Consider the following 57,671-nt stretch of genomic DNA (forward strand, 5'->3'; position numbering starts at 1 on the left):
GCTTGCAACCGTTGTTAGTCCTGAATTTTCCAGAATCCTTTCGTTAGCCCAGCTTTTAAAACCAGCGAACATTTGTTCTGCATCTTTAGTAAGGATTTCATCGGGAAGGAGCATAATGGCGGCGACATCGCTACGTGAGGTGTCCTTTTTACCAAGATAGCGGCTGTAGGCATCCAGAGCGTTGGTACAGGATTCCGCAATTTGTATCAGTTTTTTTACCGGAGCTCTTAATACACTGGGATCAGGTAGATCAGGAAGCTCAATACGAATCCCCCGGAGCGTACTGTTTGCGGAGGCATAATCCAGTTTCAACCGGGTCTTGTTCGGTTTAACCACAAGACCCTCACCAAATTTTTTGACGTAGCGTTGTTTAAACAGGGCGGCAAACTCTTCTGCACAACGGCGCGCCGGAGTTCGTAGCGTATATTCGGTATAATATTTTACCCATGCCAGAGCTAGATCTGCTGAAATAGGCCCTCCCTGAGCAACAGTTGTGGCCAGATGAAACCGAAATAGCAGCGAGCTTCCCGAGGCAAAGTATTCGTTTTCATTCTGTATGAAGATGACATCAGGCCGGAGAAGCGACATTGTTTCTATTAATTGAGTCGAATAACGACGGAAGGAGTTATTCGACTGAAATATGGCCCTCAGGCGCGATACCTCTTCAAATAACGCTCTGAATTCATTATCAGAAATGGCTTCCTGCATCCCGTCAGCCAGTATGCGACGCTCAAGACCGTAAAAATAGATAAAAACATAGCCTATGGGGCAGGTCGCATCGCTTCGGTCGCTTGCCAGCCAGTCAAGATAAGCGCCGCGGCAGCGTGGAGATAGTGTTGAAAAGCTAGGCCAGTATCCCAGCGACTCATCTTCGTAATGTCTTGTTATGGACTGGATGGGCAATGCATCGTTGACCAGAGAGGCATCTGAACCATCATTATAAAAATATCCATATTCTCTTGATGAATATGTTTTTAACTGTCCGCCAAAATAAAAGTTACCATTATTAATGACGATATTTTGAATGGTGATGCTTTCTCCCGGTTTGATCCACCGCGCTGGCGTCGTGTTACGTCGGGCTGCGGTTTCACGCGGCTGCTCGCAACTGGTACTGTATTCAACAGTTATCCCATTAACGAGAGTGAAGGTTGCCAGTTCGTCATCGTCGGGTGCCTGTGGATACCGAGAAGACATGTTTGTCACGTTATTGGCTGGTTTATTAGGAAATTTTTGCTGGGATGAGTTATTTGATTTACTGATGTTTCTGCCGTTCGATCTGGTTGAAGTTGATTTTTTCTTTTTGGAACACAAAAGACAGATAACAACTAGTGTAATAAAAAATATCCAGAAGCCCATTCCTACACCCATCATCGCGGATGACACCTCCACATGTAGCTTTTTAATCGGGGAAAAGCGTCAGCATAAATTGAAAGACATTTAGCAGAATCATACCGTTTCGTAGTGGGAGTACAAGCAAGAACGTCACATTATCTAAAGAATGAGCGCCTACTCATCGGATCGTAAAGGGATCTACACGTAACAAAATCAGGTACAGATTGCGGTGTGCTTCAGGTTAAGTAGTTTCAGTGATGAACTAGAAGGAATGCGGCGGTGCAGGTAGTGTCCATTGATGCCCATAAAAATAAAATAGATGGACGTAAAGTGGACCTGGAGCTAAGAAACGACACACAGATTTTCAATATATTGAAGGGGAATACGGCATTGTAGTACCACAGGCCGTCGATTACTTAAATCCCCAATATGCTCGTAACTATACGTTAGCTATGGATGCACAGCCAGCTATGGTGACCGTGAGTAACGCCGGTGTTCCTGCGTATCTGACTAACTATCTCGATCCTGAGTTGGTTCGTGTGTTGGTCACGCCGATGAGAGCGGCTGAAATTATCGGTGAAAATAAAAAAGGTGACTGGACAACGCTGACAACCCAGTTCCCGGTTGAAGAATCAACGGGTGAAGTGAGCTCATACGGTGATCACAGCAATAACGGCATGTCAGACGCTAACGTGAATTGGGTGGAACGCCAGAGCTATCATTTCCAAACATTTACTGTCTGGGGGGAGCGTGAGCTGGATATGTACGGTATGGCCCGTATCAATCGAGCAGCGCAACTTAACACCGCAAGCGCATTAACCCTAAACAAGTTTATGAACAAGTCTTATTTCTATGGTATTGCGGGGCTTAAAAACTATGGACTGTTGAATGATCCGGGATTAAGCGCACCGGTGGTACCGGCTGCAAACGGAAAATCCAATGGTACAACGTGGGAAACCAAAGACGGGCAGGCAATTTATGACGATATTTCCCAACGCCTATTTAAACAGCTTACAAAACAAACAGAAGGGTTGGTGGAACGAACAGAGCCATTGAAACTTTGCATGTCGCCAACAGCGGAAGTCAATCTGACAAAAACTAACCAGTACAACGTTAATGTTACCGATCAATTGAAAAAGAATTTTCCGAATCTGACGATTGAAACGGCGGTTGAATACAGTACGGAAGCGGGGGAACTGGTTCAATTGATTGCTGATACGCTTGATGGTGAAAAAACGGCTTATGCCTCATTTACTGAAAAAATGCGGGCACACGCGGTTGTTGTGAGCTCATCCAGTTTTAAACAAAAGAAATCAGCCGGTACGTGGGGTGCGATTATTCGTTATCCACACGCTATTGCACAAATGTTGGGGGTTTAAATGGTGACAGTCATTGTGGGGTGTAAATTGCCTCACGGGTTAACGATTGAAATTGATGGGAATAGCGTGACGCTAAACGGGATAAATTCATCAACAATTATTGGTGGTTATGGGCTGACATATGATGTTGATAAAGCGTTTTTTGACAAATATCTGGAACTCTATGCAGATACGGAATTAGTCAAAAATGGGCTTATTTTTGCCCAGGAAAAACTCAAAGAGGCTCGGACGGAAGCTGAGGAAAAAGCCGGGTTAAAGAACGGGTTAGAACCTATCGATCCCCAAAAACCGGGTAAGAATATCGAGCAGCGAAAAGAAGAGGATTAAGCTAATGGGCTTTGTTGTCGTTTTTGATGTCGTGAAATTTCGCACTCGTTACCCGGAGTTTTCTTCTGTCAGTGATGTCCTGCTGGATACCTATTTTATTGAAGCAACACTCTATCTTAACAATACGGCCCAAAGCCCAGTTAGTGATCTTGAACAACGAATACTGTTGTTGAATATGCTTGTTGCTCATATTGCCGAACTTAATCGTTTATCTGTTAGCGGAACAGCGGCCAATCCGCTCGTGGGGCGAGTTAGCAGCGCAAGCGAGGGATCTGTTTCCGTTTCGGCTGATATGGGCGTTGTGAGTGAACGTGCTGCTTGGTTTTTGCAGACAAAATACGGGGCTATGTACTGGCAGGCAACAGAGCAATATAGAACTATGCGTTACGTCCCCGGCAGCTCTCCCTCTCACTATCCGTCATATTACTATCCACGGACTCAATAGAGGCGCTAATGTCGAATAGTATCAAGGGCGGTGATGCAGCAAAACGCTATTTAAAGCAATTAGCCAAAAAGATAGGTGAAGGCAAAAAATTACGTTTTGGTTTTTTCAAAGACGCGACTTATCCCGATGGCACTTCGGTAGCAATGGTGGCAATCAGTAACGAGATTGGCGATCCGAGGCGTAATAGGTCGCCCCGTCCGTTTTTTCGTAACACTATCAACGAACATGCTAATGAATGGGGATGCAGCGTTACGGATGACCGGGGAAGTTATCAAGGGGCAAATTCAACAATCTATTCGTTCTTTCACTTCACCGGGCAATGCGGAATCAACTATAGCTAAAAAGGGATTTGACGCCCCGTTGCGTGACACCAAACACATGCTGAACAGTGTTGATTATGTGGTTGATGGGGGGAGTGAATGAATCTTCATAATATTGTATCTGGTGCTGTCGGGATTGTTAATCCGCACTCACCTGGAGAGATACGGATAAGTGTGGGATATGATATTGCACCCAGTGGTAAGCAAGTCCCGCGCTACATCACAACACCCGTTACCGCACAAATCCAGCCACTGACTTTTACTGATCTACAACATACGAATGGCTTGAATATTCAGGGCATGCTCAAAGCGGCTTATGTGAATGGCAATTTTAATGCCGTCAACTGCCCCAGACAGCAAGGGGGTGATCTGTTGATTATTAATGGTGAAGAGTGGTTGATAGCGCAGATCTTGGAAGAGTGGCCGGACTGGTGCAAATTCGCTGTTACATTGCAGCGAGGGGAACAATAGTGGTAACGATAAATGTAACGCAAGACGATATAACAACCGCATTACGCGGTTTTTTAATGGCCTTAATACCTAGGCGTAGCGTTATTTTGTCTCAAATAAATCGCTCACCGATGCCAGATAGCGATTTTATTGTTATGACACCATTGAACAGCGCTGGTTTATCAACAAGTGTAGTGATCTATAACGCACCAACAGCGGCAGGTATGGGGGAGAATCTAATCACTCGGACGACACGCTGGACATGTCAAATTGACTGTTACGGTCAGTTCGCTCATGAGGATGCTCACATTATTGCAACGATGGTGCGTACTGAATATGCGAGTGAGCTATTCAAGAGATCAGGTATCGATATGGCACCACTCTATGCCAGCGACCCGATTCAGACAACGATGATTAATGGTGAACAGCAGTATGAGTCGCGTTGGACATTTGAATTTACTGCTCAAATCAACCCCGTTGTGACAACAGAACAACTATTTTTCGACAGCATTACGCTGAACACTAAAACAGTGGAGTCTATTCATGGCAATTCCAATCAGTAAAGACGTGAGAATTAATCCGGGGGTGCTGTCGGCAGCGGGTAATGCTGTTGATCTCAATGGGTTATTACTGACAGATAATATATATGCACCTGTTGGTGCGGTGTTGTCGTTCTCGACTAAAGAGGATGTGGCGGCATATTTCGGTGGTGCATCCGAAGAATATAGCATGGCGGCTATTTATTTTTCAGGGTACAACAATTGTACAAAGACGCCCGGTCAATTGCTGTTTTCCCGATTTAATCAAGCGGCAGTATCGGCCTGGTTACGCTCAGGTTCTTTTAATGGAGTAGCTATTACCGATCTGCAAAAAATATCTGGTGCGTTGAAATTCAATATCAATGGCACAGCAATAAATGCCGCAATCAATTTTGATGGGGTTAAATCCTTTGCGGATGCAGCAAAGAGCATTGAAACCGCGATTGGCAAGACAGTAACGGTTGTGTTCGATACCACCCGTAAGGCTTTCATTATCAATGTCGCCTCTGCCAGCATTAAACCGGAAGATACAAATATCACCTATGGTACTGGTGATGGGGCCGAGGCTCTTAAGTTCACTGGCGCACTAGGGGCAACGGTTTCTCAGGGGGCTACAGTGTCGGCGGTTCCTGATCTATTCGCTGTGATTAAAACGCAGTCTCAGCAATGGGCAGGTTTTACGACGGTATTTGAATGTACAGATGAACAGCATCTTGCATTATCCGCATGGGCTAGTAGTCAGGTATATCGCTATTTCTATGTTGCTTGGACAACAAGCGGCACGGCAAAAGTGAAAGGCAGTCAGGAAACTATCGCCCATAAAATTATTGTCATTCACAGCTACGGGGGTGTCGTTCCTGTTTTCTGCTCTGATAATATGAGACCGGCAGCAGTATTGGGTTATGCGGCGGTGCTGGATTTTGAGCGAACTGAGGGGCGTGTTCCGTTTAAATTCAGAGAATTGAACGGCCTCAGTCCTGATGTGATCGATTCTGATGTTTATGATGCGCTGATTGCTAATGGGTATAACTTCTATGGCAATTATGCCGCCAATAATATCACCGAAAATTATTGGGCTGATGGCACAATAACCGGTGATTTTAAGTGGCTAGATTCCTTCTGTGGTCAAATCTGGCTGAATGCGAACTTGCAAGGCGCGGTTATTGCCTTGTTCAAATCCAACAAGACTATCCCTTATAACACGGCTGGCCGTGCGCTGGTGGAAGCCTCAATGAGTGATGTTATCCAGCGGTTTAAGTTGTGGGGCGGTATCCGATCAGGCGTAACATTATCGGCTGCACAAAAACTGGAAATTATTAACGCTGTGGGATCTGACGTTTCAACGTCAATAATCGCGAAGGGTTATTACTTGTATGTTGGGGAAATGTCTGCCTCTATGCGTGCAAATCGCACCAGCCCAAGCTGTACACTGTGGTATTGCGACGGTGGCAGTATTCAGAAATTCGAAATGGCATCTACGGAGGTTCAATAATGTCAGACACAATCACTTCTGCTGATGCGGTAATTACCCTGACTGTGACCAATTTATACCCGTCTGGTGTGCAATTACAGGGATTTGCCGCCGACAACATTTTCGAAACTGAGGCGTTGGATTTGGCTGAAACGGTACGTGGGGCGGACGGTAAACTGTCAGCGGGTTTTATCTACGGCAATATCAATCAGACGATTCATATTATGCCTGATTCGGAAAGTCGCACTATTTTTGATACCTGGGCGACGACATCACGTACTAGCGTCGCTGTGTTCAGATGTAATGCAACGGTTATTCTTCCGGCTATCGGGCGTAAATACACATTAGTAAACGGCGTTCTGAAGCAATGGAAAACCATGCCGGACGCAGGAAAGGTTTTACAGGCGGCGCAGGCCGTCATTGAGTGGGAATCAATAACAGGTGAGGCATATAGCTAATGGCACGTAAAGAAACCTTCATCGCTATGAATGATGATAATCGCGATAAAGGAAAGCTTTTTTACATTCAGGAAATGCCCGCTTCGCAGGCTGAATGGTGGGCTATTCGTGCGTTGATGGCAATGGGGAGAGAGGGGTTGGATATCCCTAATAATTTTTGGGATTTAGGCATGGCTGCATTAGCGGTGGTTGGATTGAAAGCAATTTCTCGCATTGCTCCTGATGAAGCCAGGCCACTACTTGATGAACTGATGGGTTGTGTGCAGATGGTTCCGAATCCGGCAGATAAAAAAATCAAACGCGAACTGATCGACAGTGACATTGAAGAAATTGTTACCCGGCTGAAATTACGTGCAGAGGTGCTTAAGTTACACGTGGATTTTTTCAAAACCGCCAACCAATCGTAATCCCACCGCGCTATTCCAGCATCTCAAGACCATTCGGTATCGTCGGTTATACAAATGTCCCAGGTACAATAGCGACCGTTATCTCATCAGGAAAAGCAACGCTCTATGAACTGGATACAGTTTATGGCGTGGAGGACCTTTGGCAGTTAATAGAGATTATTCAGGTCGATAATCACAATGCTTACGTTTTACAGCAGGGTAAAAACTGATGGCAAACATTATAGATGAACTTGTTATAACGCTGGGGCTTGATGCGGCTGAATTTAGCGCAGGTGAAACCGCTGTGATTGCCGGGATCGGTGGGTTGGCTCAGGTTATGCAAAAACTGGTTGACTCGTTTAATGATGGTGAAAAGAAAACCAGCAAATCATTAGACAAAACCGGTAAGAAAACCGAAAGAGTGGCAAAAGAAATGGAGGCGGCAGGAAAGAAAGCTTCCTCTTTCTTTTCCAGCATAAAGAGCCAGATCTTGGCTTTGGCGGGTGTCACGGTCTCACTCGGTGGACTGAAAAGTTTTGTGACCAGTTTTACCGGCAATCTCAATCAGTTAAGTACTGCTGCTAATGCGTTCGGCATGTCGGCTAGAGCGCTTGATGGCGGGACAAAAGCAGGTCAAGCATTCGGGGTCAGTGCAAATGAGATTGTGAGGGCATTTTCACGCATTAATGATGCTAAAGCCCGACTAAAATCAGGTGTTGCGCTTGATCCGGCTCTTGAGACGCTGTTAAAAACGGCATCACAAGCGGGTGTGGATATTGATATTGCCTCAGAAAGCACCGAATCCATCATCCGTAAGCTGACGGGTGTTTTTCCCAGGCTTAATAAAGATCAACAGCAAGCTTACGGTGGTGAATTTGGGTTCGGGTACGCCGCGCAACAGTGGTTCTCATCCGGTCACGCACTCAAAGATGTGGATAAATTTACAGCCAGTTCGGGTGTGGATGATAAATCTGTTGCCGCCGCGCATCGTTTTCGTGAACAGTGGACAGAGATAAGCCAGAGTTTTGAGAAAACAGGCTACATTCTGTTTAATGCCCTTTTACCATATATCAATGATTTCAATATCTGGCTAAAAAATTTAGCTGATTGGATGAATAAGCACCCAAAGGAGATTAAAAAAGCGGTCAGCGGTTTTCTCGATAAGATGAGTTTTATTGTTTCAGTCGCTAATCAGGCCACGGATGCGGTAGGCGGTTGGGGTAATGTCATCATTTGTCTGATCGGGTTGAAGTTTGAGGGGTGGTTATGGGGAATTTATCGCGCGGCTTCGTCCATGCTGAAAATGGGGAAAGGTGGCGGATTACCGGGAAAAGGGATTGTTGGGAAGGCCGGAATATATGGTTCTATCACATATGCGTTATATGATCCTGTGGAGTCAGTCGCGACTTCGATTGTTGGAGAAGAGACAAAAAATACACTGGATTCATATGGATTGTATCTGGCAAGCGACTGGACGCCTTTTTTTAGTAAAAAAGAATATGAAGCCTATCAGGCAAAACTGGATGGTAAAGTCTCTCAGCCAGATACGACCTTAATCAAGGAGGTCAAAGAGGAAGAAAAACGCAGTGAAAACGACCGTATTATTCGGGCCGAGGATGAACGACAGCAGCGGTTGGAATACAGCAATAATTGGTTAAAAACTGCGTTAGATAAGCTGACCGATTCAATTAATAAACTGATTGATTCGCTCGTTCCTCAAGTTGCAGCCGCTGAAATGTCACCGAACACTACCGGTATGAAATTACTGGGTTGGCTATCACCAAAATTAGCACAACTTGAGCAGCAGTTCGGGTTACCGGAGGGTTTGTTACGTAGTGTTGCTATTACGGAATCGGGGGGCAATCAATATGCTGTATCTAGTGCGGATGCTAAAGGCTTATTCCAGTTTATGCCAGGTACGGCCAAACATTTTGGGTTAATGGATGATGATGTTTTTGATCCGGTAAAATCTTCGGAAGCCGCGGCAAAATATTTATCTCAGCTAATGAGAATGTTTGACGGCGATTTAAGTAAAGCACTGGCGGCTTATAACTGGGGACAGGGAAATGTCATGCGGAAAGGATTGGGCGCTGTGCCAAAAGAAACCCGTAATTATATCCCAAAGGTATTGGCGAATATGCCACAACCGGGGGCTCATGTGGCCGCTCAGCGTTATTCGAATACGGTAAATAACAACCGTACCTCTTCTGTTTCTGAAAGTTACCACATCGGAACTATTCAAGTCAGCTCTAACGCTAACAATGTAAAAGGCGTGGTTGACGATGCCCGGCAGAAAATAGGTGGATCAACGCTGGCAACAAGCTATTCAACGGGGGTAACTGGATAATGGCATTTTCTCTCAATCAAACAACGGTACTTAGTGCGTTCCGTAGCGGCAACCTGCTATCTGCTGTTAACAGTATGATATCTCCTGGATATGGTATTTATTATGCATTCGGGCAGAGAGTGGGTGATAAGCCGTTTACGCCCGCATCATTCATTGCAGTAGAAGTCACACGAGAGGCATCAATCACTACTGCGCCGATAGAGAAAGGCGGCTATACATCATACAACAAAGTGCAGCGGCCCGGTGAAGTCCATGTGACATTTTCGTTTGAGGGATGGACCGGTTTTTCTGGTTCCGTGCCTAACTTAACAAACCTCACCCTGACGTCCCGTTCTGATGTTCTTGAAGCGTTAGATAAGATGGTATCCAGTGCTGAAATTTACGACATTGAAACACCTGATACTACGTACACAAGTTATGATTTGATTAAGTACGATTTTCGAATAAGGCAGGATAACGGTGTTACCTTACTGATTGTGACCGCAGTTTTCCAGGCGGTACAAGACATTGCCGAAGTGAAAATGAGCAGCAATGTTGCTAACAAGTCGAATACAACAAAGAATGAGACAGCAAAAGGCCCAAGTAAAAATACCGAACAATCAACAGGTTCAACAAAACATGCCACACTATCCGATGTCAAAAAGGCTCTGACCGGATTGAAAAAATCCGTTTCCAGTGCTGCAACGCAAGTTGCTGATAAAGTTTCATCCGGTTTCAAGCGTGCAACAGAGACGATTACTGGTCCATTAAATGATTCTGTATTGAGTGCCACCAACCATCTTAATGATGCAGTAGAAGAATTATCGAGGAAATTAACGTGATTGAAATAGCGATCAGGGCGGCTAAGGCTCAGGAGTTCACTGTGACCTTGAATGAGCAGTCATGCATGATACGCCTCAATCAACGTGGCACAGGTTTATATATGGATTTAACCGTCAATGATAAACCTGTGCTACAGGGAGTTGTGTGCCTCAACTGCAATAAAATTGTCCGTTACAGTTATTTACGGTTCCAGGGTGAATTGTTTTTTGCTGATCTGGATGGTTTATCTGATCCCCATTGGGAGGAGCTAGGGCAACGCTACAAATTATATTACCTTTTTCCAGGAGAGGTGACTCAGTGACGTACAAACAACACAATATCACAGTTGAATTTCAGCTAGTTGACGGCAAGACATTTGATGATAGCGGTAACAATATACTGACTATCGAAAACGCACGCGCTTATGTCAACATGGCGGCGTGGGGCGGCATATCAGGGACACAAATAACATTACAAATCTGGGGCTTAACAACCAGCCAAATGGCAACGTTGAGTTATCGCGGGATCTGGATTGGTAGTGAGAAATTCAACTTAATGCGTGTATGGGTGGATGGTAATGCTATATTTGAGGGTTTTATCAGTAATGCTTATGCAGATTTTAATCAGTTACCCGATACTCCCCTGACGATAACGGCCAGTATGATGCTTGGCCTAAGAGCAAAGGAAGTTGAACCGTTCACTGCATCGGGAGATGTGGATATTATCGATATTATTACTGCGATGGCTAAAAAAGCGGATCTGACGGTTGAAAATTATGGTGCCACAGGTGTTATCTCCAATCCTCATTATACAGGAAATGTTGTTAATCAAATCCAACAGGTGGCAAATGCGCTAGATATAGACACTGACTTCGGGATTGATAAAGTGACTATTTGGCCTCATGGTCAACCGAAAGTTGAAAAACTGCTACTTACGTCTCCAGAATATGGGCTAATTGGCTATCCCATATTTACTGGCGTGGGAATAACAGCAACTACCCTTTTCAGTAATGAAATTATTTTAGGTCGTAAGGTAAAAATAGAAACCTCTTTGCCGAACGTTAGCGGCACTTATCTGATAACAGGGGCGGAACACTACCTTACCTCCTGGCTTGATGGTGGTCAGTGGCATACATCTTTTAGTGGCACTCCAGTGAAAACAGAGGATAAAAACAATGGCAAAGCTGACAACAAAACCAACGGACATAAACACTGAAGCGAATGCTTTTGATTTTGTCATGAGGCAGTTTCTTAGTCAGCATGTTTTTATCACTTTGGGCCTTGTTATTAAATCGAGCGGGAAAACCGTAGATGTAAAGCCGATGGTACATAATATGACGGGAGCAGGGAGAAAAATCGAGAATGGAATAATCTATACTGTTCCAGTATTTAGTCTCCAGCGTGGTAACAGTGCTGTCATTATGAATCCTGTGGTTGGTGATATTGGTTTGATTGCTATCTGTGATCGTGACATTAGCAGCGTCAGAGCAACAAAAGCGCCGGCGTTGCCGGGCTCAAAAAGAACACACAATTATTCAGACGCAATTTATCTGGGTGGAGTTTTAAACGCAGAACCACAACAATATGTTGAATTCGTAGATAATCAGATAAATATTGTTTCACCGAATAAAATTAACGTAGTCGCTCCGACAACGGAAATTACTTCATCAAATTCAATCACAATGAACTCACCATCTATTATATTAAATGGTGCGATTATTCAAGGTGGTGGAGGGTAACGGTGGAAATGCAACATTCGATGGAACCGTAAGATAGTTAAAGCTGTAAATAAGGATGATAAATATGTAGAAATGAAGAAACTAAGAAATCTTTGTGAAACCCAGGTAAATTTTTTATTTTTCTCGGTCATTGTTTTAACTGGTAACAGTATTAGTTGAACTGTGAAACTGGAAAAGGTTACGAGTATGTGCGACTTGGAAAAGAGCTTCTTTTGACTGATATAGAGATAGAAGCAATGGTTCTGTACTATAAAGTCAATCACATTGAAGTCAACATTATTTATTTTAGCTGAAGTTTAGAGAATAAAGTATAGAGAACGGTAAGTTATAAACCTTAGTCACGTTGGTGGATATAGCCATCCTTGGTTTGGGGTTAATTGTTAACTCACTTGTCATTGTTAAATAGTGCACGTTTTAATGGCAAGAAAAGTTAAATAGCATATGAAATAATCACAAAAAGCTGTAAGATATATCAACCAATTAAAAATGAGAGATAAAGAATGTTTAATCTTGAGCAGATCGGGCATGTGGTAAGAAATAGCATGCAGATTATTGTTGATGAGCTTAAGCTTAACCTTGCTGTAGGGGATATCTCTAATGATGATTACAGAATCCTTTCTCGCGGATACGGCGAACTAAACTGGGATGAATGTTTGTCTAGGGTAGGAAACAGAGAAGATAAATTTGAATTTTGCTTAAAGCTGGTAGAATGTGGAAATGTGCAAGGACCTCCTTCTGGGCTAGCTTTATGTACATATTCCATTGATGAGGAAAGTTTTGAAATTCATATGATAGAGAACTTCTATCGTGATGACGCAAAACACCCTTTAAATGGGAAAATGTTTCAACTTACTCTGATGGCTGCTTACATGTTTTGTAAATCTGCACAGGGTAAATATATCCGTATCATTGAGCCTGTTGAAGAAGTAATCTCCTATTACTCATCTTATGGATTTAACATGATGAAGTGTGGTTACATTATGGAGGCTGATATTGATACGTTTGAAACAATATTCAAGACAATCAAAGATTGATAAAAAAAAGACTAGACACTAGAGTTTATAGTGATAGCATACGAAAACTAACAAATATTAGTTTGTTTTTTGTGCAAGAGAAAACTTTGTTAATGTGAACACCCCTTATGGGCTCAGGCTCAAAGCTATTGGAGAGAAAATCTCTTAGGAGTCATTATGTCAAAGCAGAAAGCAGCCATTAAAGATATCAAAAAATTTGATACGCAGCAGGTGTATACTGCTGTGGGTGGAGCTATTGACTTGTTGATAAAAGCTGCCCCAAAAATGTTTGAGCATAAGCCAAAAGTTGAGCTTCAAGGAAAGCGTAAGAATCATCGTCAAGCTGCTTAAAATTTTTTGAGTAGTCGTCAATAAACCCGCCAACAGTGCGGGTTTTTTCATATCTACACCGCTTAATTGCGGTTTTTTTATTTCCATAGGAATCGAAAATGCAAACTCGTTCATTTCTTCTTGATACCGAGTCATGGGATTTAACGTTAGATGATTCTGGAAATATCGCCATTACTGATAATCCCTATTCTGTAGCGCAGGATGTCGCTTGTGCCTGTAGTACATATCTGGGTGAGTGCTGGTATGACACAGCATTGGGTATTCCTTATTACCAGCGAATTTTGGGATATTGGCCGGGAACTCAGCTAATCAACAGCAAAATGCAACAAGAAGCAATGAAGTTACCTTATGTTCAGTCTGCCACTTGTAAAGTTATAAATGGAAAGGAGAGAGCTATTGCGGGCATGATGACAATAACGGACTCGAACAATCAATCAACGGTGGTAAATTTCTGATGACTAACTCTGTAGTACTGACAACAAGTGTTCCAGGTGTAACCTTTACAAAGACGGGTCTAACTGTGCCCGACGAGGTTGATATTTTAAATGGGCGGCTAAATGATTTGGCTACAGCAATGGGTGGTGTAATGAGTACGAGCTTAACAACACCGCAAGGTCAAATAGCCATGAGTGATGCGGCTATCATTGCTGACAAGAACGATCAGTTACTTGCTATCGTCAATCAAATTAATCCGGATTATGCAACCGGACGTTTTCAAGATGCTATCGGACGAATTTATTTTTTAGATCGAATTCCAGCATCGGGAACAACGGTAACAGCAACATGCACTGGGTTAGTTAATACAGTTATTCCAATTGGTAGTATTGCTCAAGATAAAAAAGGGTATCTTTATCATTCAATAACAGAGGTTAAGATCCCGGACAGCGGCTCTGTTGATGTTGTTTTCCAAAACTCAACATCAGGGCCGTTAGCATGCCAAATTGATGACTTGAACACGATTTATAGCTCGGTGCCCGGCTGGTCTGGTATCAGTAATGCGAGTGCTGGCGTACCTGGTACTGATGAAGAAACCCGCGCTAATTTTGAGTATCGTCGTAAACAATCTGTTGCTAAAAATGCGACAAACTCATTACATGCCATTTATGCCGCAGTATTAGAAGTAAATGGTGTGGCAGACGCATACGTTATTTCAAATGATACATCGGTAGTAAAAACGGTCGGGGTATCAAAATACAAAATGGTGCCAAACTCTATTTATAGTGCTGTGTATGGGGGAAAGACTGAGGATGTCGCTAGAGTAATCTGGAAGAAAAAGCCTCCAGGTATTCCTACGAACGGAAATACAACTCACACAATTGTGGATGATGAAAACTATGTTCAGCCTTACCCCGAATATGAAATTAAATATGTGATACCAGCGCCCATTCGTGTCTATGTTGACGTCTCACTTGCTAATAGCGATTACCTTCCTGCTGATATTGAAACACAGGTTCAGTCAGCTATAGCGCAAGCATTTAACGGAGAAGACGGTGGAACCCGAGCAAGAATAGCATCTACATTATTTGCTGGTAGATATTATTCAGGCGTTTATAACATAGATACATCGAGTGTTGATATTTACAATATTACGCTTAGCCGTGACGGTATTACTTATTCAACATCAATTAGTTTTGGTATTGATGAAATCCCAACGCTTGACGTTGATAATATATCTGTGAAATTAGTAGGTTCATAAATGGAAAATGTGGGAGCAACTATTCTTGCTCAGTATGCCGCTAGTCCAAAACTCAACTCACTTATTCGAAGTTTCAATGCCGCTGTTTCCTCTTTTGAATTTATTAATACATTTTACGATCTGATTTGGAATATTGATACAGCAAACACTTACGGGTTGGATGTGTGGGGAAAAATAGTGAATGTCAGCAGGCGGCTGACTGTTAATGAAAATGTAAAATATATAGGTTTTGGTGAAGCTTTACTGAATGTTCCGACAACGACAGATCCAAATCCATTTGACCAAGCACCATTTTATTCCGGGGAGTCAAAAACAAAAACTATTGAGCTATCAGATCAGATGTACCGAAAGCTAATTATGATGAAAGCCATGTCAAATATATCTGACTGCACTATACCAAACATCAACAGAATGCTTGTTTATATGTTTAGCGATAGCGGACGTGCATATATCACTGATGATGGAAATATGAAGATGAGTTATGTATTTGAATTTCAGCTATCAACAGCAGAATTAGCAATTGTTCAAACATCGAGAGCACTGCCTTACCCGGTTGGTGTCAGTGTCGCAATCGTTCAAAGGATACCAACAAATGAAATCAACTGAAAAACCTAATCTTATTGCTGTTCCGTTTGCGAGCGCCGGAGACTATAACGAGATTGCAACAAAATCAACTGAAAGCAGCTTGGCAAAAGGAGTAGCTACGTATCCGAGCGGTTTCCCCCCGTTAACGATGACAGCAATATCTGCTGGTGGAATTCCTCCATCTGGCAAGGATATGAACGGGATATTGAATGATATTACTACCGCAATACGTTATTCAATGTCTGGTGGCTTGTATTCGTATAATGCTGACTTTAGTGCTGCCATTGATGGTTATCCTAAAGGGGCCATTGTTGCCAGTTCTGATGGAAGTAAAATTTGGTGGAATGGGGTAGAAGATAACAATACAGATCCGGATAGTACATCAGTTTCCGGTTGGAAAAATCTACTAGCAGATCCTAATGGGTTATTTCTACAGAAAGCTAATAACTTATCTGATATTAATAACAAAGCGGCAGCACGTAATAATTTAGGACTGGGAGAGATTGCAACTCAAGATTTGATTCCTGACGCCACACTTATAGAAAAAGGCATCACCCAACTTACAGACAAGACCGGTAACAGTAATACCCTTGCAGCAACTCAGAAACTTGTTTCTGATGTGAATGATAATGCCAATAATAAGCTCGCTAAAAATCAAAATGGAGCAGACATCTTCAATAAAACTGAATTTGTAAAAAATATCGGTTTATCGGAAATGGTGGAGTTGGCTAAAGGGACGGTGCCGAATAGCCGGAAAATTAACGGGAAGCCGTTGATCGGGGATATTAGTTTGAATGCTGAAGATGTGGGAAGTTATGCTAAATCTGAGAGCGATAATACTTTCTTACGCATTTCTAGCAATAAAACCGCAACCGTTGATAGTTTACTGATTGACAGTAAAACTCCTTTTCCTAAATTGCATTTCAAATCGAAAGATGGATATATATTGGGAATTAACGGTTCTGAAGGGAAATTGTTGCATATCTATTCTAACGATCCCAAGAATCAGCGGCGTTACAATATATTAACACCAGAGAGAAGTGGTACTCTTGCATTACAAAATACAGCCATAAAATCCGAAAATGGCTGGTGGCAATGTGGAGATTCGGGGGTAATTATTCAATGGGTTAAAGTTACATCAGGTAAACAATCATGGATAAAGGTAAATTATCCAATTTCTTTTAAAAATAAGTTTTTTGGCTATATTGCAAGTATGTCGAGTATCAATACATCAACTGGTCACACATTAGTACGTTGCAACACTATCGACATTTGAATATCAAGCAGGTACTCCCAACAATGATGAGAATCCAGGCAAAGTTGTACATATATTATTTTGGGGGGTATAAATGGTCTATTTCTCCAGAAAAGAATGTGTTTTTTATAATGAAGCTCATGAAGTGTGTGTTGAAATAACAGTAGAAAAACACAATGAATTGCTTGACGGTCAATCACGCGGGTTTGCTATCGTCAGTGATAAAGAGGGTTATCCAATTCTTACAAAGCAAGCACCGTCTGTTTATCACAAATGGGATAGTGAAAAGTGGATAATATCAGAAAGTGATAAAATAAAGCTTAGACGGGAACAGCAACAACAAGCAGAACATAAGAAACAGCAACTTATGTTCACTGTAAGTAAACAGATCGCTCCGTTACAAGATGCTGTAGATTTGGGGATGTCGAGTGATGAGGAAAAATCGCTGTTAGCAGAGTTAAAAAAATATAGAGTATTATTGAACCGCATTGATGTTAATTCAGCGTCAGATATTAACTGGCCCGAAAAACCCTTAGAATAATGGAATCAGGGCCAATTGAACGTTTAGATAAGTCTAATCAAATATGGCTTTTTTGCACTACTCTGACTGAATCGTCCTCAAAATGTTGGATAACCATCCAACATTTAAAGGTGTAGTCCATTTATGTTTTAGTCTATTAGGTAATCATCAACCCACCAGGATAATACTTAATCCAATCAATAGCAGCACTGGGGTTAAATGGCTCAATGCTCAGTCCTTCCAGGCATTGCCAGAGTTCCTGGGTGTTCTGGGCTGTAATAACAATACAGTCCGGCATCACCCGGATTTTTAGTGGCATTCCGAAGGTAAATCCCGCCTCCTGTAACCATTTTCCTTTTAAAGAAATGCCGTTTTTAGCTACCTTGCCAAAACGTTCAGCTTGGGAAATTCGGTGAATTGTTTTATTATCGCGTTTAGCCATAATTAACTACCTTATATAGTTAGTTGTGGTAAGCAGGGTTATCGGGTGCCCGCCCGGTAGCTCTGCGTCAGTGAAAATAGTTTCTCAATGTTGAATTATGAACTATAGGTCACCTTTCTGCAATAAAAATGTGACCTATAGTTTATCTGGGCTTTTTGTTTTCAGGCAGTCCATTGAGGGCGTCATTCCAGTGTTGATCCCGTTCTATATTATTCACTATTTTGCTGATCCATGTTTCTGATTTGCCCCACCGTATAGCCAGTTCGCGGCGCGTCCAGCCTTTTCGTTTCATTTCAGACTTAAACAATTCTGGTGGTATACGTTTCAAAATTACTCCACAAATATAAACTGTTTATCGACACATCATAGTATAGCCATTTCGCCGATAGGGTGACATTGGTAAATAAAATGACCGCTTAAGTGGCACAAACCGAACTCCATGAACATAGGATATGCCATACCAGAAATACCTATCACTAAGGTGATTGTTATATGAAGTTGGGTTACATGCATGCGTCAAAAACTGACGGTATCAGGTGCTGGATTTATGAATAATGCCCTATGAGGCAGAGATCTGGTGAGGCATTTTATTTTGTACTATGAATTATAAAATAGAGGTAGTTGCTATGTGCTACAGACATAAAAAAACCAACCTAATTATGGTTGGTTTTTCCAAAAGCTCCGCGGCTCCTTTGCGTATCCTTATCTAACAATGCTGGTTAGTAGAAGCTGGTTTGGATAATGCTTAGCAATGATGTCGTTCATCTTCTCCACTAACTCAGGGCGCTTGAACGTGAGATGCGCAGTGCCTTTCTGAAAGTAGCGGATGGAGAAGTACGTATCGTCATAAACATCCTTGCCAGGGTTATCGCGGATGTGATTCATCAGGTTGATGGAAATATCAGCACGATTATCAGGTATCGATTTGCCATCCAGTAAAAACAGCATCCGTTCCAGATCCACTAACTGATCGCGACGAAATCCCCACGTCAGACTGAAGCCCCAGCGGCTGTGTGTCACAAGATTGTTGATGATGATCTTTTTACCTAAGAAGCAGGGACTATTAGTTTTGTAATCCCAGGATAGCCCTCTAAACACGTTGATGATGCCCCGCTCAAACACTTCCGCTTTGCTCTGATGCAACTGTTCGAATGTGCTGAGAATATTGGATTCACTGATAGTCGGCATGACGGCGTCGCACAGGGAGATACCGGCGTTGATGTGCGCCTGAATCACGCTGTCGTCGCCAAACGGCGTGTCGTTGAGCGTAAGGCCGTATTGTTTATCCAGCAGATGTGTGAGCAGCAACTGCCAGACCTGCACTGGTGACGGGCCTAGCTGAGCCGCCCGTGGTTCGGGGAAAGGTAAATTTTGCATGTGGTGTAATCCTGTTGTCAGGTGCGGCTGATCATCCATTACCACCGTGATGGATGTTTGCTCATCGCGAGAATCGACACGGTTGCCGCCCGGCTGGTCGATAAGAACACTGTGCAGCAGTACGTTCTGCGCATCTGGATTTGTTGTGCAATTGAGGCTGAAAACGACGTTCTGCTGGTTTGTAATCAGATATTCGGTGACTCCCAGGCCAAAGCCACTGCTCAACATATTGGGGATTGCCTGAGCGGTTGTAGCGAGAGCCAGAACTGGCACCAGTAATGTTTTTAAAGGTAATCGCATTATTTTTTCCTTGTGTTATTTTCCATTTATCGGGAGTTTACTTAGCAATATATTCCAGCGAGTCCACGGCTTTGTTGTTGAAATAGACAACGACTTTAGCGAGTACATTCGGGTTCTGCGTTTTAACAAACCCCAGTCTGAAATTTCCCCGGCAGTAATCTTCAAAGGAAACTTTATTATTATCGTCAGGAACGACAGTACGTGATATACCCGATTCGCGACCAACGATCCCCCACAGTCCATTGGGGCAATTAGCGTCAGGTTTGGGCTGATTAACGATAGCTACACGTTTGCTGGGTGAAATATCAACTATTCTGCAGGCTTTCTTCAACGCCATGTGCTGATTGCACCAGAACAGTTTTCCTGTGCTTGATTCACGGGTAATCGCCGGAATTCCACCACTTATTGATCCGGACCAGCCGTTAGTAATGTCAGCCTGCGCAGAGCTGGTGATCAGTATTGTTACAACTGCAATAAGACTGGTGATAGAAAATTTGCGGTGTGGTAGAAGCATACTTGCACGATGAACATATTTCATAATTAATCCATTGATTTTAGAGGTTAAATCGGCTCGATATTGAACGTTGATATCACGCCATGAATGAAGCGAAAGTGAGGTAATGCCTGCAGAAACTCGGGACGTGTGAGAAGGCCTCGAACAGTGGCATCTGGCGCAAAGCTGCCGTTATGAAGAGTGACAGCTCTGATATCGACCAGTGGAAAGACTGCAATCCGGGCCTGATGCTCTCCGGTCAGATACCACTCTCCTTCTCGCAGCACGAGACGATAGGGAGAGAGTTCATTACAGCGATATCCCTGCCCCAGCAGTGTTACTTTCCTGTGTTCTGAGATGGCACTTACCAGCCGGGTAAAGATGCCCGAATCAGGTAATGACATCGTTCTCGCGCCCTGCCAGATAAGGCAGGGGGATTCACCGGAGCCGCTTACCAACGTGCTGATCAGATGGTTATCCATATCAGGGAAAAGTGCTTCAACGCCCGACTGGCGGGCAAAAGTCATTACTGCCAGTTCCCGCTGGCGACTGCCTGATAGCAGACGGCAACGGCCTTTGCGATATTCCAGATCCAGATACATCAACCGTTCACGGAAATCCCGGCGCAGGGTGCGAACTGACACGCCAAACTCAGTGGCCAGCGTTCTCATATCCAGCGTTTCGCCAGCCACGAGACGGCTGATAATTAATGACAGCCGAATGGCAAGGCGGTCATGTCGGCGTTCAGCCTGAGTCATGCGACAGGTACTCCAGCTAAATAATTGGCTGAAAATAAAACGATTATTTTAATAAGGTGGTGGGACAGGGAGTGGACACCAAAAGGCGTATTTTTTACTCGGGGGAAAATCAGCTACAACGAGCCATTACGTTAAAATGGCTAATCTTCAGCAGCATGCAAATGTAAATAATGGACAGGTTATGGCCTGCTGTAATGCGCTGATTGTCTGGTCAGAAGAAAATCCAGTCCCACACGACACGCGCCATCGTCACCACTGCATCCCGGACGCTGTTAATCACTGCTTTAAATGACTGGGGTATGGACGTCGTAGCTGAATCAAACACTTCGCCTGTCGCGCGACCGAAATCCTCACGCGCCTGCTTTTTTACCGATTCACTGCACAAACTCCCTCGAAGTTGTGTTACCAGAGGGCTGGTAGCTCGATCCGGTAGACAACTCATCATGGTTTCGACCAGCAGCGGCAGGTTCCATTCCGTACAGGTGGAGACGCTGCAAACAGGGTTAAATGGCGAGAATAATTGGCGAATAGATTCCTGTCGGGCATCAATATTGGCCGACTGACTTGATGATGGCGTATTGCTGGTGGCATTCCATTCATGGCTGGGTTCAATTTTATCGGCCTGATTGACGACAAATAGCACCCGGTGTTGGTAGTTAGCCATAACCCGCTGGTAAAAACGCTCATCAATAGAGAAAGCGCGATCATCAGCTTTGATGACCCACAGGATCAGATCCAGCTCAGGAAGAATATTGCGATACAAAGCTTCGTACTCCTCATCGCGTATTTTACTCTCGCCAACGCCGGGCAAATCGACCAATACCAGACTGTGTTCGCCGCTATATAGACGAAAACTTAGCGCCTCTCGGGTACAGGCGGTGACATCACTTACCGGTGTAACTTTTCCTGCAAATAGCGCGTTACAGAGACAGCTTTTACCCGCTCCCGTTTTCCCCATGATGCCAATAACGGGTTCGTATCTGGTGAGTTTGTGAAAGCGGTCGAGGATAAGATTTCGAACAGTGGCAGGAAGTGAAGCCAGCGGCTTCTCAATGGCCTGAAGGCCGTCAGATTTGGTCATACAGAGATCTCAGCGTGAAAATAAAAATCCCCGCAATCCGGTGAGGATGCGGGGGGACTCACTGAGATGATATCTATCTAAATTTATTTGGAATGTACGATAAGTGAGGTCGGTGGGATGTTCGATTTTGGATAAAATGTGGCGCATCGCTGTTGAATATAATTTGAATAAGTTATGTCTCACCGGGGTCTCGGTGTTCTATTTTGTGCCAAGAATAGACGAAGCTACGGCGGCATCTAGTCCTGACATCTATCCTAGGCACGTCGATATTAACTCAATTGCATAACTATGCAGATATGCAGCACTTATCAGAGCGGTAGGCCACAAAGATTTAGAATAAAACGTTTGTTTCCTACTTCAGGATTGGAGTCAAACTCACTATAAAAATACTAGCAATTCAGTTAGCATGGCTGAAGTTTGTTCAGAACAGAAATGCAATAAGGAAAATCTGAATGCTTAGAAGGTTCCGGTTAGAGCGGAAGTCTGATTATGAAAAGCTGGTGATTGCTCAGCGTCTGGCAGACATGCTTGAGAAATTCTTAAGCGGAAGGCTGGCACCTCTGGCGATTGGTGCTGAACAAGGTGGCATTGACGAGTGGGACGATGTGGTAATCATGCACACAACAGACCACTATGAGCATTTACAGATTAAGCGCCAGTCAACTGACTTTTGTACCAAAGATCCTGATAAAGCCATACAACTCGCTAAAAAACCCAGAAAGGGTACCTCAACTACCTCCCCGGCTAATTCCGTTTTAGACTCGGCATTTTCCAGTCTTGCCAGAACCGCGAAAGCGGGAAAACTTGACGAATCTCCCGACCGTGAGTTCAAACTCACTCTCGTGGGACTGCATCTGCTAATAAAAGATAATTTTTCAGTCAATCATTTAGAAGAAGTATGTGATCTTTGCCGCCAAAAAGGACTCAGCATAGAGGAATTAGCCAGGCGTCAGGATGGCCCAACCACGAGGGCTTATTTATGGTTAACGACTTGGTGTGGATTCGAAGACTGGAACCAGATACGAAATGTTCTTCGCCGGGTTCATATCATTTGTATCGGTAACGATGCGACATTAAAAGATCTAACAATTCAATCTCTTGGCCGCTACTTCAGTGATCCGAAACGTACATTGGACCGCTTAATTACCTACATCGCGACAGAGACATCTGACGTATCAGCCTTGGGATGCTATGACGTCGTCCAGGAACTGCGAAGTGAACTGCGCCCTGATGTTGAAACCTGGGCACAGTATCAGTTAAGCGACGGTTCGACAGTGGCCAGAAAATCGTGGTCATTAGCCGGAACGCTTGATCTTGCCAGTCCAACGTCTAGGTCCGCAAAAGGAGTCGTTGAGCACATGTGGAGTAATGAGCCCGGCAACCGAAAGCTCAGAGTGTATGCCAATTACTCCCCCCCAACGGGGGATAATCTGACTCTTGCCTCGGCCATTGTGCGTATGGCTTTGCATTTACCTCTGGGCAGTCAGGGGCTGATGTTAGGCGAACCAGTATGGCGCAGTAGCGTTGGTCATGAAATCGGCCACACGCTTGGCTGTGCAGAACATGACTTTAGTAACCTGCCCTGGCTTGAAAATTCCGAACGCCTAGCGTGCACACAGGATCATGAATTTAAGACGCTAAGTGCAGTTAGAGGAGAGGCGGAAGCGCTGGCTGAAGCTATGGACGATGTACTGTGGCAACGCCTTCTTCAGGAGGTTTCATCAAAGCTATGCTCAATCTCAGATTCGGCACTAGCGGATGCGATGGAAACTGTCTGGCAGTCATGGCTGATCGGGTTCGCTGCTGCACCTGAAAGCCGCCGAAAATTCATGGTTCAGCTTCTGTATCCGAAAACTGAGAGAAAAAATGAAAAGCATGCGCTTCGCCTAGGTCTTCGTACTTTAAATCTTCTCGTTACTGCTGTTGAAACCTTATTACTGGTTGCAGTGGCTTTCCCAGAAGGCAGCAATAACTGGGAATCTTTTGAGGAAGGCGGCCCAGTGTTGAGTATTGCTCTTCAGTACTGGTCTGGCCCTGCCGGTGGTTTTTCAGGAGTACGTGCGCTTTCTGACGATCCGTTAATAGCCGTTATCGGCCCTGATCCGGACCCCATCGTTATCTTGTCGGGTGTGAGAGCATCCCCATCAGAATTATTAAATATAGGAATGGCTGACGACGCCGAGACTGTGACCAGTATGGCAGCGGAGCGTCAACCGCACCTGCTCGTCACTCGGTCAGGTATGTTTCGTCATCTAAAAAATGGGACGCTTGACTCCGTACGCCAATACTTCACTAAGCAATGGCAAGATCGGAAGCTCGCTCGTGAATCGGCCATTGAGAAGAATACGAAAGGAGCCTGAAATGCCGACAATCCAAGAACTCGTTACCGCTATAACTAAGCGTGCAGAAGGCCGCTACGAAGTTCATTTGCCAAATGCGGACGAAATGGTTTCACCTTCAATTGATATCGGCATTACTGCAATACAGCTCAAACGTATTAATCGGGAAAATGCCGGATGGCGGACAGTGTTGATCACGGCCTTCCCAAGTAACTTGGATAATATCCAGAGTGCTTTCAGGTGGGCCGCTGATATTCGGGATCAACTTGCAGAGCCTCAGACGGCAGACCTTTACATGTTCATGCTCATCGACGGAATTGAGTCAGAAGATGCCGCCCGTTTCGAAACGGACGATCGATTCTGCAGGAAGGTGGTACTCAGAGAGCAGGAAGATATCGACTCCTTCCTTGATCGGAGTTTTCTGGCGTCTTTAACACCCGCGAGAGGAGGTAATGATATCAGCGATCCTCTGCTAGCGTCTCTGAGCTCGATGTGTCAAGCGCATACTTGGGTAGAACCTCACCTTGAAACATGGCGTGAATTACTACTCTCTGAAAAATCTGGCGATGAAATTGTTAACCTCCTGAAGGATATGACGTTTGGAGAGAAGGATTTCCAATGAAACAACTTAAATCTATTACGCTCTCAAACATCCGTCGATATGGTGCCGACACCAAAATTGAGCTCAGTGACGGTGCAACAATTCTACTAGCCCCTAATGGTACCGGGAAAACGGCCTTCTTCGAAGCGATCGAATTCAGTCTCACGGGTAATATTTCGCGTCTCGGCGAGAATCTCTCACCCATTATTCGGGACAGTCAGACAGTGGCTAAAGTGATCCTGGATTTCGGTGATGTACATGCCTCTGCACAGGTGAGCAATGGAGGTGACGTCGAAAGGACGGGGGATTTAAGCTCTCTTTTTCCAGACACGAATTCCGAGGACATCCCTTTTTTGCTGAGACTTACCCACTTATTGGATCAGCGCGAGGGAGAATGGCTGGTAAAAGCGGATGCCAAAGTCGCGGGCGCTCAGCTGGCCCGCTTGCCAATCGGCAAAGATGGAGCCCTGGTCAGTAATGCACTTGGCAGCATTCGCCGGGTCCTCACTGAGAAGCTGAAGCAAGCGGGGGGAGCCCTTGAGGCGCTTGAAGCCGAGTTTAGGGAATGGCAAAGCCTGATTCTTGAGCGGGATCTGGCCGCGTCACAATCTCAGGGTGCCCTACGCAGCAAAGAAAACATCGCAAAATCAATCTCAGACATTGCTCGTAATACTCAGAGCGTAGAACAATTGCCAGCAGGTTTACTTGTACCGCCAGTGGGTATCAGCAGTCTGGAAACAATGCACGATGCATTAGAGCAGACAGTACAAGCCAAGCTGAACGGGCTTCGCGAACAGATTGCAGCGCTTGTGGAAGTGGATGGACTGATTGGCCGGTTCGTTTCTGAGCAAGCTCGTTCTGAGCAGCTTGGCAATACGCTTATAACTGCCAAAGGCGAGCTGACACAAAAACAGCAGGAACGATCTCAGATTGCTGATAAAAAAGATAAACTCCAGAAGGAGCTCGTCACAGCTGAAGCCGAGCGTGATGTAATTACGCAGCAGCTTAACCGGCTTAATAGTGAGGTGCGAACCAAAGAAACTCTCGAACAACGCAAGCATGACCTGGCGTCAGCTGACAAAACGTTGACCGACGCTGAGTCTTTGTTATCAACCTTCCGGCGCGTACATGAGGGGAACGAACAGCTCCGCATGGAACACGAACTTATCAGTAAACAGCGCAAGGCTCTGCAGCTTGTCGATAGTGAGCTTCTTACCTCACATCAACTTATAAAGCGTTGGGAAGAGATTCTTCAACATATTGCGACCATTACCGAGTCGATTAGCAATGAGGAAATTCAGGAGCATGTCCTTCGGGAGCGTCTTCATTCCGCGAACTCGTTAAAGGCATCTGCTGAAGCAGATGAGTTGTCAATGAAGCAGCTTCATGAGACGCTCACCTCTACTTCTGACTCAATAAGGCAATCCTTAGCCTCTATTGCCGCGCATTTGCCAGACGATCGCGGGGACTGTCCCTTATGTGGAGTGGAACACGGCGCTGCTGTCCTACATGAACGAATTGCCAAATCATTAGAGACTATTGATCCCAAAGTTATTGAAGTCGAACAACGTGTCAAAGCAGCATCCGATCACTTACGTAAATGCATAGAAGCAGTGATGCATGCCGAAACAGATTTGAAAGCGTGCCAGAGTAAAATCGTTGAACTACAAGGCGATCATGTTCGCTCGGTAGCTGATATCAATCAACTGAAAACAAACATCCTTCTTGAAGGTGATACGGTACAACTTGCGAAAGCATCTATCCAACGTCGTGAAGAATCAAATGCTTCAGCGAAGCAGCTGCTTGACGAAAAACAGCTTAACCTTGCCCCTTTACCGACACCTGAAATACTGGAAGCGTCTAAAAACGCGTACCAAACGGCGACCCGCGAACTGGACGCTGCGCGGCAGAATCGGACCGGAGCCCTGGCAAGTTTTGAGCAAACAACTGCTGTACTAGCCGCAATAACAGCAGATGCACTCCCTTCAAAAACGCTGGCTGATTTATCTACTGAGCAAAATAAAAATACGATTCAACTATCTGAATTAAAATCGAAAATTGAGGCTGAGCAGTCTGCGCTGGATAGACAAAATATCCTTTTAACTGAAGCTAATAATAAGGTAAGTGGCCTCGAAAAGCAGATCACTGACGCTCAGGCTCAGTTGGCCTCAATCCGATATTCATGGAGACAACTGTCCTTCTCCGGTGATCCCGCAGCCGAAGTGGCGAGCAGTAAAGAGATTCAACTGCAGTCATCCGTTGCTGACCTAACCCGAAATTCAGAACAGTTACAAACACTCAAAATTGAGATTGGGGCCTGGAGCAAGCTGGAACAGACTCGTCTGGCACAAGGGCTTATAGATCGTCGCCGAGGAACATCAACGGAGGAGGAATTCGCTGCCAGTCTTAGCCAGCGAATTGATAGCGAAATATCAGGTCAGATACAGTTGCAGCAATTATCTGAAGCGATGAAGACACTCAATCGTCGCCTGTCTGCAGAAATCTCGAATGTACAAAAACATGTGCTTTCTGTCGTTCCAAGGTGGCAGGCTCTGCTCAAACGCGTAGTCAGAGAACCACGCTTTACTGGCACCAGTCTGGGTTTTCGCAGTATTTATAGAAAGGAACATGCTGAAGTATCTGTGTCGTTACATGGGGCGTCAGTGCCGGTTCCGGCGATAGCGAGCGAAGCTCAGCTGACTGATTTACAGCTTACCTTCTTGCTCTCCATGGCATTGGAACATCAGTGGTCCTCATGGCGCTGCCTGCTTCTGGATGATCCGACACAGCACCATGACTTGGTTCACGCTGCTTCCGTATTCGATTTACTACGTGATTACATAGTTGATCATGGCTTCCAGGTTGTAATTGCGACGCATGATGCCCTACAGGCCCGTTATTTCATGCGTAAATTGCAAAATGACGGCATTCATGCGCGGCTGTGGTCACTCGTCCCAACACCTGAAGGGGTGACGGCATCTGAGATGCAGATCACCTAATAGAATTGTGCCGACTGATAAAGCAGGGCTGCGGGGCTCTCACTTAAGAAAACTCGAAGGCTATTCATTTAAGGAGAAAAGTATGGAATCTGCTCGTGATAAACGCACCGGAAAAAAAGTCGATGCTGAAGAACTCTGGTTGCTGGATATCGTTGATACCAGCGGTTATGTCTGCTGGGGATGCGGAATCGAAATGTATCCTTCCGCCTGGCAAAAAGGCAGTAAGAAAAGACCTTCGTTTAATAAAATGCCTGGAAAAGAACACATTAACTGCGATGCTGATGCTGAAAGCACTGTCGTTAAACAGGGCCAGAAGAAAAGCGTCCGCCATCTGTTGGACAGCGCACTAGGTTTGATGCCTGCAGGGTTAAAGTTGATTGAAAAACGCCCAGTTGTTGATCCTGACGCAACTGGCGGTGAAAACAATTCCAGCTCTACGTATTCTGCATCGTCAACATCTAGTGAAGGCAATGCCCCAACACGGCAATCGCGCCGTCCGGTTAGCGCTATTCGCCAGATTTGTAGAGCGTTTATTCACTTCCCTTATGATCGTGGTATGTCACTAAACATACCGGGTATTGATGCCGATACTTACATGACCGTCTTTAAAAAACTTAAAGATCCGATTCAGTCCTATCCAGATCGGCGAGTTTTCTACTCACAGTTGTTGTGGCAGAAATTTGAGCAAGACGAGAATCGGATTATCATTCCGCTGTCGGGAGAATGGGCTAAAGATGAATCTGGGAAACTTAAACCCTCTCGGAGTTACAAACTCCACGTGGAATGGGCCAACTGGTCCCAGGCTAAACGCACAGCGCTTCGAAACGAGCTGGACGCCGCTCAGGAAGAAGCGAAGGATGCGGGGAAGAAAAAGCTAAAAGACAGAGCTCAGGTTTTCTTTATCGGTGAGCAAAGTACCGATGACCATGAGATCTTCTACGTTACCGACTACCGGCTGATTTGTGCAATCATTGGACATGTTTCTTACCCGGCAATTGAAAATAAAATCAATGAATTGAACCGTAAATCTTAACAAACTGAGAACCGTAACAGATATCTTGAATAGACCTTGCCTTGGATGATTTGGAACATCCATCAGTCGAGAGAAATAAAGGATAAGCAGATGTGGTCAGACAAGGAATCATCAGAAGATTATCTGAATTTTGGGGAAGTATCTCAGCTAGCGGTAGATGTGCTCACCACCGAAGGCATGTTACCAGTATCAATAGGAATTTTTGGTAATTGGGGGGCTGGCAAATCTTCACTTTTGAAATTGATAGAGCAAAAACTTGAGCAAGATAACAAAGATTGGATTGTTATCAACTTTGACTCCTGGCTCTATCAGGGTTATGACGACGCTCGAGCTGCGCTTCTTGAAGTCATCGCTACAGCGTTGACAAAAGCTGCAGAAGGAAATGCTACCCTTATCTCAAAAACGAAGAAACTCCTAAGCCGGGTTGATGGGTTTAGATCCATGGGCCTACTGGCTGAAGGTGCAGCTTTATTTGCAGGAGTTCCTACTGGCGGCTTGCTTTCCAGAAGCATTGGTGCATTAAGAAATGCTATTGATGGCATACAGAGCCAAGAAGAGTATGAGGCTTTGGGCAATCTGGCTAAAGAAGGTAAAGAAACGGCTGGCGGTTTGATTAAACCAGGGGCCAAAAAAAGCCCTCCTCAGCAGATTGACGCTTTTCGTAAGGAATATGGGGAAATTTTAGAAGAGCTTGGTAAGCCACTGATAGTGGTAATAGATAACCTTGATCGCTGCCTACCTGCCAATGCCATTCATACGCTTGAAGCTATCAGGTTATTCCTTTTCTTAACTAATACTGCCTTTATCATTGCAGCAGATGAGGACATGATTCGTTCTTCTGTGTCTGATTACTTCAAGGGGGCATCACAGCGTCATCAAATAGACTATCTCGATAAGCTCATCCAAGTTCCTATTCGGGTGCCAAAAGCTGGGGTGCGTGAGATTCGTTCATATCTGTTCATGCTTTATGCTATTGAGCATGGCTTAAAAGGCGAAAAACTTACCACGCTCCGTGATGGTTTAGAAAGGGCATTACAGCATTCCTGGAAAGATGAACCAATCGCACGCCAGGACGCCCTGAAAATGACTGGTGAATCTGAGGATAGTAATCTCGCTTTGGCATTTGCACGTGCGGACCGTATTGCTCCTGTATTAGCCAACTCTCCGATTATCCATGGTAATCCTAGGATCGTTAAGCGCTTGTTGAATGTTGTGAAAATGCGTTCTCAAATTGCGAAGCGACGAGCGATGCCTTTGGATGAAGCAATTATCACTAAGTTAGTAATCTTTGAACGATGTGTCGGAGTAGATGGTACTGCTGATTTATATCACCTCGTAGATATTGAACAAGGTATGCCCCAGCTACTAAACCAGCTTGAGGATGCTAACGGTCAAATACCTTCGGAAGCGCCAAAGACATGGACTGATAATCCAACGACCAAAGCTTTCATCAGCCAATGGGCTCAACTTGATCCTCGCCTTGGCGGAATCGACTTGAGAGCCGCCATATATCTGTCCCGAGAGACTATGCCAATAGGCGCATATGTGGTTGGTTTATCGCCATCTGGACGGGAAGCACTAAATGCACTTATTGAATTGAAAAACACCAGTTCTCCTACAGCAGAAGACCTTTTGAAAACGCTTCCTCGTGAAGAGCAAGTGCCTGTAATGGAAGGTTTAATTAGCCAGTTAAGGCAAGTGTCAGATTGGGCTCGTAAACCTAAAGGGTTTTCCGGTGCATGCCTCTTAGCCCGCCACTCGGCAGATGTGGCCAGTATATTAATTCGTTATTTGCAGGAGTTGCAGCTGGGGATGAAACGGCCAGCGTGGATGACTGCAGCACTAAAAGATGAGCAATGGAATAAGGACGCTTAATGGGAACTTCACAATCAAGTACAGGTCCAGGAGGTGGTTCTCCACTCGTTCCACCTTGGGCTGATGACCAGCCACAGCAACCGTTACCCTCGCCACAAGACAGAAGGTTTGCACCATTCCGAGAATCTTTGGGAAATGCGGTTTCAAACGGTAATAGAGCAGATTTCAGGAAGGCTATAGGGCACTACGCGCGAAAAGCCTCTGGGGGAAGCAGTAGTGCAGCTCGACGATTAGGGAGTGTCACACAAGCAGGGGGCGGATTATTTGGGGCTTTGGCGGGAATGCCTGCGGCACCCGGAGAACCAAGCATCGATTTGGGTAGTTTAGCTGGCCTTCCATGCGAAATAGCAATATCAGCTATTGCTCAAGCTTTAACATCACAGGATGGTGACTCAGAGAAGATTTGTGCAGCCATGAATCATGCCTTAGTGGAAGCTCTCGATGGTGTAGCAATTTTCGATCCCCAAAAAATAACTGATGGTGTGATCGTTGATACAATGATTGGTTATTTAGCTGAAAGCATTTTTCTTCAAATGGTCATGGATTCTAACAAGGCATGGAATAAAGCAGACACTCCTTCAAAAGCCATCCATGCAGAAACTGAACTTCGAGAATTGATCAAAGTTGTTGTTGATAAGCATATGGCCCCAAAACTTGTCAATAACATCAGAACTTTTTCGAAAAATCAAATGGTTCAAATTGAGCGTCAGGCAATCATTGAGGCTTGGCAAGAATGGGAGGCCTACCAATGACACAATTAGTTTTCCATCATGATCATCGTCTCTTACCGCCTGCAGGTGATAACGTGTTGCCCGTACAGCTTTATGGATTAAGCGGGCAGGGACGGGGTGATATATCTATTATCGGGAATCCTGCGATTGATCGAATTAAGCGTTTGGGTATCCAAATTCCAGCTCAGGTCATGGATTTTCTAAGCATCGCACTAGCGGTAACAGCTGCCGATACCTTTATTCAGCGTGAAAGCTCTGAGGATGGTTGGACTCGTCAATTCTCGCTACGACTTCCCCTTCATGAGCCATCTCGATGGATTGCTCTAAAGAAGGAGCTTGAAAGCGCTTTGCATTTCCTTAGTGGAGACATCTGGGATTTCGAATTTTGTAACGGTGGTTATGCACCGCCAGAACCGTATAGTCAACATTCAAGGTTTCATCTGATTAAGCTCAAAGAGCTTGATTGCGTCAGCTTATTTTCGGGCGGATTGGATTCGGCTATTGGCGCAATAGATCTTTTGACACTAGGGCGTGCTCCGCTTTTGGTTAGTCATGCTTATAAAGGAGATAAGTCACGCCAAGATCAAATTGCTGAAAGATTGAATGGTCGATACTCGCGGTTTGAAATTAATGCTGATCCGCATCTATATCAAGGTGCGACTGACATTACGATGCGAACGCGGAGCCTCAATTTTCTTGCTTTTGCGGCTGTAGGCGCTTGTGCTGTACAAGAAATATCTCAACAAAAAAAGATCGATCTATTTGTACCTGAAAATGGGTTTATCTCGTTAAATGCGCCACTAACCCCACGCCGGATAGGTACGCTGAGTACACGAACAACACATCCACATTTTATTGCCAGCATACAACAGCTATTTGATGCGGTCGGAATTCCTTGCCAAATAATCAACCCATATCAGTTCAAAACAAAGGGGCAAATGGCTTATCAATGCTTGAATAAGCAACTCCTATCTGAAGTTGTGGAAAGTACGGTATCTTGCAGTCATTGGAAACGAACGGATCAGCAGTGTGGGGTATGTGTACCGTGCATCATTCGACGGGCATCGCTTCATGCAGGGGGAATTAATAGAGACGCTGATTACACTTTCCAGTCTCTGGCTAAAGTAATGAATGAAATTGATCGCAGGGATGATCTTATCGCTCTTAGGATTGCAATCGCACAGAAATCGACTGTGAAAATAGGAACATGGGTCGCCAAGAGCGGTCCCTTGCCTGTAGCAGCATTCAATAATTTTAAGCAGGTGTTTATGGATGGCCTAAATGAGGTCGAAAACTACTTACTGAGTGAGGGCATTGTGTGAGCATCGACATGCACTGTCATCTTGACTTATATCCTCAGCCAGAACAAGTGGCTGAGGAATGCAGGTGTCGAGGGACTTATATACTGTCGGTAACAACGACACCCAGAGCATGGCATGGGACCTCTTTACTAGCTAAAGGAAGCCGACGAATCCGAACTGCTCTTGGGCTCCATCCCCAAATTGCACATCAAAGATCGCATGAGTTAGAGCTGTTTGATTCACTGCTTTCGGAAACTAGGTATGTTGGCGAAATAGGGCTTGATGGTGGTAAGGGATTTAAAGAGCATTGGGACGTTCAGCTGAAGGTATTTCGACACATACTCAATAGCGTGAATCGTGCTGGAGGCAAGATTATGACTATTCATAGCCGGGGAAGTGCGTCAGCTACCCTTTATGAGATCGAAAATATTGATGGGGTAGCAATATTACATTGGTTCACTGGGACCCCTAAGCAGCTTGAAAGAGCAATCGATTTAGGGTGTTGGTTCTCCGTGGGGCCTGCTATGCTTGATACAATAAAGGGGAAGGCCTTAGCTTTGAAAATTCCCAAATCACGCATTCTTACAGAAACCGATGGGCCATTTGGTAAGTTTCGTAATGATCCACTAATGCCATGGGACGGTGAGATTGCAGAGGCACAGTTAGCCACATTATGGGGTATGAGCTCGATGGATGTTAAAGCTCAGCTTTCTGATAATTTTAGGAGATTGTGTAGTTATTAAATATTTAGATAAACTCACTTCCCTAAAACAAATAATCGGTATAAAATTCGATCTGGTTAGCATGTTGAAAAAGAAAGTTTATATGTTCTGGCTGAGCCTTCCCACGCAGAGAAGGCCACAGTCAAGTTGCACGGAACAACCTACACCATACTCACCGTAACCTACTTTAACTGGCTCGTGCCAAAGTTACGGTAGCCTTGGTGGACATCTTTTGTTTTTTCTTTAGCCAGATAAGCCAGGCGCAACAGGAAGTCCTCATAAACTGGGGAGCGAGTCAGAGCATCGCACCTGTAAAACTTAAACGACTGATTCTTTGGGAAATGTGCTAAAGACGCGTCGTCTGGATAATCAAGGCCCACGGCGCTACACCAAGCTTTCTGCATCCTCGTTGCCATATTATCTGCATTGCGATTAGTATAATTTCCTAGATATCCGTAAACGTTCCGGTTGAACAACAGCATTAAGTGATAGTGGGGATTTTTGCTTGTATCGCGCTCTCTGGCCCAGACATAGGCTGGTGACACAGGCTTTCCCGCGGCCTGCCCGAACGTCTGTGATACTCCCGTAACTGGCTTTTCAGCGACTCGATGCAGCGAGTTATTGCCTGCGGATCTACCTGCTGCCAACAAATAGGAGAGTCAGGGTCGTCAGGTACGTGATCCTCAGCAAACCTTAGGTCTGCACGGAAAGCAAATATACGATTATGGTGTTCAAGGATGTTATATACCACAGAAAGAGATTTACGGAGAATATAACGCTCTATAGGTGAATCGTATTTCCTCTCTGCTGTTTTTAGTCGTAATTCAAATTCTTTCTCGGTTAATTCATAAGGTGATTTCATAATATACCATTAGCTATATTTTTATCTTTACTGTCTGGTAATGGGTAGCGCAATCGCTACCCGCATGACAAGATGCACCCGCATTCAGTGTTTTACTGAGACACACCCTCAATGGAACTGTAATATATATTACATATACCGGGGCATGAGGTAACGACCGTGCATCAATAATTCGAGTAGAAGGTACAATATACCTTGTATTGGCGTTTTATTTGACCTTATTGATATTTAATAAAATTACTCTGAAGTTATCCTTATTCTGGGTGGATTATATAGCCATCTGGGATGGCAGTAATTACAGGTTGTACTTGGACATGAAATGTTAACCGATAATTCCGTTGCTCCAGTGACGTTTAACTGTCGATAAACTGATCTCCAGTTTTTTGGCTGTTTGCGATTGAGTTAGCCCACTGCGCTTAGCTGCCTCGATTTTTATTCGGTATTTACTACCCTCTTTCCTTCCTAAGGGGTTAGTGATATTCCTTGTCTTCAAAGCAGCCAGGTTCATCCTTCTGCATTCATTTTGAATCTTAGGAAGTGGTAACGTAAAAATATATCCATCAGCCGTCGGTGTTAGCTTCTTTTGAGGAAAGTAACAGTGTATGCATATGGACTTCTTCGCACAACGGATTATGTTCTCCTGAATCATTCCTGAGTTCCTTCCCAAACTGTTAAGATCTAAAATAACTAGGTCATCCCCTTTGCTCATGTCTCGATTGATCAGTTGCTTCAAAACATCTGAAGTATCAGGGGATAGCTGACTATCGATAATTGTTTTTCCAGAACTTATCAATAAAGTCCTGCGGATTTCTGTAACCTCAGCTTTGTCTCTGAATTCCTCGGCTTCTCTTGAATCCTTGCATTGATGATAAAGAAAATGGGTCATACTACATAACTCCAGTGTCAGTTATTAATTATTGCTACCTTCTTCAGACTGCAGGCTTACTTATCAACGTTAAACCTCACTTCAACTATTCAGTCGTATAACATCATGCCGACCTGTGTATTATCTGTTTACTAATATTCTTTTTTATTAATTCAATCGCTAAATGGGTTGATTATAACGATTTCTCCTTCTGCCTTATTCATTAATGAAATATCGCATTTCCTAATCACAGGTATCATTACTGCTTTACTATTTATGTAGCAGATCGGAATCCAGCAAATATGCGAGAAAGTAGTATTTACAGCATGATCCTTCAGTACGGTATCCATTCTGTATGAAATCAATTGAATTACTGGAACTAGGATAGCTTTTTTAATGTCAAAAAAAGCATCATCATGAACTGTTTTTCTTAGAAGTAGTATTACGCCGATACCGGCTGCTAGCCTTCTTATGTTGTTCACTTTTCTGTCTGTATATATGTAAATTGCATTGTGGATATCTCTACCGTTAATTACATTTTCAAGTTTCTCTTTGATTTCTTCTTTTTCAAGTTTGCTCATTTCGTTTTTGTTAACGTTATTTTAAATTCCATTGCGTCAAGAGTTTTTTGTGGTATTAAAATCCTCTCTCGCCAAATCTCCTCGTAAAATTCTATATCGGTTTTTTTTGGGGTAGGTTTATCCTTAATCATGGGGATTAGCTTTTTTGCATGTGACTGTGAAGCAATGTGGATATGCTGCGTAAGAATATTTCGGCGTTAGGGGCCAATGATGGCCTGAAACGTGCTCGCGAAATGGCCGAGCGGATGGCGAACCCGTGGGCGCGGTTACACGCTATTTGGCAGAATATCCGCATTGCCGTAGGTTCAACATTGCTCCCGGTTATCTCTTTACTGGTCAATAGGCTTGCCAATGCCGGTCAATTATTGGTGCGCTGGCTGAAACTGTTTCCTAATATCGCCCGCTGGGTCGGTTATATCACTCTCAGTATTCTGAGTTTTGCCGCTGCGGGGGCTGCCGCCAATCTCGTCATGGGAGTATCTAAATTTATCTGGATTGGCCTTAAGGGGATTTGGGCGGCCTGTACGTTCGTTATGAAACTGGGAGCGGCGGTGGTGTGGCTCTATAACGCGGCTATTATTGCATGGAACACCACATTACGCGTGTTACACGGGGTATTGCGGGCTGTCAGGATTGCAGCCTTTTTAGCGGGTATTTCATTCAGCTTCATGACCTGGCCGATCTTGCTGATTATTACCGTTATCGCATTGCTGGCTGTTGGCATTTATCTGCTTATCAGGCATTGGGATGCCATCAAAGCGGCCCTGATGAACACAACTGCCTTTAGGATGGTGGCGGCGTATGTGAAATGGGTTGGCGGGATATTCAGTGCGGTTTGGGGCGGGATCGCCGAGGGCTGGAATAACCTGTGTAACGGGTTTAGCCGCTTTTCATTAGCGGATACCTTTGCGGGCATTGTGGAGAGTATCGGTAATATTTTCGGCGGCTTATGGGATTGGCTGATGAACTCCTTTTCCGACAGCTACCATTGGATTATCGATAAATTAAATAATATTCCCGGTATCAATATTGAAACCCAGGCTATTGAGAAAACCGTCATCGAACCTGTGGGAAAAGTGAAGATCCCTGAAATGGGTATTGATGGAAATAACCCGAAAATTATTTCTCAACCCAGTGAGATATTACAGAGACTGCCTCAAAGGATTTCGCCAAGTAAATGGGTTAACCCCCCTGAAACGCAGGAGATATTAACAGGGGGGAGAAAACAGGGCATGACTAAAAATGGTCTGCTCAAGGAAATAACAACCCATTCACAGACCATCAATGATAACAGTCGTCGAATTGAAACTGTGACGTTGAATATTTCCAACGGCATGACACCGGAGCAATTAACGGAATGGGAACAAGTGGCATATGGATGAGCCGAAATATATTGATTTATTCATTAGTGAGCGCAATTTCACACTCAATTTAGGGAATGAGCCACGTTTCTGTCATAACCGTATTTCCATCGGTCAGGATTGTGTACATGCCATTCTTGAAAGTGGCTTGGCAACGAAACTTATCGCCGAACGCAGCCCAACACTACGGGCAGACATTCACACACAGATAGGCATACTGGTCGAAGACGATGAGCGGATTATTCCGGGAACCGTCATCATTAATGAAGAATCACCCATTAAGTTATGGATAACTGCTGAAACTTATGATTTTGGCCGTATTAACGTGAGTGTGAGCAGTGGAAACGAAACCGACGATTGATTATGAAAAGGTCTTACGTGATAGCGGGATGCCAACCACGGAAACCGACATCAGCATGGCATTCGCTAAAGTGGTCGATGAAGCCGGGTTGGTGACCAATACCTCGCGGATGTCCCCGTTTTGGCGGCTGATTAACACCATAGTAACGCGCCCTGTGCTATGGCTGAAAGCGGCGTTAATCAATGTCACCTTAAAAAATATGTATTTGGCGACTGCATCCGGCACATGGTTGGATATGTTTGCGTGGGGCGTCAACCTGAAACGTAAACCCGCATCCGCTGCGCAGGGTGTGCTCCGCTTCTATAAAACCGCAGGTGCATCAACAGTGACCGTGCCCGCCGGAACGGTGATCCAGACTGAACGCATTAATGGCGAAATCTATCGCGTCAGCACCACGGAAAGCGTAGTGATGGCCGACAATGTGTCCAGTGCCTTATTGCCTGTCAAAGCAGAAGCCGCAGGCGGTGCTTTCAACCTTGCCCCCGGTTATTTTCGTCTCCTGCCCGTGGCAGTGTCGGGCATTGAGCGAGTACAGAATGAAGAGGGTTAGCTATTGACGCCCGGTTCAGATGCCGAATCCGATGATGATTTGCGTGACCGTTGTCGGAACCAATATAACTGGGTGGGCAACTATCATACAGATGCAGTTTACCGCGGTATGATTGCCGCTGTGGCAGGTTTGAGCATTGATCGCATTTTTTTCCTGCATGATGCGCCTCGTGGCGCCGGCACCGCAAACGCCTATTTGTTGCTGGATTCCGGGGTCATCAGCCAGCCCTTTATTGAGGCGGTGAACGATTACATCACCCATCAGGGGCATCATGGGCATGGGGATGATATGCAGTGTCTGCCGATGCCCGAAACGCATCATGAATTATCGGTCACGCTGTTTGTGGCAAATTTGGCGAACTACAGCCAGGAACAGGCAACAACATTAAAAACGGATGTTGAGAACCTGATCCGCTGCGCCTTTCGGGAAAATAGGGAATATCACGTGAAAAAAACCTGGCCGTATGCCCGATTTTCCTTTTCCAACCTGGGACAAGAAATACACCGTGAATTTGCCGAGATTGAATCACTGACCTTTTCATTGGGTGACATTCTGAGTGATTTAAGTGTGCCCAGGCTGCAATCACTGATAATTGAGGTGAAGAATGTCTGAATTCAGGGAACGACTCAGGCAGCTGGCCTTGCCGTCATGGATGGATAAGGGAGAACCCGCCAAACTGCTTTGGGCCGCGCGTGAGTTCTGGTTAATGATTTATCGCTGGTTGACATGGCCGTTAGCCCAATTGGACGCAGAAACTTGTTCGGCGGAATTACTGCCGATATTGGCCTATCAGCGGGACATCCAGCGCTTTAACGGTGAACCACTGACATTATTTCGCAAACGGGTGAAATACGCGTTTATTAATACCAGAGAGGCGGGCAGTGTCGCGGGATTTATCGCTATCTTTGAACGTTTAGGTGTCGGCCATGTTGAAGTACGGGAACGACAACCGGCAATAGATTGGGATGTGATTATTTTGCGTGTCAGTGACGGGCAAGTCGCTGAAAACCCTGATTTGCTGATGAGCATCATTCGTCAGTATGGCCGCACTTGCCGCCGCTACCGTTTTGAAGTGATGACGAATAACAAACTGTTTATGCGTGTGGGCAGTTTAGGCGTGGAATATTGCTGTTATTACGCGGCCATGTTCTCGCCGCCCCTGCTATTAAAAGTGGGTTACATGTCGGGTGAGTCCGTTTTTGATAGCGCCAGTTTAAAGGAGATTACCGCACCTAATATGACCTACGGTGCGTCATTATAAGGAAATAATATGGCATCAGTAATTACAGTAGACTTTGAAAAATGGAAAGCGCAGCAGGCCGCGGCGGGAAAGCTCGTGGTTTTGGATGAGTTTGTTTTTGCTTATGTGCCGGATTTAGATCCCGCTCTTGCCATTAATCGCGATGAGAAATTACCCGCAGAAAGTTATATTGTGCATCGCCAGGCTGTGAACAAAACAGGGTTAGCTAGCGAAAATGCGGTAGCCTACAGTGTCACATTGGGAACGGAAGTCGGTCATTTTGATTTTAACTGGATTGGCCTGATAAATAAGGCTTCTGGCATTATTGGCATGATTACCCATGCCCCAACGCAGAAAAAAATTAAGACCGCGAACGGACTACAGGGAAATGTACTGACTCGCTCTTTTTTACTGGAGTTTGAAGGGGCAGCCAAAGAGACCGCTATTACGACGACGGCGGAAACCTGGCAGATTGATTTTACCGCCCGTTTATCTGGCATCGATGAAATGCAGCGCCTGATGAATACTGACAGTTACGGTGAGGCGGCTTTTTTCGGTGATGGGTTTTCCGTGGTTCGTCGTGATGACCGGTACACGATCAAAAAGGGGCTGGCTTATATCGGCGGGTTGCGGGGTGAGTTGGCGTTTGACCAAACACTTAACCGCCTGCGCGATACCCGCGTTTATGCGGATTTTAGCTATCAAGGCAATTTGGTGAATCAGTGGAAAACCGTCGTTCATATCGTCGCCGTCAATGATCTTAAAAACTACATCGATGCGGCAGGGTATCCGCATTATGTCTTTGCGGTTGCGGGGGTTGATGGTCACGGTGATGTGATGGATTTGCGCATTAAGGGGTCATTAAATGACCGTGATATTTCCGCCATTCATCAAGAGATTGATAGCGTGAAACGGGAATATGTGACTCAGCAGGCATTGGAAAGCGGCCTGCATGGGAAACAGCCGAAAGGGGACTATGCCACTCATGCAGCATTAACCGTTGTTAGTGAAAACGCCGATAGTCGCTTGGCTAAAAACCAGAACGGCGCAGATATTCCCAATAAAAATGAATTTGTCAAAAACATCGGCTTAGTGGAAACCGTCGAACGGGCAATGAATGCTGTACCGAATGACAGGAGAATTAACGGGAAATCGCTATCGTCTGATATCAGTTTGATGGCGGGTGATGTTGGTGCCTATCACCAGACTACCTATATGACTGAGCTACCCGGCAGGCATTATTCAGGGCCATTTTCTTGTGGTCGGGAAAATGGATGGGCCAAAGGGGTGAGTATTGGTGTAGGGGGTGATACGGGGCAAATTTGGATTGATGCCGATGCACAGTTGCACACCAGATTTCTCAATGCTAACGGTGCTGTAGAGCAAAAAATTACGGTTGGTGTCCCTATTGGCGCCACTATCGAATGGCATTCGGCTGCGCCGATACCCGCCGGATATGAACCCAATGAGGGACGCGCATTCCGTGCGGCAGATTACCCTGAACTCGCCAAAATTTTTCCCGACCTGAAATTACCCGATGACAGAGGATTATTTAAGCGTGGTCTGGATAGAGGACGTGGTTTAGATTCGGGTCGTTCGCTAGGGAGTGTTCAAGGGGATGCTATCAGAAATATCACGGGATCATTAGGTAAGCCCACTATTGAGAGCGGGAGCAACGCCTCTGGTGCATTCAGTTATCAGTATAAGGCTGGTGGTCGGGCAGCCGGTGCCGGTGGTGGGGTGATTTCATGGACATTTGACGCGTCGAGAGTGGTCCCGACCGCAAATGAAAACCGACCTGTCAACAAATCAGTGATTTATATTACGAGGGTAAAGTAATGACTAAATATAGTGCAGATATTCAAATAGCCCAGTTTGATGAGGATGGGTTAGCCATTGTTAGCGGATGGGTTGCGGTTTATCGTTGTCATCCTGAAACACGGGAATATATTGGGGCCGATATGGATTTGGTGCCACGGGGATTTTCTGTTGCGGCTAATGCATATCTGGACGCGCCCGAATTACCTGACACGCATGACGTTGCGATTTGCCGTCGTGTAGATGAAAAATCCTGGCGACATGTGCCTGACTATCGGGGTAAAACGGCGTATGCAACCGATACAGGCCAGCCGATCAATATTACCGCTATCGGCGTGTTGCCAGATAATCTCACCCTGCAATCACCCCAAACCCCCTTTGATAAGTGGGAGAATAAGCAATGGGTCACAGATAAATCAGCCCTAAAATCTCATCAAATTGAACAGGCTGAACAGCAAAAAATCGCTCTACAGCAGCAGGCCGATGCGGCAATTAAACCTTTACAGGATGCCATTGATCTGGATATCGCCACGGATGCCGAAAAATCAGCGCTCGTGGAATGGAAAAAATATCGTGTGCGGGTGAACAGAGTAGATCTTTCAACTGCCCCCGATATCAACTGGCCTGAGTAACCTGCGTGATGAATTGGCAACGGAAATTGATGCGCATCTCCCCGAATATGACGGGGATGCATTGCTCGATGTTGTCCGTTCATCCGTTCGTATACGGTATCGGGCAGAAAGCGGACAGCGGTCACTACCTGAGTCCGGCAAACGCCATCAATTATCTGGCAAATAAAATCCGGGGAACGGGAAACATGAGCGCCGTGGTACTCATGATCTGCGCGAAGACGCAGAATGAATTTATCCAGCATTTAACCCAATTTTCAGCGGTGCTGCCGTTGCCGGTATTTTCTCAGGTTACCCGTATGGCAAAGACAGCGGAACGTCTGGCGAGTACTAAAATGCAATTGCCTGGGAAACCGGGCAGCGGTTTGCCTCCGTTGCAACCATTTTCAACATCAGCCAGCCGCATGGCCGTGAATGCACAATTGATTGAGCAGGCTAAAACACAGGTTAGCGCCGGCATCAGCATTGCGGAATTGAAATCACAATTAACAAACTTCACCACGGTAAGACAGAACGCCTTACAACAAGTTACAGTCGCTCTGAATGGCGTCAGGAACAAATCGGCCCGTGTCTGGGCATTCTCAGGGAAAGGGAATGGCGCATTATTGGCCGAAAAACTGCGTCAGGATATCCCTGAACAGGACGCCGTTTACACGCTGGCGACATTATTTGCCGGGGACGATATTCGCGCATTAGAAAGGATGCTACACAATGAGCCAAATTATCACACTGGCCCTTGATGGCGAGGCTATACCATTAAAAAGTCTGACCGTAACCCCATCGGTGATGTTTCAGGACACAGACCAAAGCGGCCAGTCATCCAGTACCGTCGTAGCGGAGCAAGGCATTAAGCCCAAGGAGTTACGTGTTACGGGGATCATTCCGTTTACTGAGCAAAAAACGCTGTCACGCCTGTTTGCACTGGCGGAGGCCAAAGATAAGGGAAATCTGAAACGTTATCGTGTCGCTAACCTGACCGCAGGTGCTATCAACTTTCGCATCGGGACATTCACCCATACCATTGATGCCAGTAAGATCGACGGTAAACAGGCATGGCAGGTCACATTTACTTTACGTGAACATTTATCTGTTGCTGAGAAACGTGATGCCCGTGCTGCCGATAATATTCAGGCCAGAAAGCAAACAGGTCAGGGGGCAGCCGCAGCAAAAGAAGCGCCGGAAAAATTAAGCAGGTTTGAAAGCAAAGTATTGAAACCGATTAATGACAAAATAGGCCCCGCTAAATAATGACACCGATTAACCGGCTCTATCTTTCCGGTGATGAAATTCACCTGGTTGACGCCAATATTATGCTGGAACTGGCATCCTGTGGACGTGGCTTTATCACGGCGGAAACGACATCCGATTACACCGGAAAACTGGTGCGGCTGGACGTGGGTTACACGGATTTGGTATTACGCTGGTTTACGGGCTATGTGGCACGCTCACAGCCAGCCCAAAACGGTTATCAGCGTTTGTTTGTGCGTGAGCTGGTCGGCGTGTTTGACCGATTATGGCCGTGTTCATTTCAGCATCCAACACTGAGCCAGATTGTGGACTGGTTGCAGGAGCACAGTGGACTGACCTTCACATTGCCGGATGCCCCTTATACAGAGACACCCATCCCGCATTTTACCCATCATGGTACCGGCTATCAGTTGCTGGCTAATCTTGGGCGGGTTTTTTCGATTGAGGATTATCTCTGGCATCAGTTGCCGGATGGTTCGGTTTATGTGGGCAGCGGGGCGCATTCGATGTTTGCGGGGAAACCGGTAGAGATCCCCAATGAATTTAGCCAGCGCCAGTCCGCAGGCAATGCGATGACCATTCCCATGATCCCATCGTTGCGCCCTGGCGTGGTGATCAACCAGTACCGGCTGAACAAAGTCAATCTGAGCAATGCAAACATGGTCATTACATGGGAAGCCGTCAACAAACTGACCGGTCAGTCGCAGACCAGAACGCCAATGCAGCGTCAGATTGATGCCGCCTACCCCGAATTATCGGCAGGGCTGCATTTACCCAAATTTGCCCGCATTGAGGCACACACCGAAAGCACGGCTAGCGGTGATATTTCCGATCCATTCCGGCCACGCTATGCGGTTGATGTGCAATTATTGGCTGATGATGGTAACGATGCTGCCGCTCCTGTTTACCACGCTGTACCGCTGCCTTTGCCGATGGCGGGCAGTGAATCCGGTATGTTTCAATATCCGCCAGTTGGAACGGTAGTTGAAATCGCCTTTGAGGCAGGCCGGATAAGCCCTTTATCCGGCAGACATTAAGCCAGGGCAATACTTTGCCCGATATCAAGCCAGGCGAGCAATTGCAGCAGCGGGCGGAAGTCTCGCAGAGGGTGACTCAGGAAGGGCACTGGATTCGTCAGACTGACCAGACCATTCATGAATCGTCCATGCACCGTGAAGTCAGGGCAGACACGGAAACACGTACCATAGTCGCACGGGAAACCACGATACAGGCCACGGATAAAACCACGGTTTTGGGCACGTCTATGCTATTGGCGGGCGCTGTCCAGCAAATCGCAGACGGTGACTATAGTATGGCGACCTCATCAAATTTCGTTGCCAGTGTAGGGAAAGAGGCCAATGTTGAAGTCGGGCAAAAGCTGATAGAGAAAATTGGCCTGCTTAAGCAGAGCATCGCCGGAGCCAGGCAAGAAATCGTCGCGCCCGTGGTTTGGGTGGGCAGCCAGCAAATCAACGTTATGCAATTGATGTTAGAGACGCTGGATGTGGTTAAGGCACTGGCAGAACTGGCTGCCGCGCATACGCACCACAACACAGGCACGCCGGAGAACGCCAGCGCGATAAGGAACACGGCTTATAAATCGGATGAGCTGAAACAGAAGTATTCTCCTGTGATTGGGTGAATATCATTCCATTTATGTGAGGTTTTTTACGCTATGGCATAGGTTGATAACACCTTTTTTAAGGTGTAGACTGATTGTGTTAGCAGGAGAATGTCGCGCTGGAACCGAGGCTACCAATCTCGTATAGCGCAAAGACAAACCGCCCTATCCAAGGGTAAAAGTAAAAAACCAACCTCACCAGTTGGTTTTTTATTTTTATCTACTCATCATTTTAATTGATTGAATCATCTGAAAATAAACCTATAATCAACGGCTGTTAGTTTTGGGTAGCGTTCTGGCCTGTGTATCTCTGACGCAAGTTTTCGTAAGTCCTGGCTGAAGAACAGGTGGTGCTGCTTCAGTGCCTCGGTCAGAGCGCGATATTCCTTAACTGACTTGATGGAAGCCAGCCGGACAGGCAGCGTAAAGGCAATGGCTGGTTAAGTCGTGCTCCTAACAGGAGCAAACCGGGTGAAAGCATTTATTGACACTGCTATCATCGTTCTTAAAGCGTTAATCGCGCTTTTAGAGCTGATCCGTGCATTTCTGAAATAGATAACGGAAACGTAGCTAAGGCCATCGGGGGAACCTCCCGGTGGCCTTTAACATTTACCGCCTTTGATCAAGCAAGCCACTCTTGTTTAGGTGGCCCAATATACTAATCTAACAGCTTAAATTTGGTAATCCCGACTGGACTTGAACCCGTGTTCAAGTGGTTATTGCTCCAGTAGTATGGGAGGATAGCCAACAGATTAGTGTAGTTTACCGCGAGTCATACACATAATCACATTGGGACGCCTTTTTAAATGCGGTATCAATCAACGCGACGGGGTCGTGTTCTGATGGTCTGAAACACATTATTGATTAATTATCTCGCCCGCAAAATATGCGGGCTGTTTTACATCTTCATAGAGCTATGAATACAATTCTGATATTAAAAGAATGGGCAGTGAGTGTAATAAAAAACTGATAATTCAGCGTGTTATATTAGCTTAGTGGTTTAAAGGTTGTCGTTACTTTTTCGGATATAGAAATAACTTATGTGATATCAGAATTGTTTGGTAAATCATTTCGGATGATTCGTTTGATAGGCTGCTTATTTTCGTCAAAATACCGGCTGGGCCATATCTCAGCAGGGGTGACACCAATTTCCTGAGCAATCAGTAATTCCCCTTTAGGCTAGGGACGCGTTAAAGCATTTGCTAATGTTGAAGAGCTTAAGCCGTGCTCTCTGGATAATGATGCCAGCGTTTTATTCTTCTTGCGTATCGCAGCGATAATATCGGCGGTATGCCAGTCTTTTTTCATATTCCTGCTTACCTCTTTGGTGGTGGCGATTCAAACAGGGTTTGCAGACCGGCGTTCATTTCCGGCGAGGTGTTAACCTCCCCTGCCTGAACCGCCATAGAGGGGCGATAGCAGGCGCACTGGTAAAAACTTCTTACCAGCGTCCATGAACGCAAGGCTGCAAAACCTTGGTCACTGGATTTTGCCAATGACAACACTGCTTTAACCGATTGTATTATCTGACTCAAGAATCAAATAAATACCTTAGTGACGGTTTGTTTCGCTGCGCTTATGACGAAATAAGTGAACTTATGGCGAAAACGGCACTACACCGCACCCGCCTGCACGTTTTGGATCAAAAAAATTTTTCAGTTTTAAAATCCTACAAGGCAAACAGCCAGACTGCGACAACACTAGCGGAGCGAGAGAAGCCGTAAACTGAAATGATTGAAAAGATTTTCAGGAAATTTCAGTTTTTGGATCAAAAGGTGATCACGGATAAAATTTCAATGCAATGATATTAAAGGAAAAATTATATTTTGCGTGGAAAATAAAATCACGGAGGAAAGCGGTGCTTTATCATAGAAATTAGATAAGGCCGGTTTTACTGGATATACAGAACTGAAATTATTTTCTCCTTTTGCATTATGACAAGGAGAAAGTGAAAGTATTAAAGTGAGCTTAATTCATTAATAAGCGAAGGGTTACGTTCAAGCATCTTAAGTAGTTTCAGTGATGAACTAGAAGGAATGCGGCGGTGCAGGTAGTGTCCATTGATGCCCATAAAAATAAAATAGATGGACGTAAAGTGGACATTGGACAAACAAAAAGGGCTACACTTTAGTGTAACCCCTTGATTTATTTGGTGGAGCTGGCGGGAGTTGAACCCGCGTCCGAAATTCCTACATCCTTGGTACTACATGCTTAGTCTAATCTTTACATTCGCTTGCCAGCTGCGGACAGACACGCCACTCACAAACTAGCCTGATTAGATTTAACGCTTCAACCCCAGGCAAGGCATCCACGCGATCTCTTTTGGGTTTGACCTCTCTTGATCCCCGTCCTAAGAGCGGAGGCTAGGGAGAGAGGGCTCTGCGCAGGTTATTAAGCTGCCAGTGCGTATTTTTCGTCGTTTGCGACTATTTTTTTGCGGCTTTTTACGAGGCCAACCGCCCCTCGGCATGCACCTTGGGTTTCGCGAATCCCGTCGAATCCAGAATCAGCCCCAAGTGTCTTAAAAGCAAGTATATCAGAATACTAAACTATAATGCCAGAATTTATCGCCCAGCATTCTTCATAATACGCGCTTTGTCTAATTTCCATTCACGTTCTTTAATGTCCGAACGTTTGTCGTGCGCCTTTTTGCCTTTTGCTACACCAATCTTGATTTTGCACCAGGCGTTTTTCCAATAAAGAGATAAGGCAACAACGGTATAACCATCACGATTGACTCGACCATATAATGAGTCAAGTTCGCGCTGATTAAGTAAGAGTTTGCGTGAACGCATTGGATCACAGACGACATGGGAAGAAGCTACATTTAACGGGGTGATGGTGGCGCCAAAAAGATAAGCGTCTCCATCTTTGAGCAAAACGTAACTGTCGCTGATGTTGGCTTTACCAGCGCGCAGTGATTTGACTTCCCATCCTTGTAACGAGAGACCCGCTTCAAATTCTTCTTCAATGAAGTATTCGTGACGAGCTCGTCTATTCATGGCAATGGTTGCCGAACCGGGTTTGTGTGCTTTTTTCTTTGTCATAGTGTATGCATTATACTGAATGCTTTGGTGAAAGAAATCTTTTCCCGCACATATTTGCTGATTAATGAGTGTTTATTGCATTATACGCTGACAGATTTTTCTTTTTTTTCTTTGATCACGTATAGGTGATATTATTCGCTACAATTAAGCCTTACAGGAAATTATATGCCACAGATTAGTCGCTCTGCGTTAGTACCATACAGCGTGGAACAAATGTACAAATTGGTCAATGATATCGGTTCTTACCCGGATTTTTTGCCGGGGTGTGTCGGCAGTCGGGTACTGAGTGTTAGCAATAACGAAATGACTGCATCAGTCGATGTTTCGAAAGCGGGTATAAGTAAGACTTTTGTTACCCGGAATATTCTGGCCGATAACCAAAGCATTAATATGCAACTGGTCGACGGGCCTTTTCGTAAGTTAATGGGAGGTTGGCGGTTCATCCCTCTGAGTGAAGATGCCTGTAAAGTTGAGTTACAACTTGATTTCGAATTCACTAATAAGCTGATTGAATTGGCTTTCGGTAAGATTTTTAAGGAATTGGCCGGGAGTATGGTGCAGGCTTTTACTCTGCGTGCACGCGAGGTTTATCGTGTCTGATATCAATGTCGAAGTTGTGTATGCATTGCCTGATCGCCAATATCTGCGTACGGTGAAATTGGCTCAAGGCGCAACTGTTGAGCAGGCAATAGTTGCATCAGGTTTGCTGACTTTGCGTAATGATATTGATCTGCAAAAGAATAAGATTGGAGTTTATAGCCGTCCTGTTAAGTTGACGGATATTTTGGAAGAGGGTGATAGGGTGGAAATTTACCGCCCATTATTGGCTGATCCAAAAGAAATGCGTCGTAAGCGTGCTGAACGGGCTAAAAATAATGCTCAATGATTATTATAGACAGTCAGTCATCTATTTTTTTGACTGACTGTCTATATTTCTTTGGTTATTGAAGATCTTCGGTAAGTGAATTTTCGTTTTTAATGTCAGTCAGTACACCATTACTGTCAAATGTCAGTGTCAGAGTTTGCTGAGTCACTTTTTCGTGCCCAGGTTGCTGACGAAATACATAAAACCACGTTTGAGTTCCAAACGGGTCTTGTAACATTGGTGTTCCTAATGTGTAAGCTACCTGTTGCTGGGTCATTCCCTTGTGAATTTTTGATACACTAGTCGGTGTTAGGTAGTTCCCCTGATTAATGTCAGGGCGGTAAACAGCCCGTTCCAACGTAGAGCAACCCGCGGTCAGCATGACAAATGATACAGCAGCGGCAGTCAACATTTTACAGCGCATGGTAATTACATTCCTTTAGGAGTCAGGGTGTTGATAATAATAAACCTTGACGAGATTGAAAACCTTTATACCCGTTATCTTTCAAGTTGCCTCTTTGTTGGCTGCGCTCACTCACCCCGGTCACATAGTTACCTATGCTTCCGGGGATTAGTTCCCTTGCCGTCGTGATGCATCTTGAAATCCATAGGGTATACAAGCTTTACTATGACCTTAAATATACGCAAAAGTTGTGTCAAATTATGCTGCTAACAGCTCTTTGGCATTCGCCAGGGTATTTTTTGTCACTTCACTGCCTGCGAGAAGCCGCGCCAGCTCTTGTAATCTGGCTTTTTTATCCAGCAATTGCATTTGAGTTTCAGTTTCTTCACCGTCAGTCTGTTTACTGACATAAAAATGTTGGTGTCCACAACCGGCTACTTGGGGCAGGTGAGTGACGCACATAACCTGTGTAGATTCGCCTAATTCGCGTAACAGACGGCCGACGATTGCGGCTGTCGGGCCGCTGATACCGACATCCACTTCATCGAAAATCAAGGCGGATGTTTCCATTTTCTTAGCTGTTATAACCTGAATTGCCAGCGCAATACGGGAAAGCTCACCACCGGAAGCGACTTTTGCCAGAGATTGGTGTGGCTGACCAGGGTTAGTGGTGACATTAAATTCAACTTTATCTGAACCATCAGCATTCAGATGTTCAGGTGCAAAAGAGACATCGATAGTAAAGCGGCCATGAGGCATAGCGAGTTGATGCATGCTGCGAGTAATGAGCTCACTTAATTCTTTGGCATATTGCTGGCGAACTCGGTGCAATCTTTCTGCGACTTCCAATGCCTGCTTATGATGTTTATTAACCTGTTCACTAAGGTGGGTACAGTCATCTTCTTGTTGCGCCAGTGATTGCTGCTCTTCCAATAATTGTTGATGTAGCGAAGGAAGCTCTTCTGGGACAACGTGATGTTTACGGGCCACCCTAATTTGTTGTGAAATTTTTTGTTCCAGTTCAAAGAGACGATTTGGGTCCATATCCAGTTGATCACCGTAGTGGCGGAGTTCATCGCTGACTTCATTAATTTGAATGGATGCTTCTTCCAGCATAGTGAGTAACTGGTTGAATTTATCATCCATAGTGATGAGTTCTGCCAGCTCGTGTTTAGCGTAATTCAGTAGGCTGATAATATTTTGTTCATCGTTATCACTGAGTAGCTGGAGTGCGGTTTGGCTGACAGAGAGTAACTGACCTCGGTTTGCTAGCCGTTTATATTCATTATCTTGTTCCTGATATTCACCTGGTTGCGGTGCCAACTCATTAAGTTCTTTTAAGTGATATTCCAGCAACTGCTGACGAGATTGGCGCTCAAGCGCCTGTTGTTGGAATCGAGCAAGATCCTGACAACTTTGGTGCCATTGCTGATATGCCTGTTTCATTTCATTTTGTAGATTGGATTGATTAGCGTAAGTATCAAGCAGACGTTTTTGGTGACCATTATTCAATAGTAATTGGTGAGCGTGTTGACCATGAATTTGAATAAGATGGGTACCTAGTTCACGTAATTGGGAAAGCGGTACGGCAGTGCCATTGATAAAGCCTCTGGAACGGCCATCTGACGTTATTGTGCGGCGTAGTAAGCATTCATTGCTGTCATCAAGTTGGTGTCCTTCTAACCATTGACGAGCAGAAGGCGTATCAGAAAGAGAAAACCGGGCGCAAATATCAGCACGAGAAGCCCCGCTACGCACCATATTGGCTTCACCACGATTACCCAGACATAAACCTAATGCATCAATTGCGATGGATTTACCTGCGCCAGTTTCACCTGTGATGGCTGTCATACCTGGCTGGAAGTCAATTTCAAGCTCCCGAACAATGGCAAAATTGCTAATGGTTAACTGGGTGAGCATCACACTTCTCCTGTGTATAAAAACACCTCTGTATCTTCATACAGTATAAACTGGTTTTTTATACAGTAAAGTGGTGAAAACTAATTTTTTAGAACATTTTTTTAGACCAGCTTAGTTTTGTACTTAATGTATTGAAATAATTATAGTCTTTAGGATGAATGAGATTGAGCTTCTGTTCGCTGCGGCTAATAATCACATCTTCTCCATCCTGTATAGGTAGAACGATTTGGCTATCGCAACTGACTTCATAATCATTGCTATTTTGGGAAAATTTCAATCTTATATTGCTTTCGCTACTAATAACCAGTGGCCGGGAAGACAATGTATGTGGAAACATCGGTACTAGGACGATAGCGTTTAGGTTAGGTGTCAGAATCGGCCCACCTGCGGAAAGCGAGTAAGCTGTGGAACCCGTTGGTGTTGCGATAATGAGTCCGTCAGAACGTTGGGAAAAGGCAAAACGTTCATCGATATAGACTTCGAATTCAATCATATGTGCTACTTTCCCCGGGTGGAGTACGATTTCGTTGATTGCGGTACTGATACGGGGTTTTTGGCCGTTTCTTCTGACTTGGGCTTCTAGCAGGAAACGATGTTCGTTCCGATATTCGCCATCTAATACTTCAGAAAGTTGCTGTAGGGCATTATCAGGATCTAAGTCTGTCAGAAAACCCAGATTGCCTCGGTTAATGCCAATGACTTTAATATCATAACGGGAAAGGACCCGGGCGGCGCCCAACATATTGCCGTCACCACCAACAACGACAGCTAAATCAGCTTGTTGACCAATTTCGGTCAAACCGCCAGTTCGTGCATCTTTTAAACCAATGTCTTTGGCAACTTGACGATCAATAATGACAGAGTAACCTTTGGATTTTAACCAATGATAAAGCATCTCATGAGTAGCAAGTGCTTCTGGGTGGCGAGGGTGACCAACAATACCTATGCATTTGAATTTTTTATTCATCGTTGTAATTTCCTTCTAGCAAGAGGTTTTATCCTCACAATACGGCGGGTTCCCTTGAATCCCCAGTTTAGATCCCCATAATAGGCTAAGTAGCGAGATTAATGCCAAATACGCGGAGATATTCATGAGTAGTAAAGAACAAAAAATGCCTGACGAGCAAGTCTCGGAAGATATGGAAGTTGTATCTGAACAGCAAAACAGTGCGGATAAAGCAGAAGCATCAGAGACTGAAAGCGTTGTTGATCCGCGTGTCGCAGAGCTGGAAGAACAGCTCAAGCAGGCGCAACAGCGTGAACGTGATGCCATTTTGCGTGCTAAGGCTGAAGTTGAAAATATCCGTCGTCGTACTGAGCAAGATGTAGAAAAAGCCCATAAGTTTGCGTTAGAAAGATTTGCCAATGAACTGTTACCAGTGATTGACAATCTTGAGCGCGCTTTGGAGGCCGCAGATCGCACTAATACCGAAATAGCGCCTATGATTGAAGGCATCGAGCTGACGTTGAAGTCTTTCCTTGGGGCTGTGGGTAAATTTGGTATTGAAGTTGTTGGCGACACAAATGTTCCTTTTAATCCTGAAATTCATCAGGCCATGACCATGATGGAATCCGATCAGCATGAACCAAATCATGTCATGATGGTCATGCAGAAAGGGTATACCTTAAACGGCCGTTTGTTGCGCCCGGCAATGGTAGCCGTATCGAAGTAATTTTAGTTTAGTAGTGGTTTTAGTTTAGTAATAAGTATCAATGCCGCTCCAACAGGGGCGGCATTTTTTTATTGTGGCAACTCAGGTGTCCAGTTAATTGGCGCGATGCCTTGTTTTTCTAGTAATGCATTGGCCTTTGAAAAATGTTTGCAGCCAAAGAACCCTCGGTGGGCAGATAGTGGAGATGGATGGGGTGCTTTGAGAACGTGGTGTTTATTAGCATCAATAAAGTAGCCTTTTTTCTGAGCATGGGAACCCCAAAGCAGAAAAACGACGCCTGAACGGTGCTCATTGATAGCGGCAATGACTTTATCAGTGAAAGTTTCCCACCCCAGATTCGCGTGGGAGTGTGCATTACCACGTTCTACGGTAAGTACGGTATTGAGTAGTAACACCCCTTGTTTAGCCCAACTGACTAGGCAACCGTGATTTGGATGCTGGAAGTCAGGTATATCGGATGTCAGCTCTTTGTACATATTCACCAACGAAGGTGGCGCGGGAATACCCGGTTGTACAGAAAAAGAGAGGCCATGTGCCTGATTGGGGCCGTGGTAAGGGTCTTGCCCAAGTATCACCACCTTAATATCAGCCAACTCGGTGTAGCGGAATGCATTAAATACATCCTGTTGTGGCGGATAAATGGTTTTACCTGCCTGACGTTCTTTTGCGACATAGGTCAGTGTGTCGAGAAAATAGGGTTGTTTTTTCTCGTTACCGATTACGTCGTGCCATGTGAGAGGTGCGGACATAGTAAATCCTTTTTATAGATTACCAAATGGATGTTAGCTTACCGATTACAAAATCAGAGGAAAACCTTTGATGCACACTAAAACTAAATTCTTGATAACTATTTCAATGTTGTAAAGTATTTTTGAAAGTTTATCCAAAGAATTGCTTTGTGGTTAGCTATAGAAACTTATTTAAAACATAAGGTAGCAATATGTTTTATAGTAACTATATGAAATTAACTGTTCTGAATCAATGAGTATCCTCATTTGTGTAGATATATAGGAATGAGGCATATTGCTTTGACTAAATAACTAAGATAACTCATTGATAATTTAGTTTATTGTGCGAATGTATAGATAGAAGTGATTACGGGTATTCAATACCGTGAAGGGCCAGATTGTGGTTAAGGATAAGCTGGATCGTTTGAATATCGTATAAAGCCAAAACAGATTTGTTGTAAGTAGTCAGTTCACTTTGACTCTTTTCTGGCTATTTATTGACAAATAATAGGTAGAAATTTCTCTGTTATCAGAGAGAAGAGTCGCAGTTGAGTAATTTTGTTAACATAATTTAAACATTTATTTAACTCAATGACATTCCCTGCCGATAGATTAGTTGTACTAATTAAATCGTCGATTATTTTCAGCTATCCTTAGGGGAATTTTATGAGTTTATCAATTGAAATGAATCTATCAGTCGATTCAAGTTTTCCCATTTTAAATAATCTTCAACTTGTTACACCGCCTTCTGTTCCAGACCAGAATATTGAAAAAGCGACCACAGAAGTTTTTTCCCTCTCGGAAACAACTAAACAAAGTAATAGAGTCTATCAATCATTAATTAATGAGCAGAGTATTAACATTAATTTAAAGTCAATCACAGGAATTAAGTCTGAACAAATTAGGGGTAAGCAATCTCATGAAATTGATTATATGTTGACCTTAATTTCTGATGATGTCTACATACGCACCACTATGGGAATAGGTGATTATGTTCGTCTTTCTGATGATGAATTATTAAAGGCAGGAATAGAACCGGCAAATTTAAGGGATGAAACAACAGGCTTTCAGGCCGGTATTTATCGGAATGATGATCTCTATATAGTTGCTTTTGTGGGCACTAATGATTTGAAGGATATATTAACTAATTTACGACAAGGTTTTGGATTTGATGAAGCTCAATATCATCAAGCCATTGACTTAGCTCGTGCCGCCAGAGTGGCATTTGGCGAAAACTTATTATTTACCGGGCACTCTTTGGGAGGCGGATTAGCCGCGACAGCCGCATTATCAATTGGAAAGCCTGCGGTAATATTTAATTCAGCCGGTGTTTCTGACAATATGATGAAAAATTTGGGTCTTTCACCCCAAGAGGGTAGGGCTATCGCTGAAAATGGATTGGTACGTCATTATGTTGTGGAACATGATTTGCTTGATGTATTACAACAGAAACTACCTGTATCTCAGCCGATAGGACATAAAATCTTACTGAAATATAATGATAATTCAGGAGAATCAGATCAAGGGTTTCCTCATAATCTGATACGTGGATTCAAAGCACATTCTCTTAAAAAGATGTTGGAATTATTAACAATATACAAACCTTGGTCATCTTCAAATGATGAACAGCAAAAAGAATCTCTAGTCATGCTTGATGAACCGGAGCTGAATGTTTCCGCATAATTAAAGAGAGGCGCGATGAAAATTGGCGAAGTAATTGAGCCTGAATTGGAACTGGATTGTCAGCGGAGTGAAGAAAATATAACTCCGTTACAATGGGCTATATTCAATCAGCGAATGGATGATGTTAATAATTTGCTGAAAGAGGGGGCTGATCCTACTCAACCTGGATTGCAACAAGAAAGTGCTTTACATACGGCTGCAAAAATCAACAACCCTGATTATCTTAAATCTTTATTATCAGTTGTGCCGGATGTGAATATTATACATCCCATAACCTTAGCAACGCCTTTACATGTTGCGGTTCAGGTAGGAAGAAGAATGCAGATTGAATTACTGTTGGCCGCCGGTGCTAATCCCAATCAGGCTAATCGGATTGGAGATACTCCGTTACATATTGCAGCCAAAATTAATTCGCCGGAACTGGTGCTGATATTGTTGAAGTCAGGCGCTGATCCTAAATTGCGAAACAAGCAACAATCAACGTTCCAGATGTATCTCAATCTCACACCGCTAAAAGCGCGGAGCCGTGAGATGCAAGCTGAATATGATAAGGTTAATCACTGGCTGAAAGCTCGGCAAGTCAGCCGGTATTATTTGAAGTAAAATAAAAACGGGCTATTTGGCCCGTTATTTTTCATTAAAGATCAATGAATTAAATCAGTAATTGAGGATTGGAACATTAGGATCAACTCATAAATCACCATGTTTTTATCGCATTTTATGAATATTATATATTGATTTATTTTCCTTAATAAACAATGTCTAAAACACAGTGTTGCTAGATATATTCCCTTAAATATGTTTCGGTTTCCCATAGTGGGCTTACACGATAAATGATATCTACATTGCTATGATATTTTTATCTGGTTTTATTAAGCGAAATCGTTAATTTTAATTACCTTTGTTGTTATATGTAGTAATGATTATGGAAAGTTAAGAGATTTATGGAGCCAGTATCTGGCTGCCTAGTCTGGAAAAATAAAAAGACATAAGTGTTATAGTAAGTTTTTTGGCGTAAAATGTTAAATTATTTTTTTAGAGAAGATATTTCTTTATTCTGTGCTAGTATGGAGAAAATTAAATTAATTTACTAATGTGGAATATTTTTATGAAAAATAAATAATAGAACTCGTAATTAACATTAAATAATATTCACTTATTTAAGTTTTCTTTGATCTTTATCTCAAAAAAATAATTCATATTTATTTGAGTTTGACTTTAATTTAAATTAAAGGTAGAAGAATAAGCTTGTGAGAAGTGTTATATTTATATTGCATTCACGTATATAAATTGGCGGTAGCGTGGTTGTTTTGAAAGTAATTTTTCTCGAAATAACTGTTAGAGGTGAAGCCAATTAGCTACAGTTGTGGTCGCTTTAAGCCTGACCATTTATTATAGATGATCAAAAACTTGTGTGATTGCTAGAATAAACTCACTAAGATTTAATGCTTCCCTGAGATTTCTGCAAACTGAGATCAAGAATTGGAAAACAATGAGTGAAAATGTCTATCTTCCTTGGATGATTATTGATGGCGTTTCCATTCTGGAGGAATTCGGTGGGTATGCAATTCTTCAAGATACTGAGTTGAGAAACGAAAAAAACCTGGGCCGCAATTCGTAGATGAACATGAACGGTATTCTGCCGAAAACTGCAAAATTTCACATCTAAAATCATAAAACAGATGGACGTATCTATATTTGCGGAGAAACAAATGACTTCATTCACTGAACGAGCATCACCTTATTCCGAGGTATTACGCTCCTCATCATTCCGGAAATTGCTTATTGGTCAAGGCTTGTCAATGATTGGTGATGCGGTCTGTTTAGCTGCCCTTCCTGTTGCGTTGATTCATGCCAAACTTAGCGGGGAGGTTTTTGGTGTCGTCATGGCTGCGGTAGGATTAGGGACGGTCATTGGGGCTGTCGCTGGAGGTCTGCTAGCAGACAGAAAGTCACCAAAACACATTCTCATTGCGACAGATACTGCCAGAGGGTTGGCGCAAGTTGCTGCAACTATGTTACTTGTGTTAAACGCTCCGTGGTGGGGATTAGTACTTGCCTATTTAATATTTGGCATTGGCATTGGCGTTTCTCGCCCATGCGCTCAAGTTCTGCTTGTAAATTTGCTACCCAAGCAAGCCTTAGTGGCAGGAAATGGAGCCATGAATTTTGTAGATAACTTTGTGGCAGTAGTCTTTCCGGCCACAATAGGAGTGATGATCATATTGTGGGAACCAGCATGGGGAATACTGGTTGATGGTATTACATTTTTCGCAGCAGCTTTTTTTACTGCCCTGATACCTGATATAGGGATTCGTGGTTCCGATGATAAATTCTCTATACGTGAGATATTGAATGGTATTACAGTCATTACTGGTAACTCTGTATTGTTACTTGGGTTTATCGCGACATTGATCCTGAATGTGTTGTGCTTCCCTATTTTCTTAGTCATCGCTCCATACGCAATCAGTGATCGATTCAGCGATACGATGTGGGGGTTTTGTCTAGCAGCTTCGGGAGCTGGTGCATGTATTGGATCTGTTATCACAGTACTTACTGCTGGTCACCAACGTCTAATACGACTTGCCGTAATCTGTGGTTTATTTCTTTGTAGTGCAATGCTTTTATTGGGTATGGGGGGCTTCGCTTGGATGGTCATTCTGGGGGCAATGTTTGTTGGGATTGTTGAGGCATCTTGGCTTACTGGTTGGGCCACTGCTATGCAAACCCTCTCTCCGGAAAAAGACCTTG

Annotated in this window: 60 protein-coding genes, 1 other RNA gene and 4 pseudogenes (2 of these 65 cut by a window edge); 47 read left to right on the top strand and 18 right to left on the bottom strand. The window is 44.4% G+C overall.

Annotation, left to right across the window (positions count from 1 at the left end):
• Positions 1-1,194 carry the 5' portion of a tellurite resistance TerB family protein gene (locus tag EAE93_RS05695; protein ID WP_250150894.1) on the bottom strand. It extends 966 nt beyond the left edge of the window, so the window shows 1,194 of its 2,160 coding nt (coding positions 1-1,194); the start codon lies at positions 1,192-1,194; its stop codon lies off the left edge, out of view.
• Here EAE93_RS05695 and EAE93_RS24390 point away from each other — a divergent pair.
• The 22 genes from EAE93_RS24390 (at position 1,193) to EAE93_RS05800 (ending at position 17,434) form a co-directional block, all read left to right on the top strand.
• On the top strand, positions 1,193-1,441 hold the full coding sequence (locus tag EAE93_RS24390) for a hypothetical protein (RefSeq protein WP_228999002.1): 249 nt from the start codon (positions 1,193-1,195) through the stop codon (positions 1,439-1,441). The genes EAE93_RS05695 and EAE93_RS24390 overlap by 2 nt on opposite strands.
• A gap of 262 nt (positions 1,442-1,703) precedes the next feature.
• Positions 1,704-2,711, top strand: a complete 1,008-nt coding sequence (locus EAE93_RS05700; protein ID WP_036810567.1) for a major capsid family protein — start codon at positions 1,704-1,706, stop codon at positions 2,709-2,711.
• On the top strand, positions 2,712-3,038 hold the full coding sequence (locus EAE93_RS05705; RefSeq protein ID WP_214039278.1) for a hypothetical protein: 327 nt from the start codon (positions 2,712-2,714) through the stop codon (positions 3,036-3,038).
• Positions 3,039-3,042: 4 nt separating this feature from the next.
• Positions 3,043-3,483 (top strand): DUF4054 domain-containing protein, encoded by a 441-nt coding sequence (locus tag EAE93_RS05710; protein WP_214039280.1) that lies wholly within the window; start codon positions 3,043-3,045, stop codon positions 3,481-3,483.
• 8 nt (positions 3,484-3,491) lie between these two features.
• Entirely contained in the window at positions 3,492-3,824 is a 333-nt protein-coding gene (locus EAE93_RS05715) for a hypothetical protein (RefSeq protein ID WP_052739440.1), read from the top strand.
• Between the two features lie 78 nt (positions 3,825-3,902).
• Positions 3,903-4,274 (top strand): hypothetical protein, encoded by a 372-nt coding sequence (locus EAE93_RS05720; protein WP_040149373.1) that lies wholly within the window; start codon positions 3,903-3,905, stop codon positions 4,272-4,274.
• Complete coding sequence (locus tag EAE93_RS05725) at positions 4,274-4,816, top strand: phage neck terminator protein (protein ID WP_036810555.1); 543 nt, start codon at positions 4,274-4,276, stop codon at positions 4,814-4,816. The genes EAE93_RS05720 and EAE93_RS05725 overlap by 1 nt, the downstream gene beginning before the upstream one ends.
• On the top strand, positions 4,797-6,284 hold the full coding sequence (locus EAE93_RS05730) for a DUF3383 domain-containing protein (protein ID WP_214039281.1): 1,488 nt from the start codon (positions 4,797-4,799) through the stop codon (positions 6,282-6,284). Before EAE93_RS05725 ends, EAE93_RS05730 begins: the two co-directional genes overlap by 20 nt.
• Positions 6,284-6,721: a phage tail fiber protein gene (locus EAE93_RS05735; protein WP_036770760.1), complete on the top strand. Its 438-nt coding sequence runs from the start codon at positions 6,284-6,286 to the stop codon at positions 6,719-6,721. Before EAE93_RS05730 ends, EAE93_RS05735 begins: the two co-directional genes overlap by 1 nt.
• Positions 6,721-7,128, top strand: a complete 408-nt coding sequence (locus EAE93_RS05740; RefSeq protein WP_036810548.1) for a hypothetical protein — start codon at positions 6,721-6,723, stop codon at positions 7,126-7,128. The genes EAE93_RS05735 and EAE93_RS05740 overlap by 1 nt, the downstream gene beginning before the upstream one ends.
• A 208-nt stretch (positions 7,129-7,336) precedes the next feature.
• Positions 7,337-9,454, top strand: a complete 2,118-nt coding sequence (locus tag EAE93_RS05745; RefSeq protein ID WP_036810545.1) for a lytic transglycosylase domain-containing protein — start codon at positions 7,337-7,339, stop codon at positions 9,452-9,454.
• Complete coding sequence (locus EAE93_RS05750) at positions 9,454-10,275, top strand: phage baseplate protein (RefSeq protein WP_040149378.1); 822 nt, start codon at positions 9,454-9,456, stop codon at positions 10,273-10,275. The genes EAE93_RS05745 and EAE93_RS05750 overlap by 1 nt, the downstream gene beginning before the upstream one ends.
• The gene (locus tag EAE93_RS05755; RefSeq protein ID WP_011147574.1) at positions 10,272-10,577 is read left to right on the top strand and encodes a phage baseplate plug family protein; all 306 of its coding nucleotides are present in this window, start codon (positions 10,272-10,274) and stop codon (positions 10,575-10,577) included. The genes EAE93_RS05750 and EAE93_RS05755 overlap by 4 nt, the downstream gene beginning before the upstream one ends.
• Positions 10,574-11,470 (top strand): baseplate hub protein, encoded by an 897-nt coding sequence (locus tag EAE93_RS05760; protein WP_040149379.1) that lies wholly within the window; start codon positions 10,574-10,576, stop codon positions 11,468-11,470. Before EAE93_RS05755 ends, EAE93_RS05760 begins: the two co-directional genes overlap by 4 nt.
• Positions 11,430-11,993: a Gp138 family membrane-puncturing spike protein gene (locus EAE93_RS05765; RefSeq protein ID WP_052739573.1), complete on the top strand. Its 564-nt coding sequence runs from the start codon at positions 11,430-11,432 to the stop codon at positions 11,991-11,993. Before EAE93_RS05760 ends, EAE93_RS05765 begins: the two co-directional genes overlap by 41 nt.
• Before the next feature lie 500 nt (positions 11,994-12,493).
• Positions 12,494-13,027, top strand: a complete 534-nt coding sequence (locus tag EAE93_RS05770) for a hypothetical protein (RefSeq protein ID WP_044467030.1) — start codon at positions 12,494-12,496, stop codon at positions 13,025-13,027.
• A gap of 156 nt (positions 13,028-13,183) precedes the next feature.
• Entirely contained in the window at positions 13,184-13,357 is a 174-nt protein-coding gene (locus tag EAE93_RS05775; protein ID WP_011147570.1) for a hypothetical protein, read from the top strand.
• Positions 13,358-13,455: 98 nt separating this feature from the next.
• A complete protein-coding gene (locus EAE93_RS05780) occupies positions 13,456-13,812 on the top strand; it encodes a hypothetical protein (RefSeq protein ID WP_040149381.1) in 357 nt (118 codons plus the stop codon).
• A complete protein-coding gene (locus tag EAE93_RS05785) occupies positions 13,812-15,053 on the top strand; it encodes a baseplate J/gp47 family protein (protein ID WP_040149383.1) in 1,242 nt (413 codons plus the stop codon). Before EAE93_RS05780 ends, EAE93_RS05785 begins: the two co-directional genes overlap by 1 nt.
• Positions 15,054-15,659, top strand: a complete 606-nt coding sequence (locus EAE93_RS05790) for a DUF2612 domain-containing protein (RefSeq protein ID WP_214039283.1) — start codon at positions 15,054-15,056, stop codon at positions 15,657-15,659.
• Positions 15,646-16,914: a phage tail protein gene (locus tag EAE93_RS05795; protein ID WP_250150895.1), complete on the top strand. Its 1,269-nt coding sequence runs from the start codon at positions 15,646-15,648 to the stop codon at positions 16,912-16,914. The genes EAE93_RS05790 and EAE93_RS05795 overlap by 14 nt, the downstream gene beginning before the upstream one ends.
• A 73-nt stretch (positions 16,915-16,987) precedes the next feature.
• On the top strand, positions 16,988-17,434 hold the full coding sequence (locus EAE93_RS05800; RefSeq protein ID WP_214039285.1) for a tail fiber assembly protein: 447 nt from the start codon (positions 16,988-16,990) through the stop codon (positions 17,432-17,434).
• 136 nt (positions 17,435-17,570) lie between these two features.
• Here EAE93_RS05800 and EAE93_RS05805 read toward each other — a convergent pair whose 3' ends face one another.
• From EAE93_RS05805 to EAE93_RS05830, 6 genes are all read right to left on the bottom strand, one after another.
• Positions 17,571-17,855: a SymE family type I addiction module toxin gene (locus tag EAE93_RS05805; protein WP_144408096.1), complete on the bottom strand. Its 285-nt coding sequence runs from the start codon at positions 17,853-17,855 to the stop codon at positions 17,571-17,573.
• Between the two features lie 142 nt (positions 17,856-17,997).
• Positions 17,998-18,183 carry a helix-turn-helix domain-containing protein gene (locus EAE93_RS05810; protein ID WP_021324738.1) on the bottom strand — a complete coding sequence of 62 codons (186 nt, stop codon included), beginning with the start codon at positions 18,181-18,183 and terminating at the stop codon, positions 17,998-18,000.
• A gap of 374 nt (positions 18,184-18,557) precedes the next feature.
• Positions 18,558-19,532: a DUF4942 domain-containing protein gene (locus tag EAE93_RS05815; RefSeq protein WP_250150896.1), complete on the bottom strand. Its 975-nt coding sequence runs from the start codon at positions 19,530-19,532 to the stop codon at positions 18,558-18,560.
• Positions 19,533-19,569: 37 nt separating this feature from the next.
• Positions 19,570-20,046 carry a hypothetical protein gene (locus tag EAE93_RS05820; protein ID WP_250150897.1) on the bottom strand — a complete coding sequence of 159 codons (477 nt, stop codon included), beginning with the start codon at positions 20,044-20,046 and terminating at the stop codon, positions 19,570-19,572.
• A 47-nt stretch (positions 20,047-20,093) separates the two neighbouring features.
• The gene (locus EAE93_RS05825; RefSeq protein ID WP_214039286.1) at positions 20,094-20,783 is read right to left on the bottom strand and encodes a WYL domain-containing protein; all 690 of its coding nucleotides are present in this window, start codon (positions 20,781-20,783) and stop codon (positions 20,094-20,096) included.
• Between the two features lie 211 nt (positions 20,784-20,994).
• Positions 20,995-21,864: a GTPase family protein gene (locus EAE93_RS05830; RefSeq protein WP_105397925.1), complete on the bottom strand. Its 870-nt coding sequence runs from the start codon at positions 21,862-21,864 to the stop codon at positions 20,995-20,997.
• A 1,274-nt stretch (positions 21,865-23,138) separates the two neighbouring features.
• Between EAE93_RS05830 and EAE93_RS05835 the strand changes: the two genes are divergently transcribed.
• From EAE93_RS05835 to qatD, 8 genes are all read left to right on the top strand, one after another.
• Entirely contained in the window at positions 23,139-24,224 is a 1,086-nt protein-coding gene (locus tag EAE93_RS05835) for an ABC-three component system protein (RefSeq protein ID WP_214039287.1), read from the top strand.
• Position 24,225: 1 nt separating this feature from the next.
• Positions 24,226-24,825 (top strand): ABC-three component system middle component 1, encoded by a 600-nt coding sequence (locus tag EAE93_RS05840; RefSeq protein ID WP_105397927.1) that lies wholly within the window; start codon positions 24,226-24,228, stop codon positions 24,823-24,825.
• Complete coding sequence (locus EAE93_RS05845) at positions 24,822-27,803, top strand: AAA family ATPase (RefSeq protein ID WP_105397928.1); 2,982 nt, start codon at positions 24,822-24,824, stop codon at positions 27,801-27,803. Before EAE93_RS05840 ends, EAE93_RS05845 begins: the two co-directional genes overlap by 4 nt.
• A gap of 82 nt (positions 27,804-27,885) precedes the next feature.
• A complete protein-coding gene (locus EAE93_RS05850; RefSeq protein ID WP_214039288.1) occupies positions 27,886-28,836 on the top strand; it encodes a hypothetical protein in 951 nt (316 codons plus the stop codon).
• A gap of 90 nt (positions 28,837-28,926) precedes the next feature.
• On the top strand, positions 28,927-30,711 hold the full coding sequence (locus EAE93_RS05855; protein WP_214039289.1) for a KAP family P-loop NTPase fold protein: 1,785 nt from the start codon (positions 28,927-28,929) through the stop codon (positions 30,709-30,711).
• Positions 30,711-31,463: a hypothetical protein gene (locus EAE93_RS05860; RefSeq protein WP_105397931.1), complete on the top strand. Its 753-nt coding sequence runs from the start codon at positions 30,711-30,713 to the stop codon at positions 31,461-31,463. Before EAE93_RS05855 ends, EAE93_RS05860 begins: the two co-directional genes overlap by 1 nt.
• Positions 31,445-32,764 carry a Qat anti-phage system QueC-like protein QatC gene (qatC, locus tag EAE93_RS05865; RefSeq protein ID WP_214039290.1) on the top strand — a complete coding sequence of 440 codons (1,320 nt, stop codon included), beginning with the start codon at positions 31,445-31,447 and terminating at the stop codon, positions 32,762-32,764. The genes EAE93_RS05860 and qatC overlap by 19 nt, the downstream gene beginning before the upstream one ends.
• 8 nt (positions 32,765-32,772) lie before the next feature.
• Positions 32,773-33,486 carry a Qat anti-phage system TatD family nuclease QatD gene (qatD, locus tag EAE93_RS05870; RefSeq protein WP_105397996.1) on the top strand — a complete coding sequence of 238 codons (714 nt, stop codon included), beginning with the start codon at positions 32,773-32,775 and terminating at the stop codon, positions 33,484-33,486.
• Positions 33,487-33,647: 161 nt separating this feature from the next.
• Here the strand turns inward: qatD and EAE93_RS05875 are convergent.
• The 3 genes and pseudogenes from EAE93_RS05875 to EAE93_RS05885 form a co-directional block, all read right to left on the bottom strand.
• A pseudogene (locus EAE93_RS05875) lies at positions 33,648-34,327 on the bottom strand (inovirus Gp2 family protein).
• A gap of 322 nt (positions 34,328-34,649) precedes the next feature.
• Positions 34,650-35,213 (bottom strand): hypothetical protein, encoded by a 564-nt coding sequence (locus tag EAE93_RS24400; RefSeq protein ID WP_228998997.1) that lies wholly within the window; start codon positions 35,211-35,213, stop codon positions 34,650-34,652.
• 152 nt (positions 35,214-35,365) lie between these two features.
• A complete protein-coding gene (locus EAE93_RS05885; protein ID WP_036810533.1) occupies positions 35,366-35,773 on the bottom strand; it encodes a hypothetical protein in 408 nt (135 codons plus the stop codon).
• Between the two features lie 173 nt (positions 35,774-35,946).
• Between EAE93_RS05885 and EAE93_RS05890 the strand changes: the two genes are divergently transcribed.
• The 10 genes and pseudogenes from EAE93_RS05890 (at position 35,947) to dinQ (ending at position 45,156) form a co-directional block, all read left to right on the top strand.
• Positions 35,947-37,155, top strand: coding sequence for a phage tail tape measure protein (locus EAE93_RS05890; RefSeq protein WP_235319424.1), 1,209 nt, complete (start codon positions 35,947-35,949; stop codon positions 37,153-37,155).
• On the top strand, positions 37,148-37,495 hold the full coding sequence (locus tag EAE93_RS05895) for a DUF2590 family protein (protein WP_036810529.1): 348 nt from the start codon (positions 37,148-37,150) through the stop codon (positions 37,493-37,495). Before EAE93_RS05890 ends, EAE93_RS05895 begins: the two co-directional genes overlap by 8 nt.
• A pseudogene (locus EAE93_RS05900) lies at positions 37,473-38,657 on the top strand (baseplate J/gp47 family protein). The gene EAE93_RS05895 and the pseudogene EAE93_RS05900 overlap by 23 nt, the downstream one beginning before the upstream one ends.
• Complete coding sequence (locus EAE93_RS05905) at positions 38,650-39,306, top strand: phage tail protein (protein ID WP_036810524.1); 657 nt, start codon at positions 38,650-38,652, stop codon at positions 39,304-39,306. Before EAE93_RS05900 ends, EAE93_RS05905 begins: the two are co-directional and overlap by 8 nt.
• A gap of 9 nt (positions 39,307-39,315) precedes the next feature.
• Positions 39,316-41,124 (top strand): phage tail-collar fiber domain-containing protein, encoded by a 1,809-nt coding sequence (locus EAE93_RS05910; RefSeq protein ID WP_052105805.1) that lies wholly within the window; start codon positions 39,316-39,318, stop codon positions 41,122-41,124.
• On the top strand, positions 41,124-41,735 hold the full coding sequence (locus EAE93_RS05915) for a tail fiber assembly protein (protein WP_036810522.1): 612 nt from the start codon (positions 41,124-41,126) through the stop codon (positions 41,733-41,735). Before EAE93_RS05910 ends, EAE93_RS05915 begins: the two co-directional genes overlap by 1 nt.
• An 8-nt stretch (positions 41,736-41,743) precedes the next feature.
• Complete coding sequence (locus EAE93_RS05920) at positions 41,744-42,472, top strand: hypothetical protein (RefSeq protein WP_036810519.1); 729 nt, start codon at positions 41,744-41,746, stop codon at positions 42,470-42,472.
• Positions 42,444-42,980 (top strand): baseplate complex protein, encoded by a 537-nt coding sequence (locus tag EAE93_RS05925; RefSeq protein ID WP_036810516.1) that lies wholly within the window; start codon positions 42,444-42,446, stop codon positions 42,978-42,980. Before EAE93_RS05920 ends, EAE93_RS05925 begins: the two co-directional genes overlap by 29 nt.
• Positions 42,980-44,622 (top strand): annotated as a pseudogene (locus EAE93_RS05930) (hypothetical protein). The gene EAE93_RS05925 and the pseudogene EAE93_RS05930 overlap by 1 nt, the downstream one beginning before the upstream one ends.
• A 462-nt stretch (positions 44,623-45,084) precedes the next feature.
• On the top strand, positions 45,085-45,156 hold the full coding sequence (dinQ, locus tag EAE93_RS25510; RefSeq protein ID WP_369293964.1) for a damage-inducible type I toxin DinQ: 72 nt from the start codon (positions 45,085-45,087) through the stop codon (positions 45,154-45,156).
• Between the two features lie 483 nt (positions 45,157-45,639).
• Here dinQ and EAE93_RS05935 read toward each other — a convergent pair.
• The 4 genes and pseudogenes from EAE93_RS05935 to smpB all read right to left on the bottom strand — a co-directional run bounded on the left by EAE93_RS05935 (position 45,640) and on the right by smpB (position 47,648).
• A pseudogene (locus EAE93_RS05935) lies at positions 45,640-45,909 on the bottom strand (helix-turn-helix domain-containing protein).
• A gap of 8 nt (positions 45,910-45,917) precedes the next feature.
• Positions 45,918-46,136, bottom strand: a complete 219-nt coding sequence (locus tag EAE93_RS05940; protein WP_146255145.1) for a hypothetical protein — start codon at positions 46,134-46,136, stop codon at positions 45,918-45,920.
• A gap of 615 nt (positions 46,137-46,751) precedes the next feature.
• Positions 46,752-47,115, bottom strand: a transfer-messenger RNA (tmRNA) gene (gene ssrA / locus EAE93_RS05945).
• Between the two features lie 50 nt (positions 47,116-47,165).
• Positions 47,166-47,648 (bottom strand): SsrA-binding protein SmpB, encoded by a 483-nt coding sequence (smpB, locus tag EAE93_RS05950; protein WP_040149389.1) that lies wholly within the window; start codon positions 47,646-47,648, stop codon positions 47,166-47,168.
• A gap of 165 nt (positions 47,649-47,813) precedes the next feature.
• Between smpB and EAE93_RS05955 the strand changes: the two genes are divergently transcribed.
• A complete protein-coding gene (locus tag EAE93_RS05955) occupies positions 47,814-48,248 on the top strand; it encodes a type II toxin-antitoxin system RatA family toxin (RefSeq protein WP_036810511.1) in 435 nt (144 codons plus the stop codon).
• The gene (locus EAE93_RS05960; RefSeq protein WP_036810509.1) at positions 48,241-48,534 is read left to right on the top strand and encodes an RnfH family protein; all 294 of its coding nucleotides are present in this window, start codon (positions 48,241-48,243) and stop codon (positions 48,532-48,534) included. Before EAE93_RS05955 ends, EAE93_RS05960 begins: the two co-directional genes overlap by 8 nt.
• A 55-nt stretch (positions 48,535-48,589) precedes the next feature.
• Here the strand turns inward: EAE93_RS05960 and bamE are convergent, their stop codons facing one another.
• The 3 genes from bamE to nadK form a co-directional block, all read right to left on the bottom strand.
• Entirely contained in the window at positions 48,590-48,937 is a 348-nt protein-coding gene (bamE, locus tag EAE93_RS05965; RefSeq protein ID WP_011147559.1) for an outer membrane protein assembly factor BamE, read from the bottom strand.
• A 237-nt stretch (positions 48,938-49,174) separates the two neighbouring features.
• Positions 49,175-50,836 (bottom strand): DNA repair protein RecN, encoded by a 1,662-nt coding sequence (gene recN / locus EAE93_RS05970; RefSeq protein WP_110087063.1) that lies wholly within the window; start codon positions 50,834-50,836, stop codon positions 49,175-49,177.
• Between the two features lie 88 nt (positions 50,837-50,924).
• Positions 50,925-51,803, bottom strand: coding sequence for an NAD(+) kinase (gene nadK / locus EAE93_RS05975; protein ID WP_036810503.1), 879 nt, complete (start codon positions 51,801-51,803; stop codon positions 50,925-50,927).
• Between the two features lie 124 nt (positions 51,804-51,927).
• Between nadK and grpE the strand changes: the two genes are divergently transcribed.
• Positions 51,928-52,509, top strand: coding sequence for a nucleotide exchange factor GrpE (gene grpE / locus EAE93_RS05980; RefSeq protein ID WP_036810500.1), 582 nt, complete (start codon positions 51,928-51,930; stop codon positions 52,507-52,509).
• Positions 52,510-52,577: 68 nt separating this feature from the next.
• On the opposite strand, the gene ung is transcribed toward grpE, so the two are convergent.
• Entirely contained in the window at positions 52,578-53,258 is a 681-nt protein-coding gene (ung, locus tag EAE93_RS05985) for a uracil-DNA glycosylase (RefSeq protein WP_036810497.1), read from the bottom strand.
• A 645-nt stretch (positions 53,259-53,903) separates the two neighbouring features.
• On the opposite strand from ung, the gene EAE93_RS05990 reads away from it, so the two are divergent.
• The 4 genes from EAE93_RS05990 to EAE93_RS06000 form a co-directional block, all read left to right on the top strand.
• Positions 53,904-54,920 (top strand): phospholipase, encoded by a 1,017-nt coding sequence (locus tag EAE93_RS05990; protein WP_040149394.1) that lies wholly within the window; start codon positions 53,904-53,906, stop codon positions 54,918-54,920.
• A gap of 15 nt (positions 54,921-54,935) precedes the next feature.
• Positions 54,936-55,523, top strand: a complete 588-nt coding sequence (locus tag EAE93_RS05995) for an ankyrin repeat domain-containing protein (RefSeq protein ID WP_040149395.1) — start codon at positions 54,936-54,938, stop codon at positions 55,521-55,523.
• An 889-nt stretch (positions 55,524-56,412) separates the two neighbouring features.
• The gene (locus EAE93_RS25045; protein ID WP_269468825.1) at positions 56,413-56,541 is read left to right on the top strand and encodes a hypothetical protein; all 129 of its coding nucleotides are present in this window, start codon (positions 56,413-56,415) and stop codon (positions 56,539-56,541) included.
• 91 nt (positions 56,542-56,632) lie between these two features.
• Positions 56,633-57,671, top strand: partial view of an MFS transporter gene (locus EAE93_RS06000; protein WP_044467031.1) — the 5' portion only. Its footprint extends 176 nt past the window's final position; the window shows 1,039 of its 1,215 coding nt (coding positions 1-1,039); it begins with the start codon at positions 56,633-56,635; its stop codon lies off the right edge, out of view.

This window comes from Photorhabdus akhurstii, from assembly GCF_018448925.1.
Classification (GTDB): Bacteria; Pseudomonadota; Gammaproteobacteria; order Enterobacterales; family Enterobacteriaceae; genus Photorhabdus; species Photorhabdus akhurstii.

Coding starts and splice junctions, on each gene's coding strand:
- EAE93_RS24390 (WP_228999002.1), top strand. CDS start 1,193: ATGTTTGTCACGTTATTGGCTGGTTTATTAGGAAATTTTTGCTGGGAT.
- EAE93_RS05705 (WP_214039278.1), top strand. CDS start 2,712: ATGGTGACAGTCATTGTGGGGTGTAAATTGCCTCACGGGTTAACGATT.
- EAE93_RS05710 (WP_214039280.1), top strand. CDS start 3,043: ATGGGCTTTGTTGTCGTTTTTGATGTCGTGAAATTTCGCACTCGTTAC.
- EAE93_RS05715 (WP_052739440.1), top strand. CDS start 3,492: ATGTCGAATAGTATCAAGGGCGGTGATGCAGCAAAACGCTATTTAAAG.
- EAE93_RS05720 (WP_040149373.1), top strand. CDS start 3,903: ATGAATCTTCATAATATTGTATCTGGTGCTGTCGGGATTGTTAATCCG.
- EAE93_RS05730 (WP_214039281.1), top strand. CDS start 4,797: ATGGCAATTCCAATCAGTAAAGACGTGAGAATTAATCCGGGGGTGCTG.
- EAE93_RS05735 (WP_036770760.1), top strand. CDS start 6,284: ATGTCAGACACAATCACTTCTGCTGATGCGGTAATTACCCTGACTGTG.
- EAE93_RS05740 (WP_036810548.1), top strand. CDS start 6,721: ATGGCACGTAAAGAAACCTTCATCGCTATGAATGATGATAATCGCGAT.
- EAE93_RS05745 (WP_036810545.1), top strand. CDS start 7,337: ATGGCAAACATTATAGATGAACTTGTTATAACGCTGGGGCTTGATGCG.
- EAE93_RS05750 (WP_040149378.1), top strand. CDS start 9,454: ATGGCATTTTCTCTCAATCAAACAACGGTACTTAGTGCGTTCCGTAGC.
- EAE93_RS05765 (WP_052739573.1), top strand. CDS start 11,430: ATGGCAAAGCTGACAACAAAACCAACGGACATAAACACTGAAGCGAAT.
- EAE93_RS05770 (WP_044467030.1), top strand. CDS start 12,494: ATGTTTAATCTTGAGCAGATCGGGCATGTGGTAAGAAATAGCATGCAG.
- EAE93_RS05775 (WP_011147570.1), top strand. CDS start 13,184: ATGTCAAAGCAGAAAGCAGCCATTAAAGATATCAAAAAATTTGATACG.
- EAE93_RS05780 (WP_040149381.1), top strand. CDS start 13,456: ATGCAAACTCGTTCATTTCTTCTTGATACCGAGTCATGGGATTTAACG.
- EAE93_RS05785 (WP_040149383.1), top strand. CDS start 13,812: ATGACTAACTCTGTAGTACTGACAACAAGTGTTCCAGGTGTAACCTTT.
- EAE93_RS05790 (WP_214039283.1), top strand. CDS start 15,054: ATGGAAAATGTGGGAGCAACTATTCTTGCTCAGTATGCCGCTAGTCCA.
- EAE93_RS05795 (WP_250150895.1), top strand. CDS start 15,646: ATGAAATCAACTGAAAAACCTAATCTTATTGCTGTTCCGTTTGCGAGC.
- EAE93_RS05800 (WP_214039285.1), top strand. CDS start 16,988: ATGGTCTATTTCTCCAGAAAAGAATGTGTTTTTTATAATGAAGCTCAT.
- EAE93_RS05805 (WP_144408096.1), bottom strand. CDS start 17,855: ATGGCTAAACGCGATAATAAAACAATTCACCGAATTTCCCAAGCTGAA.
- EAE93_RS05815 (WP_250150896.1), bottom strand. CDS start 19,532: ATGCGATTACCTTTAAAAACATTACTGGTGCCAGTTCTGGCTCTCGCT.
- EAE93_RS05820 (WP_250150897.1), bottom strand. CDS start 20,046: ATGCTTCTACCACACCGCAAATTTTCTATCACCAGTCTTATTGCAGTT.
- EAE93_RS05825 (WP_214039286.1), bottom strand. CDS start 20,783: ATGACTCAGGCTGAACGCCGACATGACCGCCTTGCCATTCGGCTGTCA.
- EAE93_RS05830 (WP_105397925.1), bottom strand. CDS start 21,864: ATGACCAAATCTGACGGCCTTCAGGCCATTGAGAAGCCGCTGGCTTCA.
- EAE93_RS05840 (WP_105397927.1), top strand. CDS start 24,226: ATGCCGACAATCCAAGAACTCGTTACCGCTATAACTAAGCGTGCAGAA.
- EAE93_RS05845 (WP_105397928.1), top strand. CDS start 24,822: ATGAAACAACTTAAATCTATTACGCTCTCAAACATCCGTCGATATGGT.
- EAE93_RS05850 (WP_214039288.1), top strand. CDS start 27,886: ATGGAATCTGCTCGTGATAAACGCACCGGAAAAAAAGTCGATGCTGAA.
- EAE93_RS05855 (WP_214039289.1), top strand. CDS start 28,927: ATGTGGTCAGACAAGGAATCATCAGAAGATTATCTGAATTTTGGGGAA.
- EAE93_RS05860 (WP_105397931.1), top strand. CDS start 30,711: ATGGGAACTTCACAATCAAGTACAGGTCCAGGAGGTGGTTCTCCACTC.
- qatC (WP_214039290.1), top strand. CDS start 31,445: ATGGGAGGCCTACCAATGACACAATTAGTTTTCCATCATGATCATCGT.
- qatD (WP_105397996.1), top strand. CDS start 32,773: ATGCACTGTCATCTTGACTTATATCCTCAGCCAGAACAAGTGGCTGAG.
- EAE93_RS24400 (WP_228998997.1), bottom strand. CDS start 35,213: ATGACCCATTTTCTTTATCATCAATGCAAGGATTCAAGAGAAGCCGAG.
- EAE93_RS05885 (WP_036810533.1), bottom strand. CDS start 35,773: ATGAGCAAACTTGAAAAAGAAGAAATCAAAGAGAAACTTGAAAATGTA.
- EAE93_RS05890 (WP_235319424.1), top strand. CDS start 35,947: ATGCTGCGTAAGAATATTTCGGCGTTAGGGGCCAATGATGGCCTGAAA.
- EAE93_RS05895 (WP_036810529.1), top strand. CDS start 37,148: ATGGATGAGCCGAAATATATTGATTTATTCATTAGTGAGCGCAATTTC.
- EAE93_RS05905 (WP_036810524.1), top strand. CDS start 38,650: ATGTCTGAATTCAGGGAACGACTCAGGCAGCTGGCCTTGCCGTCATGG.
- EAE93_RS05910 (WP_052105805.1), top strand. CDS start 39,316: ATGGCATCAGTAATTACAGTAGACTTTGAAAAATGGAAAGCGCAGCAG.
- EAE93_RS05915 (WP_036810522.1), top strand. CDS start 41,124: ATGACTAAATATAGTGCAGATATTCAAATAGCCCAGTTTGATGAGGAT.
- EAE93_RS05920 (WP_036810519.1), top strand. CDS start 41,744: ATGAATTGGCAACGGAAATTGATGCGCATCTCCCCGAATATGACGGGG.
- EAE93_RS05925 (WP_036810516.1), top strand. CDS start 42,444: ATGAGCCAAATTATCACACTGGCCCTTGATGGCGAGGCTATACCATTA.
- smpB (WP_040149389.1), bottom strand. CDS start 47,648: ATGACAAAGAAAAAAGCACACAAACCCGGTTCGGCAACCATTGCCATG.
- EAE93_RS05955 (WP_036810511.1), top strand. CDS start 47,814: ATGCCACAGATTAGTCGCTCTGCGTTAGTACCATACAGCGTGGAACAA.
- bamE (WP_011147559.1), bottom strand. CDS start 48,937: ATGCGCTGTAAAATGTTGACTGCCGCTGCTGTATCATTTGTCATGCTG.
- recN (WP_110087063.1), bottom strand. CDS start 50,836: ATGCTCACCCAGTTAACCATTAGCAATTTTGCCATTGTTCGGGAGCTT.
- nadK (WP_036810503.1), bottom strand. CDS start 51,803: ATGAATAAAAAATTCAAATGCATAGGTATTGTTGGTCACCCTCGCCAC.
- grpE (WP_036810500.1), top strand. CDS start 51,928: ATGAGTAGTAAAGAACAAAAAATGCCTGACGAGCAAGTCTCGGAAGAT.
- ung (WP_036810497.1), bottom strand. CDS start 53,258: ATGTCCGCACCTCTCACATGGCACGACGTAATCGGTAACGAGAAAAAA.
- EAE93_RS05990 (WP_040149394.1), top strand. CDS start 53,904: ATGAGTTTATCAATTGAAATGAATCTATCAGTCGATTCAAGTTTTCCC.
- EAE93_RS05995 (WP_040149395.1), top strand. CDS start 54,936: ATGAAAATTGGCGAAGTAATTGAGCCTGAATTGGAACTGGATTGTCAG.
- EAE93_RS25045 (WP_269468825.1), top strand. CDS start 56,413: ATGAGTGAAAATGTCTATCTTCCTTGGATGATTATTGATGGCGTTTCC.